The following is a 57,671-nucleotide window of genomic DNA, read 5'->3' as shown; positions in this document are numbered from 1 at the left end:
GAACTTCTAGCCTATAAAAAAACGTGCGCGGGCGAGCGCACGCTCAAAAAATAGCTGCCCGTTTCTGTTTCAGCTCACTTGTTATTCAGAATCTGCCCCTGCCAATTTTCAAACCGGATCGCATCGGCTTCCCTGCCCATTTCCCGGTAGAGCCTGGCGAGGTTGCCCCTGCTGCTGACCGATTCCGGGTGGCGCGGCCCCAGGGATTTCTCCCTGATTTCCAGAGCACGCAGATGAAATGCCTCGGATTTTTCCAACAGTCCACGATCACGGGAAAGCTCGCCCAGATTATTCAGGCTGGTAGCCACTTCAGGATGTTCGCTCCCATAGGTGTTCAATCGAATTGCAAGCGCCCTATCGCCAAGATTTTCAGCTAATACATAGTTGCCTTGATGGCGGTAAATTTCCGCAAGATTGCCGAGGCTGGCTGCGAGAAGAGGATGCTCCGGCCCCAGTTTGATTTCCCTGATTTCAATGGCGCGCTTGAGAATGGGCTCAGCTTCGACGAACAAGCCTTGAACTTGATAGATAGCCGCCAGATTGTTCAGATTCAGCGCGACATCGAGATGATCCGGGCCTAGCCTCTTTTGCTTGATTGCCAAAGCGCGCTGCTGATAATCAATGGCCTCAGGGAAACGACCTTGCATTAGATAGATACTGGCAAGATTGCTCAGCGACGTAGCCACTCGACTATGTTCCGGGCCCAAGGCGGCTTTGAAGATTTCCAGCGCGCGCAAGTAAAACGTCTCGGCCTTCGCAAGCTGTCCTGTGGATTTGTACAAAAGCCCGAGATTGTTGAGCACCGATGCAACTTCCGGATGCCTGGGCCCCAGGTTCGTCTCCCTGATCTTCAGCGCGCGCAGGTAAAGCGGCTCGGCAAGCGCATATTGACCCTGTAAGCGGTAATTTTCGGCCAGAAAGTTCAGCGCAGTCGCCACATGGGAGTGGTTGGGCCCAAGCGCCTCCTCCCTGATTTTCAGCGCACGCATACTCAGTTCCGTAGCGGCTTGATACTGCCCTTGTGTTTGCAGGACGTTGGCCAACACCAGCAGACTCGTGGCAACCTGCGGATGATTTGAGTCGAACTGTTCTTCGCTCCCCTTCAGCATTTCACGAGCGAGAACCTCTGCTTCATCAAGCTTTCCGGAGTTCTGCAACTTACTGACTATTTTGATCCGATCATCATATGAAGGAAGCGTGCCAATAATCAAACCAAAATCGGGATGCGGGACGCGAGGTAAAACATCTGGCGGAGAAGCCGCCGCAGCTAAGACCATAAAGGCGGCTGTAATCATTTGGGGTTCCATCCAGCTCGGCCGCAACAATGTGTTGTGGGCTATGGGCAAGCTGCGATGCCGGTACGCTACCGGCTAACTTTCCTGCCGGATGATGCCGCGTTCCATCCATAAGTCATGGGCAATACGCGATGCGGTTCAAGGCGTCTTTTCTGCGTCGACGGCAGCCTTGGCAAGCCGCTCGCGGTCGAGCTGGTCGCGCCACGTCTCCATCAGGTTTTCCACTTCGATCTGCTTCAGGCCGGTAAACGGCTCGCTCTGCGCCAAGGCATCCTGGCAGCTTTTGTCGTGATACTTCTGCATCATCTCGCGGCCCAGGGTGTAGAGGCTGACGTTGTGCGTCCGGCACTGCTTCAGGTCGTCGCGATTGCCCGCCAGCTGCTGTTCGATCTGCGCCAGCTTGCTGGCAGTCGCGCGCTGCAGGGCCAGACTGTCAGCCAGTTTCTTTTCGGTTTCCGCCAGCCGCGCCTTCAAGCCTTCGAGTTCAGATTGCGTCGACTTCAGGTCGCCTTCCACGCGGCCGCGTGCTGCCTGCTCGGCGGACAGCTTGCGTTCGGCGGCCCCAAGTTTCTTCAGCTCGGCTTCGGCGGCGGCCTTATCGGCCAGCGCGGCAGTCTTTTCCTGCTCGGCCTGCGCGCGCGCCTGTTCGGTCTGCTGCACCTGCTGCTGCATACGCCGCAGCATCTGCTTTTCGCGGCTTTCGTTCGCGGCCCATGCCGGCGTGGCCAGCAGCGCGATCACAACCCAGGATATCGCCCATTTCTTCATCACAGATTCCCCACAGGCATGCCGCCCGGTTGTGCGCCCAGTTTCAGCAACAGGCGCGCCATATCGAAGTCGCCGACCGAAAATGCCCACCACAGCGGCGGGTGGAATTTCTTGTCGCCCCACTCCAGCGGCGCGCCGGCGCGAACCAGCGCACGCGCTGCGTCGTAACGCCCATTGGCCGCCGCCACCGCCAGCGGCGACAGACCTTCGCGGTTGAACAGGCGCAAATCGGGATTCGCCTTCGCCAGCGCATCGATCACCTGCGCCCGCCCCAGCAAGGCCGCGCCATGCAGCGGCGTGTCGCCGTCGTCGTTCTTGCGGTCGGGGTCGGCCCCGGCGCGCACCAGCATGTCCACCAGCCGCAGGTTGCCGTTCTTGGCCGCCATGCCCAGCGGGGTGTAGCCGCGGCCTTTGACGTTAGGCTGCGCACCGGCGTCGAGCAATATCTGCGCAAGCTCCAGGTTGTCCGCCCGCACCGCCGCCAACAGCGGCACGTCGCGCCAGTAATCGCCGATGTTCGGGTTTGCGCCGGCCTTCAGCAACGCACGCACGGACTCGATATTGCCCTGCCGCGCCGCATCCATCAGCCTGGCTTCGTCGCCTGCCTGGTAGCGCGGAGCGACGAAGTTGCCGTCGGCCGGGATCAGCGCGAGCCGTTCGGGCGGGTAATGCGGACGCTGTTCGCGCGGCGGGCGTTCGTCGGTTTGCGGCGTCAGCCAGTCGGTCTCGCTGGCGTCCCACGGCTGTCCCGCCCACGGCCGCTCCATCCACAGCAGTGGCGCGAGCAATACCGCCAGTAGAAGAAGCTTAGAACTTGGCATTGAGGTCGAGCTGGAAGACGTCGATGGCGAGTGGCAGGCCGGTGATTTCGTCGGCCGACATCCAGCGCGCCGCCAGCCAGGTGTTCTTGTAGATGGCGTACTGGCCGCCGATCATGAAGCCCTTGGCATTGGTGCCGCCGAGGTGGAAGTCCGAATCGGTGAAGGCATCCAGCACCGCGTCGGTTTCAACATAGCGGTAGCCGATGAAGGCCTGCCACTCATCCTCCTCGACCAGTTTCGGGTAGCCCACGGTCAGCTTGAACTGGTAGCCGTCTGCGCCCAGATCGTAGCTGGTATAGGCCGTTGCATTTGCACGCACCGCAGCTTCATCAAAGGCCAGGTTACGCGCCCAGTCGAAGCTGCCGATGATATGGACGGGGAAATAGTCCGCGAAGTCGGCCACCAGGGTCAGATTGGCGATTTGATATTCCGCAGCCAAACCAAAAACATCATCGTTTAGCTCAGTCGTATTTCCATCGTTATCCTTATCTTCGTCAACAATGAATAATGAATTGCCTTTCTGGCGGAAACTAGGCGCCGTAAGGTCATAGTATCCATTGGCCGTCGGTGTTGGGTTACGAACTCCCGTAATGTTGCGGTAATCGTAATAGGACGCACCCGTCTTGATGCGTGTGCGTGTATTGGGCTGCCATTCCAGCCCCCCCTGCAAGGCGAACAGCCATTTGTCCTCGGCCTGCGTCACCCCATTCTGCTCGATCGTCTGCAGGGGAAACACACCTGCGGTGACGAAGGGCTTGAACTCGCGCAGCGGTTCCTTCGACCCCAGCGCGTAGCTCACCGCCACGCCATCGAAATTGAGGTCGTCGTCCCACACCAGATCGGTGCTGAAGAAGGGATTGGGCAGGCGGCCGCCCCACAACGTCAGATCGTCGTAAGGCGTCAGTTTGACGAAGGCGCGGTCGAGCACCAGGCTGTACTTGTTGTCGTAGGTACCCAGCGTCTGGTTGGTCGACACCGGGTTGGAGGTGCTGCCGGTGGTGATGCGCACGCCCACATCGACCTTGGAAGTGACGTTTGCATTCAGGCCCAGGCGCAGACGCACCTTGCCAGACGAATTGTCTTCGGTGGAATTGCTCACCAGCTGGCCGATGCTGTCGAACACTGCAACAGGCGCATTACTCTCCGACATCAATTCGTTCTGGTAACGCAGCCTGAAATCGCCTTCCCACTTCAGGCGGTCGAGCCACTCCGGCACCGCGTTGACGTCGCCCCAGCGTTCCTGCTTGGCCTGAGCCACCACTTCCTGTTTCACCTGATCCTGAATCTCGCGCTTGACGTGCTCCGGCACGTAGGTCACCCGCACCACGCCATGATTTGCTTCTGTTTCGGCGGCTTTGGCCTGCTCGACCTTTTCCGCTGCCTGCGCGCGCGCCTTTTTCAGCATGCCGTCGGCGGCTTCCTGCGTCAGCACCTTCTGCTCGACCAGCAACTGGATCAGGTTGAGCGTGGTCTCGTGCAGTTCCTCGATGCGCGCGCTGGCATCGTCGGCTGCCACGGCGTGGCTCGAGCAGGCCGCCGCGACGGCCATCACCAGCAGTTTTTTGCGAATAGTCATTCCGTTCTCTCGTTCGTTTTCAGGCACGCGATGTCACCCGCACTATCACCGGCTGCGGCATGTCGGCCGGCGGTGCGTCGCGCAATGCGCGCATGTTGCTCAATGCTTCCTTCAGAATTTCATAGGCGTGCGCGTCGCCCATGCTGTCGATCAGGGCAGTCCGCGTGACCTTGCCGCTGCTGTCTATCCACACCTTCACCATCACCTTGAAGTTCTTGCCCTTGAGCGCCTTGTCGCGCGCCAGCGCCTGCTGGAAGGCCGCGTTCATGGCATCGTTCAGCAGGGCGTCGTAACGCCCCCAGCGGTTGCCGCCTCCGCTGCCCGCCAGCGTCGGCGCACCCCGCGTCCCGCCGACGTCGAGGCCGCCCTCGGCGCCTTCGCCGACATTCAAGGGGGCCGGCGCTTCCTCCGCCTGTTGCGGCTCGGGCGTCGGTTCAGGCTGGTCGATCTTCACCTCTTCCTTGATCTCCGGCTCAGGCGGCTTTTCCTCGGGCGGCGGGGGCGGAGGCGGCGGCGGTTTCACCAGGGTGATCTGCTGCACCTTCATTTTCTGCACCGGACCCTTGGGCGTCAGCATGTCTTTCAGCCACAGCGCGATCAGCACAGCTGCAACGATGCCGGCGACCACACCGCCCCAGCGCATCCAGGCCGGCTTGCCTTCGTCCTCTTCCATGCCCTACTTCGCGGCCGGCTGAGTCACCAGCCCCATCTGCGTGATACCCACCTGCCCCAGCAGGTCGAGCACTTCCATCACCTTGCCGTACTGCACCACGGTGTCGCCCTTGATGACGACCGGCAGTTCCGGATCGGCCGCTCTGGCCGACGCAAGCTGGGTGCGCAGTTCCTCCATCGACACCGGGTAGGTGTCGAGATACACCTGCCCGTCCTGCGTGACGGTGATCGCCTTGGTCTTGGGTTTGGCGAGGCTGGGCGTATCGGACGCCTGCGGCAGGTTGACCTTGATGCCCTGCACCGAGGCGGTGGTCATGATGATGAAAATCACCAGCAGCACGTAGGCCAGGTCCAGCATCGGCACCACGTTGATCTGGTCGTAAGGTTCGTTGTCTTCCTGAACGTGCATGGCGGTCTCTCCCTGTTCGCTTGCTGGTTCAGCGGCTGTAGTTTTCGGCGAGCTTGGTAATCAGCTCGTCGTTGAACACGCGCATGTCGGAAGTGATCGCCTTGATCCGCGAATTCAGATAGTTGTAGCCAAACAGCGCGGGAATCGCGACGGCCATGCCGGCGGCGGTTGCCATCAGTGCGGCCGCGATACCCGGCGCAATCGCCGCCACGTTGACGTCGCCGGTGGCGGCGATCACGGCAAAGGTGATCATCACGCCCAGCACCGTGCCGAGCAGGCCGATGAAGGGCCCGCCGGAAATCGCGATGGTGAGCAGCACCATCAGCTTGTTCATCAGCGTGGTTTCTTTCACCAACCCGGTGTCGAGGCTGGCGCGGATTGCTTCGAGCGACTGCGGCGAGAGATTTTGTTCCTTCATCTTCTCCGCATCGGTGTCCTTGAAACGATGCGACAGTTCGACCGTGGCAACGTGATACAGCCGGTACAAGGACGAATGCCTGAACTCGGCCGCCAGCCCCTGCGTCTTGTCGATCGCCCCGAGGTCGGTCGACAGCTCACGGAACTTGTGCATGAACTGGCGGTTGGCCTGGTCCACGCGGTTCACATAAATCGCCTTGACGATCATGATCCAGACCGCGATCACCAGCATCACCGCCAGGATGCCGATGGCGATCCAGCCGTCCAGCGTCAGCGCGGCAAACAGGGTGCCCCAGATGCCGCCTTCTTCGCCGCCTTCACTGGCTTCGTCGGCGCCCAGCGTCACCAGCTTGCCGTCCGGCCCCTGCGCCGCCTGCACCGCAAACCAGGCGGCATCGCGCGCCGTGCCGGCCAGCTGTACTTCGTCGAGTTCGCCGTTGTAGCTGGCGCCCAGGGTCAGCCCGCCGGCCGGCAGTGTCGCACCCGGCGCCTCGCCTGCCAGCTGACCGTCGACGTAGACCTTGAGCGTGTCGGCCACGCTGATCGCCAGGTGATGCCACTTGCCCGCCGTCAGCGGCGCAGTCGTCGCGACCGTGGCCGCGCCGGCCTGCACGTTGAGCGCACCCGCCACCAGCGCGGCGTTGAGTCCGCCGGCCTGGACCAGCGTGCCGTCGAGCGCGGCCGGCTTCACCCACATCGCCACGCTCATGCCGCCGGTCGCGTTGATCGCTGGCAACGCCAGACTTTGCGTACCGTTGAACTTCACCCCGCCATTGGCGAACGAAGCGGCCACCCGCTCGCCACTGAACGCCGTGGCGTTGAGGCCGTTCGGCCCGCTGTCGGCCGGGTTGCCCGCCGCTTCGGCAAAGTGATAGTCAGCGCTGGCGGCATCGTAGGTGCCCTTGGCATCCGAAGCCGGCGCGGCCGTTTCGTTGCCGAAATACAGCCAAGCCTCGGTCGCGGCGCCCAGCTTGGGCAGCTTCACCCATACCAGTGCGAGCTGATTGATGCCGTCCCATTTTTCGATATGAAACTTGAGCTCGGTCGTGTCGTCGCCTGCGACTACGCGCAGGTCGCTGCCGTTTTCATTGGCCGACAGAAAATCGAAATTGCCGGTATGCAGGCGAATCAGCACCGGCGCATCGGCCACTTCGCCCGCCGGATTGCTCAGGGTGATTTTCTTGCGGCCTGCCCAGTCCTCGTTCCACCAGGCATGGCTGGCGGCGGAGAACAGGGACAACACGAGGGCAATCGCAAAAGCTGTAACACGCATGGGAATTCAACCAGTCATCAGGCAGGGCAAACCAAGCGGCGCATTATCCGCAGCAGCGATGACAGCTTGTGGGGCGGGAAATGAGCCGAACGGCTCATATCCGACACAAGTCGGCACAAACAAGAACCCCGCCTTGCGGCGGGGTTCAATGACGCACAGCGTAAGGGTTTATGCCTGCTGTGCCTGGCGACGCCGGGCCATGAAGCCCACCAGACCCAGACCCGCCAGCAGCATGGCGTAGGTTTCCGGCTCGGGTACGGCAGCCGTCAGCTGGTACAGCGACGTGGTGTTGGACACTTCGTTGGCGATCACCAGGTAGCTCACACCGCCGATCGTGAAAGCTTTCAGGCCTTCGGGCGCGACATCTCCGTCGGTCACGATCATGTCGACGAAGCTGGCATGGGCCGGGTCGGTGATCTTGTAGATCGCCACAGCCGCCTTGGTGGTGCGCTCCAGGCCGATGAAGGCGTACATCTCGCCGCCGATTTCCATCAGCTCGACGCCTTCCGGTTCCACGCCCTTGTCGTCGCTGCGGCCGTCGTCGTAAATGCCGCGCGCCATGGCTTCGGTATCGAGCTGGTTGCCACTGTCGAACACGATGTTGCCGTCGGTATCGCGGATAGTGAACGAGCGCGCGCCGAAGGTGTACAGATCGCCAGATGTCGAGTCGGTGGTCGAGATGTTCAGCTGCTTGAGGTCGGCCGGGCCGGTCAGGGCGGTATCCTTCAGGCGCGCCTTGTCGCCGTCGTCTTCGCGCGTATCGCCTTCGTTGGCCATTACCAGAAGGGTCTGGCCGCCCACTTCGTACGCGGCAATCGCGTCGGGTTGGTAGAAGCCCTGAACATCGGCGCTGCGCAATTCAATTTTGCTGTCCTTGTGGCTCGGGTCGATTTCATTGCCCGGCAGCGAGAAGTCCTTGGTGCCCAGACCGATCACGCTGGTGAACTGCTGCGTGCCCAGATCCAGCACGCCCATCGCGTTGGCTTCCTGCAGGGTAACGAAAGCGTGCGTGCCCGCAGCGTTGATGGTGATGTACTCGGGCTCGTAATCCATGCCCGGCGTACGGATGGCGCTGCCGGCGGTGGCCACGCCGGCGAGGCTGGCCGTGGTCGCGGTGCGGGTGGACATGTTGATGATGGACACGCTGCCGGCCGGATCAAATGCGCCGTAGGTGGTGGGCGATGCCTCGTTGGCGACCAGCAGCTTGCTGCCGTCGGCAGAGAAAGTCAGCATGTCGGGCAACGCGCCAACGGCGATCTGGTTGACGCCGGAAGTCAGGCTGCGGCTGGCGGTGTCGAACAGCACCACCTGGCCCGGCAGGGTGCGGTCGGCCGACGACTCCATGGCAAACGCCGCCATGCCATTGCGAATCGCCACGCTGTTGATCGAACCGAAAGCCGTGGTGTCGATGTGCTGTAGCAGGCTGCCGTTGCTGGCGTTCAGTACATCCACGCCCGTCACACCGGCCACCCACACCGTATTGGTCGACGCATCGAACGCCGGAATCTCGGCCAGAAAACCGGCAGACGCGCCGGGTGTGGTCCACAGTTTATTGAAGGTGACCGGTGCAGCGGCCTGTGCAACGCCGGAAAAAACGAGACCCAGCAACAGGGCAGGGATGGGTTTGAGGGTCATGGAGACTCCGCGGAGGTGGGTTGAATAAAGTCGCACGTTTGTTGCGTATCGACGCCATCCTAGCGAGTCATCGTTTAAACAAATGCGTCATCAAACCGCCCACCCATGAGCTGTTCGGCTCATGGGTGGCACCGCAAGCACTTGCCTGGCTTACTCTCCGTGCCCGACCACCTCGGCGGTAATGAAGGTCGGCTTGAACGACTGCTTCAACTCCTCCGCCGCACGCGCCGCATCGGCCAAGTTGTTCGACAGCGCCGCCGTCGCATCGCTCATGCCGCCGTCGGCGTTGGTCGCGCCGCTGGATGCCGCCGTCACCGCGCTGTCGTCGGGCGGCGGGGTGCCAATCTTGATGTCAGCTTCGATGTTGTCGCAGTTAACGCACCTCCCTCCGATGCGCACTTTGTTCGCACGAATACCGGCGTCGCCAGCATTGACCTTACCCCGATGCGCGATCAGGTCAACGTCGCCAGCAACCCTGCCCCCAGTGGATAGCGCGCCGATACCGCTACCCGTCGCTGCGCCTTGCAATTTCTGGGTGACGTTGCCATCGGCATCGACTGTAATGATGGGCGGTGGCACCGAGGTGGCCGTCTTCTTGCCCTTGCCGGCGTCGATATCGCCTTCGCTCGACCACAACAGCACATCGCCCCCCGCCACGGTGAGGATCCGCGACTGATTGACCAGAATATTGTCGCGTGCAAAGCCTTTGATATCTCCCACGTCGGCTGTCACGATACCCAGCACGCCCGCGTCTTTGCCCGATGTGGGCGGGGTGGTCAGCGCTGCAGGGGTGTTGCTCAGCCCGACCACCAGATCACCGCCCGGGATCATGAATTCGATGTCGCCGCCCTGCTCGGTCATGATGCGGCTGGCAAACAGATTGATGCGACCCTGATAGTTTGTGAACTCACCGGTGGCATCACGATTGCCGATGCCCGGGAAGGCCAGTTCCAGCGCCGCGTAGCCGCGCGCATAGTCGCCCGCATATGCGCTGTCCTTATTGAGCGAGTCACGCCCAGTCGCCCGCAAGGCAGTCAACAACATGTCGCGCACCCGTGCCTGCTGATGGCCGGCAGCGAGCGCATTGATTGATTGCACTGCGGCCAGCGCATTCGTTTCGCTAAGGCTCTCATCACCGGTCAGCCAGCGCGCCAGCCACAAGCTGGTGTCATCGACGGCACCCAATGCCAGCTGGGCCTCCAGGCGATCAACCGTGCCCGCATAGTCGATGCCATTTTCGCCCACGCCAGCAGCCAGATGGATATTCGCGCCTCCAATGGGCAGCGCCGAGTTGTCCAGATTGCCGCGGCTGACGATACCAATCGACGTACCCAGGTCGATGTCTCGTCCGGCCGTCACTTCCAGGCTTCCGGGGCCGCCTACCCTGACACGTGCATTGGAAGACCGGGTAGCTTCGCTGTCGAAACGGAAATCGCGTCCGGCCGCGATCACGCTGGTATCGCTGGCAGCGACATGCTGCACTTCAAAACCCAGATTGTTCACATCCTGCCCGGCTCGCACCTGCACCGCTTTGGGCAGCACCAGATTGAGCTTGTCGAGCGATCCGCTCACGTCGCCGCCAACGGCATAAATCCGTACCGGTTCAGTGTCACCGATATGCACCGGCGTCACCGCATGGGCCAATTTCGGCTGCGTGCTGGCTGCGTTAAAAAACTGGTCGCTTGCCGCACCGGGTTTTCCAATCTCGCCCGGCAATACGGGATCCGGCAGCCGTATCGCATCGCTCATGGTGAGCGTGGAGGGAATGTTTACATGCTTGGCTGCCAGGACGGTCAGATCAGCGTTCGACGCCGGACTCAGATACATGTTGCCAGCCAGGGACACATCCCCCTGAAACGCCGCCGCCGACAGATTGGGCGGCAGGATGGATAACAGGGCGACATTGTATTTCCCAAGAGCGGAGGAGAACTTGATCGGCGTGGTGTAGGCGTTTGCAAAGGTCGCAACGGAGCCTGCTGCATTGTGGAATCGGGTCGCGCCGCTCAAGCTTGTCAAAGCAAAACCGCTATTTTCACCATAAGTTGAAAACAGGCTCCATTTAGCGTCATCAACACCACTGACATTGGCGTTCGACCCCGCCCCCAGCGACTGGAGCATCAGATGGGGATTCATTACCGCGTGGATATTCACATCGTCCTGTGCCCGCACATTCGCCTGCGCATCACCCAACGCCAGGATGGTGTAAAGCGGCTTGGCGTTTACACCGGTTCCCACTTTCTCGCCGCTATCGAGCTTGCCGCCTGCACGTATCACCAGCTCGCCGTTGTCGGCGTAATACTGCCCACCCAGCACATCACCACCGGTTTCAACGCGTACCGTGCCACCGCCGGTCTTGATCAACGCATTGGCATCGGGCGTGGTGGAAGCCATGCGCGCCTGGGTCGGCGTGCTGGCCGATACGTTCTCGACCTTGCCGCCTGCCACCAGGCTCACGTCGCCACCACCCAAGGCACCCACGCCCTGCTGGAACTGGTCGAAACGCACCCACCAGGCGGTTTGCAAATCTGTTTCATACGCCGTGCCTGTGCTGTCCAGCTTGCCCTGGCGGAACAGCCAGTTGGAATACAGCTGCTTCGAACGATTGGGGCTGGCGATATCGCCCAGCGCCGCCAGGCTGACGTCGCCGCCGCCCTGACTGAACTGCGCATCGGACGGGGAGGTAAAGCCCGCGATTGCCGGTGACGCACGCCCTGCCGAGTAGATCGCCGACTTGTTGTCCGCCAGCGCGATATTGCCGCCTGCCCGCACCTGGATGTTGCCTGTGCCGGAGCGGATCAGCTTGCCCGCGGCAAGCGTGACATTGCCACCGTTCGCATTGCGCACCACCGCCAGCGGATCCGCCGCGCCGGCATCGGCTCCGGCCACCAAACGGTACGACCACGATTCGTCCGCCAGCACGGTTGCCGGGCTGGGATTGGTCGCATTGCATGTTGCCGTCGTACAGGGCGTCGCATGGCTGAAGCCATCCGACAGATTGCTGTTGATGTTCAGATTGCCATCTGCCGCCAGCGTCAACACGCCGGCTTCGCCGCCCGCGCGCGCAGTTGAAAGATTCCAGTCGCTGGCCGGCGTGAGATCGCCGAGCGTGAGATCGCCGGTGGCATGCACCTCCACGCCCGACACGATGTGGAACAGCGGATCAGCCGATTTGCCGAGATCGTTCTTGATCGTGGCCTGGTGCGTAGCGAAGCTGTCGTTGTCCGTCTTGATCGTGTCGAGGTCGCTGCTGGTCAGGGTCTTGTCACCCGTATAGTCATAGACCTTCACCGCCTCGACTGTCACCGAACGCGCGCCGCTGATGCGGGTGTCCAGTGCGCTCACCGCCACATCGGTATCGCCGTTGATGCGTGGCGCGCGCAGCTGCACTGTGCCGCCCTGTCCACTCGCGCCGCCCGTCGCGTCGATGCCCTTGCCCTGATCGCTTGCTTCAAGATTGAGCTGGCCATCGCGGGTGCCGATCACGATGTCGCCGCCATCTTCATTGGCGCCGCTGGACGCGGCTGCCAGTTTGGCCGTGGACTTCACATTCACATCGTGCTTCGCAAACAGCTCGATGCGCCCCGCTTCCTCGCCCGAAGCGTCGAGCGTGCCCGCCACGACGAGCTTGCCGTCGCCCACCACGCCGGGATCGCCGTCGACGGAAATGTTGATGGCCTGTGCCTTGACCACATCGGTACTGGCAATGCTTACATCGCCCGTGCGCACGCGCAGGTCGCGCTCGCCGGCGAAACCGCCGCTGTTGAGCGCGGTATTCAGCGCAGAGAAGCTGGCCAGCGTGCCGGTGTCGATGACCGCGCGTGCGCCTTCGCCGCGCTGTCCATCGGCATCAGCCGCGGCGGTGCCGCTCACGCTGCCATCGGCCAGCGAAACCGTACCGTTTGCCGCGCGCACGATCAACGTGCCCGCATCGCCGCCCGCCGCAGCGGACACGTCCACCTTCGCGCCGTCGTCAAATACCACATTGCCGGTGTCGCTGACGAATTCCGCCGTACCGCCCCAGCTGGGTTTGGTCACGTCGAAGAACTGCACGGCGCGCCCGGCGACATCGACCTGGGCGTTTGTGCCCAGCGCCACGTTACCTGTGGTAGCGGTGAGCTTGAACGTGCCCGAAGGCAGTTCGGCATGACTGTTGAAATCGACCGAGCTGCCTTGCATCGCCCACTTGGCTCCCAGCGCCGTCACCGGCGCCAGCGTGCGGTCGGCGGCGTGCTGCGCCACCGTCAGCGCCCCGGTAGCAGTCAGGCTCTGGTTGGATGCCTTCTCGCCGCTGATGCGCGCCACATTCATGGTCGCAGGTCCATCGATCGCGAGCGATCCGGTTCCCGTTGCGGCAACCAGTTCATTCGCCGTGACCGTAACCGCACCGAAGCCCTTGATGGCCTTGGCCCCTGCGCCCAGCGTGAGCGTGTCGGCGGTCACAGCAAGATTGCCACTACCGAGCGTGCCGCCTGCGGCATACGTCGCGCTGCTGGAGTTTGCAAGCGTCAGGTTCTGCGCATTAAGCTGGGCGGTCTGTCCGGCATTGTCGATGCCAGCCAGACCTGCACCTTGCAACACGAGGTTTTGCATCACGGGCTTGCCGTTTGCGTCGAGCTGACCGACGCGAACATCGCCATACAAATCAAACGTCGAATAGCTGGAGAGCGCGAGCGATTTCAGGTCGATCGCGTCGAGTTCGGCCTGGCTGTAGGTGATGCCTTCGGCACTTGGCGGCGCTGCGCCGAAATTCACCCGCGTGGCGCCCACAGCCAGATTGCCCGCAACGGACACGCCGTTTTTCACGAATGTGGCTACGCCCTGGTAATCATTCGTCTGGGTTGCGTCGAGCACGATCGAATCGGCGGCGGCGATGGTGCTGCCGGCCTCGCCGACCAGGGTACCCACGGTTCTAAGCGGGTTACCGGTACGCGTAAATGCAGCCGTGGTCGATGCGGCACGCACGAAAGCTCCGCTGCCCGCGGTCTCATAGGCACCGACATCCCCAGCCGCGCCTTGCGCATCGATCGCGCTGCCCGCTTTGAGCGTGAGCGTGTCCTTGGCTGCCAGCATGACTTCATCCGCTTGCAACGCATGCGCCGCATCGTTGGCGAGCGTCACCGACGTCGCCCCCACCGTCAGCGTGGAGGTGTCGCCGCTGGCGGCGCGCGTGCCGCCGATCAGCAGGCTGTCCGCACCCATTGCGTTCAGCGAATCGACATCGAGCACCACCGCATCGGGGTCGATCCCGGCAGGCGACCCGCTGGTGACGGCGATTTTCGACGCGCTGATGTCCACCTGCGCGCCGCGTCCGCCAGCAGCGGCTGCAAAGCCGTAATCCGCATCCAGCTTGAGCGCATTCACGCCGCTGCCGCTGGTGCTGACCGAGAGCAGGCCAGCGTCCTGCGTGCGGCTGGAACTGCCGGCGTAAAAATCCGACGCGCGCGTCAGCGTGAACTCGGAACGCGCACGCACCTGATCGTGCGTCATCACTTGCACGCCTTGCCAGCTGGCATCTTTCGGTGCACCGTTCCGCGTATCGGTCGTGTAGCCCGCTGCGATGCGCACCCCATCCTGGCGGCTGTATGCCTGTCCGGGCATCACGTTCGAAATGCCGGTATCGAGCTTGACCGCATAGGCGCCGGGCAGCAGCGCATAGTGCGCGGGCAGCAGGGTGTAGACGCCATCCGCCAGTCCCGGCACACCGCTCAAATACACTGCCTCGCCACTGGCGCGATCGAAGCCTTCCTGGGTATCGCCCGGCGCAAAGCCGGCCTGCGCGCCAGGAAGAATGGCGTAGGTATTCGCATCGGCGAGGATGTCGCGCGAACCGCCGGGGCCGACAGTAAATTCGTACGCCTGCAGGTCGCCGCCGCCTGCCAGATTCACTTTCGCGCCCGCCTGCATGTCGACGTTCGCGCCGGTTACACGGATGGATTTTTCTTCCAGTGCATTCTGGTCGAACAGTTTCGAACCAACTGCGTATTTCCAGTCCTGGCCATTCACCAGCCTGCCGAACGGGATCACGCTGCCGGGCGCGGCTGCGACCGAGGTCAGGCTGCCGTCCCTGAACACCAGCGCGCCGCTGGCTTTGAACTCAAGCTGACCAAACGGCGCCCAGATATTGCCATCCTGCACGATGTCCGCCGCTTCGACCTTGAAACTGCCCAGGGCTGACAAAGGCTGGACAGGCTGATCGGTGTTGCGGGCGAATTCGACGTTCTGGCCGGGCGCCGCGAGGGTGTATTGCGTAAAGCTGGCGGGCGCAATGACCGCGCTCGTCAACCGCATGTCTGCCGCAGTGCGCAAAACCCCGACAGGTTGCTGCGAGCTGGCGCTCACCCCGGCGAGGCGAATGGCCTTCGTGCCGGTCAACTCGCTGCGCGCCATGCCGGTCAAAGTCTGCTTGCCTGCCAGTTCCAGCAGGCGCGCATCGGCCCTGAACGTGCCGCTACCCGTTACGGGCGTATTGATCACGGCCTGACGTCCGGCATCGTAGTTGCCCAGACGCAGGGTGTCGGCGCGCAGCGTGGCATCGCCGCCTGCGGTTTCAATGCGCGGCGCGTCTAGCGTCACTTCGCGCAAAGGCAGCGCCCGGTTTGCACCCAGATCAAGTCCGTTTTCCAGCCGGATCGCGTCACGGCTGTTCAACGCGATGCGGTCGAATCCGGCGGCTTCCAGTGCGGCCGTGCCGAGTTTGACCTGCCCATCCATAGAGCCGGGGATCGCATCGCCTGACGCCAGACCGATTGCCTGCGCCGCTACTGTGTTAGCCAAGCTGATTACGCGCGGATCGGTTGGGTATCCTGAGGGGGTGGCGTTATCACCCAGGGTCAGATCGAAGCTGCCGCCGCGATTGGCGGCACTGCCTGCCTGCGCAACCAACGCGCCGTCGAGCAGGGCGCCTTCGCGCGCGACCACTGTCAGCGAACCGGCATCGCTGCCCACATTGCGTCCCAGTCCGCCCGCTTCGTTGCGCACGTCGAGTTGCACCGGTGCTGCGCCCGACACATTGATGGCCGATCCCGCCTCGGTCACCACATAGCCGATTTGCGCATTCAGTTTGACTGCACCGCCTGCCAGCACTTCGCCTTGCGTCAGGCCTCGGTTATCGGTGTAGGTACGCGCTGCACCCGACACGTCCAGTACTGCCTGATCGCCCAGCCAGAGCGTGCTGGCGGGATCAAATGGCTGGTCCGTGCTGCGATTCAGATTAGCGGTGATGGTGCCGCCATGCGTACTGATTGCACCCTGGATATCGATGCGATGCGCTGCGTTGATCGTGAACGCTGCCTGATCGTCGAGGGCGATCCGCGCCCCCTCGCCTATCCGCACGTCGCCCTGGGTATAGCTATCCGCGGACAGCGTCAGGTTGACTGGCTTGCGCAAACGCGGCTCCAGCACGACCTGCGCGGCGAACGCATCGATCGGGCTGCCGCTTGCCTGCAAGCTGAATCCCGGCTGCAATTCAAGCGTTTGCTGCACCGGTGCAAGCACCACGCCGTCCGCCACCGTCACGCCATCGCGACCGGTCAGATCAAAGGTCGAGAAGCCGCCCTGGCCCAAAAATCCGCTACCCAGATTAAGCGCCCCTTCGGTATTGTCGGCCGCCCCGCCGATCTGAATCTTGCCGGACGACACTTTCAACGTGCCGCCCTGTTCCATCCCATAGCCGCGCAATTCGCCGCCGAGCCCGACCTCGCCGCTATGCGCAACCGACGATTCAGCACCCGCGTTCGCCTCAAGCGTGATCGTGCCGCCGTTTCCGCCATCGACCTTGCCGTCTGGCTCGACGCGGCCACCGCCACTTACGTCCACGCTGGAAGCCTCTCCCAGCTCGACATCGTTTGTCGCCGACAGGGTTACGCTGCCGCCGTCGATGCTGGCGCCCGTCGAGGCGACCGTGCCACCGTTCGATACCTGATTGATCCACTCGCCGCGCGCCGACAACTTCACGCCATCCCTGACGTTGACGTTCAGCGTGTCGGGATCACTGGGGCCGCCGGCCTGGTTGCCGCGCGCATTGAACGCAATCTGTCCGCCCTGTGCGGTCACATCGGCAGCCACATCCACACCAGCGGCGGTGATTTTCACGCTGCCGCCCTGCGGCGTGCGCAAGGCTTCACGCACCACTGCGGCCTGGTTGCTGAAAATCTCCAGCTGGCCGATCTTGCCTTCGCCCATACTGGACGGATTGAAAGCCAGCACCGATTTGAGATGGGCGGGCAAGGCCTCGCCAAACCCGAAGCTGGCTGGCAGCGTGGCGGCGGTGCTGGTGACGTCGATCTGCTGATTGAGTTTGTAGTCGCCTGTTACGGCAGCGGTGCCCAGGATCAGCTTCGCCGTGGCGGGCACAGCGCCGGATTCGCGTTGCCGTTCGCCCACGGTGATGCGGCCCTGCACCTCGGCCTGCATGACCGTTCCGCCCATGCCGATTACCTGCATCACGCCGGCATCCTTGCCTTCGACATAACCTGGATCGAAGCGGTAGCTTTGTCCCAGGTCGTACACCTTTTTCACGTTCCAGCGTCCGAAATCCTTCACGTAGCGGGTGGCAATGCCGTCGTAGCGCGTCTCGGCGTCGGCATCCGCGATATCGACCGTCTGGCCGCCGCTGCTCAGCAGCGTGGTTTTCACATTGGCGGCGGTGTATTGCACACTGCCACCCGACAAATCGACCACCGCGCCGGTTTCAAGAATCGCCTCGCCCTGCGAATGGATATTGACCGTTCCGCCTGCTGTGGAACGCTCCGCCACGGTGCGCTCCAGCTTGGCCTGGTAACTGGCCAGACTATCCTGCGCGATCAGCGTCGACTCGCCCGCATCGGCCAGCGCCTGGGCGCGCGCAATGTCGACGTAAACCTTTTCGCCTTTGAGCACGCCATCCCGGTTGACCGGCGAGTCCTTCAATTCGTCGCCGCGCAACTCGACTTCCACGCTGTTGCGGGCCACCGACACCTGCACATTTTCCAGGCCCGCCACGTTGATGCGCGCACCGTCCGCAATGTGGACGCGCGCAATGGCAGAGGTACCGCCACTACCCTTGAACGGATCGGTGCTGATGAGGTTCACAGCCGTCGGCTGGTCCATCGCCACGATATTCACATCAGCCGAAGGCGCATTGATCACTGCGCCGCCTTCCATGCGGACATCCTGCCCCAGCACCTGTACCTGCGACTTCGCCGGCAAGCCCTGGCCGGTGGTGCCGTCCAGCGCACCGGTCGCATCCGCCACGTCGGGCAGCACTTCAGTCAGGCTGTTGGCGCCCAGCACCACACGTCCTGCACGTTGCGAGCGACTGCCGGTTGCTGTTTGTTCCGGGACTGTGGCCGGAATGGCGGTGCGGTCCTTGGCCAGCAGATACACCGAACCATTCGCCACCACCGACGTGGTGGCGCGCGCGATGCCCTGCTGGTTCACCGCGTAACCGACCATGGTGACGTTGCCGCGCTGCGAACTGAGCTCGCCCAGGTTGGTCACGTGACCGAGTTTGTCTTCGGCTGCGTTCGTCAATTTCACCGACACACCGTCGAGCAGGCCATCCTTCACGTCGGTATTGGCGGTATCGAAATCAGCCAACCCTGCTGGACTGTCGACCTCGACCAGCAGGCCGCGCACGTTGTCGTCGCCATACGCCGAGGCGGTCCGCAGGAAAACCTTCATGGCCGCCGCCACAATCACCTGCCCGTCCGGCGCCGTGATCGTGCCCTTGTTGATCACGGTCGGCGCGATCAACATCACTCTGCCCTGGCTGCTTGCAGTGATCCGCGCGCCTTCGAACACCTTGATGAAGCCGCGCCCCTCGCCGCCATCCAGTGCATTTTCAAACTGAGGCTTGCCGTCCCGTGTCAGCAGGGTGTCGTTGATGTAGCTGTCGGCAATATTCAGCGTGCTCGCCGTAAAGCTGCCCAGATTCACCTGCGACCCACCCATGAAAGCGATGCCGTTGCTGTTCACCAGCGTGACGTTGGCGCGCTGCCCGGCCGCCTGCGAAATGCTGCCGGCAATGATGCTGGGGTTGATGTCGTGAATGCGGGCAAGCGCCGAAAAACTCGCACCCTGCACCAGGTTCTGCGTCGCCAGGCTGTCCACCTGGCGAAACTGCACGTCATGGCCGGCGCTGATGTTGAAGCGATCGAAGTTCATGATCGCCTTGTTTCCCACCTGGTTCACATAGGCCTGCGCACCGTTGACCTGATAGTTCGCCATGGTGCCGGGCGCGGCAAAATTCGCGCTCGCCACCGGCAGCTCCGCCTGCACCGACCCTGCCAGCAGCGCCCCGGCCAGCGCCAGCACAGCACCACTCACAGCTGTACCCGAGCTGGCTTTCCCGGAACGACGCGCAGTCTCTGCCACCGGCACCATCATGCCTAAAGTCGTGTTGAAAACCAGCCGATAACAGTTGCGATTCATGGTGCTCTCCTTGTAACGGGCGGGCATCCTAAAGTGCCCGGCAGTTCGTGTCTTGCTCGTTTCGATGAAATTTCAAATAAGGCGATTTGCGGTTTTCATCCATAAGCCATTCGGCTCATGCTCGCCGCTTACCCATCACCCATTCACCACGCATACCCCAATCTGAAGTAACCCTGACTGTCGCCACGCTCGACATCGCCCAGATCCTGCAGCGCCACGGCCCAGTCGAACTCCCCAGTCACACCGCCCCAGCCGCTGAAACGCAGGCCGATGCCGGTGCCGGCCAAAGTGAAATCCGGTTCCTGCGAATCCAGCGGCTGCTGGATGCTGACGTAGCCGCCATCGAAAAACGCCAGCAGGCGCAAATCGCCCAGCGAATTACTCAGATGTTTCGCGTAGTTCGGGGTGCGCGCTTCCAGCGTGAGGTTGATGCCATCGTCGCCGAGTGCGGCGGCTTCCAGATAGCCGCGCACGGTATGCACGCCGCCGATGATGAATTGCTCGTTGGACACCAGCGGCCGCGAGGCGAGCTGCCAGCCACCGCGCAGCGCCAGTTGCGTATCGTTGGCCCAGCTTTCCTCGTGCGAGAACACGCCGCGCAGATAGGCATAGCTCGCGCGGCCTTCAAAGCGCTTGTCGGCAAACTCCTGCTCGTCGTCCACCGAACCGCGGAAGTTGAAGTTGAAAGAAATGCCGAATTTGCTGATGCGCCCCTGCCCCAGATAGCCCTGGCCCAGCCAGGTGCCGTCCCAGCCCAGGGTGAACGGCATGTAGGTGATCGGGGTTTGGAACCCGCCGCCGCCGATCAGCGCGACCTCCTGGTCGACGCTCTTGTAGTCCACGCCCAGCGTCGCGCTATGGAAGAAGCCATCGCTCCCGCGCAAGGGCACGATGTAACGCGCGCCCGCGATCTCGCCGTTGCCGACCACGTTCAGCGTGCCCACCGCGGCCACGTCGGAATCCGATTTCACCGCGTAAAACGCCAGGTAATTGCCGGAGTCCAGCGGCACGGTGTAGTTGAGCGCGAACACCCGGCTCTCATCGGGCGCTTCCGGCGCAGTCTGGAACGTCAGCCCCAGTCCGTGCTGCTTCTGCCACAGGTTGTCCCAGCGCAGGCTAGCTTCCAGCCGGGTCGGCGAGGTGTCCTGGCTGTAGTAGTTGTTGACGTCGACGTTGCCGTGGAACGGCAGTTGGTCCTGCACTTTGAGGTCGATCTCCACCGTGCCCGGCGTCACGCCCGGGCGCATCACCGGGGTGATCTTGCGATCGCTGCTGCGGTTGAGCGCCGCCAGTTCCTTCTGCATGTCGTTGAAGTTCGGCACCGCGCCTTCGGCCAGTGCCGGCGCCGCCGCCTTGACTGCACCCAGGCTGGAATACTGCGAATCGACCACGCGCAGCCGCTCCACCGACGCCTCGGTCACCGCCAGCGTCACCACGCCGCCATCGACCTTCTGCTGCGGAATGCTCACCAGTACGGTCAGATAGCCCGCACCGTGATAGGCCTTCTCCAACGCCTCGCGCGCCTTTTCCACATCGGCCAGGGTTTTCTTTTCACCAAGATGCGGATACACCGCCTGCTCGACCAGGGTAGTCGGCAACAACGTTGTCCCTTCCACCCGGTATTCGAATACGTCAAACGTGGCTTCCTGCTCGCGCGCCGGCGTTGGTTTTTCGGGCACCGCAACCGCAGGCGCAGTTTCCTGCGCCTGACCCACTCCGTTCAGGCCCATACCCGCCAGCAGCGCCCACGCCATCCATCCTGTTATTTTCATCGTCTTGATATCGCCTGATTTCCAGCCAAACCCGCCCAACGGGCTTGGCTGGAATGCCTCGATGCGCGTACGTAATCCGTCGCGCATAAAAGCAAATGGGACAGCCCCGAAGAGCCGTCCCGATTTCAGTCACACCAGCAACCCGCTCAGGAAACCAGAGGGTTGCCGGCAAACTGTTCCGCTATTACTGAACGGCCGGCGCGCAGGCGTTGCCCAGCTTGTAGCCAGTCGACACGTTGGCACCGGACACGCCGGCAGCCTTGGTGACGAACAGGCCGGTCAGATCGGTAATGGTCGGGTCACCCAGCGCAACGACCGTGCCGTTGATCAGGTCGGCGCCTTCGCTGAAGGCGCTGCCTGCAGTGAAGCCCACCAGCTCGTACCAGAACTCGTAGTCGCCGTTGATCGCGGTCTGGCGCTGTTTGGCGTCCAGGTTGGGCGACACGCTGTTAAGCTTGACGAAAGCGAACTTCTCGGTCGTGCTCGGCACGTTTTCCAGCGACAGCACGCCGATGGCGTATTCGCCCGCGGTGGAGGCGGCGGTAATCGAGGCCTTGACGTCGCCGGAACCGTTGTTCGAGCGCACCAGCACCTTGCCGCCGCTGTACGATGTCGTACCGGCGGTGTTGGTACCTGCCGGGGTCAGAGCGCCACCAGCCGGACCGGTCGCACAAGGCGTGTTCAGGTAGAACGCGTTGGACGACGACTGCGTGCCCGAGGTGCCGACACGGCGCTCGACTTTGAGCACCGAGTTCGCGGGGGCGCCGAACAGGGCGGCGCTCTTGTTGGTCACGGCGCTAGCCGAGACCACCGAGGAATACTGCTGGCGGGTCACGTTAGGCTGACAAGCAGCCGTCATGTTGGGCGATGCGGACGTGGCCGGTGCATCGTCGCAGGTGGCAGCGATCTTGCCGGCGGCAATGTCTTTCTGCTGCATCGCGAAATACAGCGGATAGCTCACCGCCAGACCAAAGCCCTGGCCGACGTTGGTCGGCGCTTCGGCGCCGATGTCGCCGATGCTCTTGGAAACGCCGAGGTTCAGCTGGTTCAGCGTGTATTCGGTGTCGGAGAAGCCGCCCTGGGGTACGACGGGCACGCTGTAGGGGTCGGTGTTGGCCGTGCCGACCGCGAAGGGCAGCGTGACGGTGCCGCAGTTGTCGTAGGTGTTCGCGGGCGCAGCGAGCAGGGTGCAGGTGCTGGCGGGGTCGGTCAGGTCTTTCATGCGCTTCAGCGTGGTCGGAATGGCCACGTTCGCGGGCTCACCGGCAATCACCAGATGCGGAGTGTAGGCTTCGAACGAACCTGCGTCGAAGGTGTGGTAGACAATGGTCTTCACGCCGTCGAGCGAAGCACCGGCGAGCGGGCCCATGGTGCAGGCGTAGGCGGCGAACTTGCCGGCCTTGGATTTTCCGGGAATGGCGTCGGTTGCCTCATTGGCAGCCGCAACGTCGCTGGAGACATAGGTGTGCAGGTCATCGGGACCCGTCACGCCGTCATTGTCCGCACACAGGGTGCTAATGGCTTTGTATACCGAAGCGGTGGGGGCGGTGGCGCCGGAAATCCACAACTGTACGGTGGTGCCGTCGATGTCGGCGGGGGTCAAGGCGAACGAAGGAGCAGCGACGCAGGTAGCGGCGACAGCCAGAGCGATTTGATTCAGTTTCATGACAATCCTTTCGGTTTGGGTATGCACCGGCTGGAAGGCTCTTCAACAAGAGCCCGCCAACCGGCAGGGTTTAAATCGATTAAGTGACGCGATCAGATGGCGTTGCGACGGCGGCGAACCATGAAGCCCACCAGGCCCAGACCAGCCAGCATCATGGCGTAGGTCTCGGCTTCCGGCACCGCAGCGGCGACCGAATAGGTCAGCGTGTTGCCCTGCAGGGTCCACAGGCCGATTTCGCTCGTGCCGCCGGCAAGCGCGCCGTTGTTGTCGAACTCGACCACGCCGTCGCCGTCGACATCGAAGCCGAACGCGCTCATGGTCGCTTTGTCCGTCGGAGTGTCGCTGCTGGTAGTCACCATATAGAACGGCAGCGCCTTGGCCTGGCCGGCCAGAACGCCGGTGCCGGCGGCGTAGCTGCCATCGAACTTGCCGGTTGTGTCGAAGATCGCCTGGTTACCGAACTTATCCATGCCGGTGCCATTGTCGAACCAAGCGGCGCCGCTGGACGCATCGGCATTGCTGGCGCCGTTGGCGACGAGGCTGTGACTGCTGGAACCGTTCACCGCAGCAAAGAAATTCACCACCGTGACGTTGCCGGGAATCGAATTCAGGGTGCCGTTATTCGGGATCGAGGCAGCCGTCAGCGAGAGCGCGGAACCGGTCGCGCTGATGCCGCCCGTGGTGGAGACAAGGCGAATATCTCCGGGGTTGGTGCCGGAGCCGTCAATCGCGAACACGTTCATTTCGGCGTTGGCTATGTTCAGGTTGGTGGTGCCGGTGAAGGTGGCAAGCTGGTTGCCATAGCTGCTCAGATCCCACGACTGGCTAAAGCCGGCGGTGTTGAAGTTGGCTGCAGCGTAATCCAGGGTGATACCCAGGTCGAAGGCAGCCGAGGCGCTCTGATTGCCGTCGGTGAGGGCGGTGTCTTTCCACTTCAGGTTCAGCAGCAGTTCGCCGTTACCGGAAAGCGTGCCGGTATCGATGGCAGCTTGAGCGGAACCTGCGGCCAGCATGGCGGCCAGGGCGATAAGTTTGAGTTTCATGTAGTGCTCCTCTTGATAAAAAAGTAAGACCCAGATAGCTACGCAGCTTTCCGCCCCCCTGAGGGACAGGCCTGCCAGCGGGTGGAAAGCCAATCGGAAATCGTGTCTGCCTCTTTGCAGACCACGCCACTTTAGGGTGCGTGAATGACATCCAATGGGGTGTAAACGGGCAAAAAAATGAGCCGGACGGCTCATGGGGGAAGGGGTAAGCGGGGAGCGGGGAGCGGGGAGCGGGGAGCGGGGAGCGGGGAGCAGTCAGCGGTCAGGTCTGAGGTTCCAGGATTGCTTCCTTTTCCTGCGCGCCCTGGGCACGCAAAAATCCCAGCGCAATGGCCTTGGCCACTGCCTGGCCGCGAGTACGGACGACCATTTTCTTCATTGCGTGGCGCAGATGGTTTTTCACGGTGAGCATCGACAGTCCCAGGATGTCGGCGATTTCGTCGTTGGTTTTGCCGTCGCGCACCCAGGTGAGCACTTCGACTTCGCGCGGGGTGATGAGGCCGGCGGGACGTTTGCTGTCGCCGTCGGCGCGCGCTTCGTTGGCGAGCACGCGCGCCAGCGTGACCAGCAGGTGCGGCAACAGAATATCGAGGTACATCGCCAGACGGTTGTCGAACGGTACGCGCACGCGCGAAAAGCCGGCATAGCCCTTGAGCTGGCCGTTGATCCAGCTCATGCCGTGAAAGGCGAGATTTTTCAGTTCCAGATCGCCCAACCTGGCGTGCCAGCCGCCGGCTTCGTCGTGCAGCGCGGCGATCAGGCGCGGTTCGCCGTGACCGTGCCATTCCTGCGCCAGTTGCTGAATCAGGCCGTCGCCGGGGTGGATGACGCGGTGGTAATGGTCGTCCTTGAAGTAGCGGCAGGCGGTAAAACGCTCGTGCAATAAATAGCCGCTTTCATCGGCCACGCCGCACAGCAGGATTTCATGCGGGATGAGCGCCTGTATCGGGCCATGCACCCAGCTGAAAAAATGGTGGCGCAAGCGCACCCGACGCGAGGCGAGCAGGATGCGCGCCAGGTGGCCGCATTCCTCATCGGTCAGTTCGTGTGGGTTGTGCATGCCGCTCCCTTTATTTGGGCGGAAAGCATAGGGATGCGGGATGACAGAGGCGTGACAGACGCAAGAATCAAGACACAAGAGACAAGGTGTCCGTGGTGAAGCAGGATGATGCCCGCCTCGCCCACGCCTTGAATCTTGAATCTTGAAGCCCGCAAAGCGGGCACCCTGGCCAGTCACACAGCAGCAACATTTTTGCAATGTTGGCTGACTATGCTTGTGTGCCCCACCCTACGAGCCGAGTCAAATTGCGCCAGCATCTGGAACACATCCTGGACAACACGCGCCTGCTGACGCTGCTGCAGCCGATCCTCGATCTGGCCGAGGGGCGCGTGATGGGCTTCGAGGCGCTGTCGCGCGGGCCGTCCAACAGCCCGCTGCACGCGCCACAAGCGCTGTTCAAGGTGGCCGAGCTGCATGGCCTGCAAACCCGGCTCGACTGGGTATGCGTGCACTCGGCGCTCAAAACCTTTGCGCTGCTGAAGCTGCCAGGGCAACTGTTCGTAAACCTGTCTCCGGGGAGCATGCTCGATGCGTCCTTTGCGCCGGCGCATATCCAGGCGGCGCTCGATGCGGTCGGACTGAAGAGCAGCCAGCTGGTGATCGAGATCACCGAAAACGCCTGCAATCTCGATTACGCCCTGTTGCGCAAAGCGGTGTCGCAGCTGCGCGCGGCGGGCATCGAGGTAGCGATGGACGATCTGGGTGAAGGGTTTTCCAGCCTGCGCCTGTGGTCGGAACTGAAGCCGACCTTCGTCAAGATCGACAAGCATTTCATTGCGGGCATCCATGAGGATCCCCACAAGATCCAGTTCGTGCGTTCCATCGTGCAACTGGCCGAGGGCGCCAACACGCGTGTGATCGCCGAGGGCGTGGAGTCGGTGTCGGAACTGGCGGTGCTGCAGGACATCGGCATCCGCCACGTGCAGGGTTATCTGATCGGCCGCCCCTCGCCCACCCCGGCGCAACTGCCGCCACGCGAGGTTCTGGCGGTGCTGCAGACCGGCATGGTCAGCGTAATGCCCTATCTGCGCGGCGCGGATGGCTCGCATGTATCGGCGGCGCGGCTGGTGCAGTCGGCGCCCTTCGTCACGCCATTCACCACCAGCCAGGATGTACTCGACCTGATGCTGCAACACCCGGATCTGCACGCGGTGGCGGTGGTGGACAAGGGCATTCCAATCGGCATCATCCACCGCCCCGCCGTGCTCAACCGCTTTATCGGGCTGTATGGCCGCGAGCTGTTCGGCAAAAAACCCTGCGCCGAGTTCATGGACCCCGATCCGCTCATCGTCGACAAGGCGACGCAGATCAACGAACTGTCGGAACTGGTGGTCAAAAAAGGCAAGGCCGCGTTCACCCAGGGTTTCGTGATCACCAGCAAGGGGCGCTATCTGGGGCTGGGTTCGGGCTTCGACCTGATGCGCGAGATCAGCGAAATGCAGATCATCGCTGCGCGCTACGCCAACCCGCTCACCGGCCTGCCCGGCAATGTGCCGATCCAGGAACATATGGAATATCTGCTGGCCAACCAGCAATATTTCGTTACGGCCTATTTCGATCTCGACCAGTTCAAGCCCTACAACGACGTCTACGGCTTCCGCCGCGGCGACGACATCATCCAGCTGCTCGCCCTCATCCTGCGCGAAAGCTGCAATGCCGAGCTGGATTTTATCGGCCACGTCGGCGGCGACGATTTCGTCGTGCTGTTTCAAAGCCTCGACTGGGAAGTGCGCTGCCACGGCATCCTGGCGCGCTTCGACCGCGAGCGTCTGGCGCTGTTCAGCCCCGATCACGTCGAAGGCGGCGGCTACCGCAGTGAAGACCGCCGCGGCGCGATGGCTTTTCATCCGCTGGTGTCGTTGTCCATCGGCGCCGTGCTGATCGACCCCGCGCACTACCACCACTATCAGGAAGTCTCGCGCGCCGCCGCCGAGGCCAAGCACCACGCCAAACGCATCGACGGCAGCAGCCTGTTCGTCGACCAGCGTAAAACCCCGTTCGGCCGCCGCCTCGCCAGCGAAACCGGCGAAGCCTGCCTGTCCGAACTGGATTGCGCGTAAGCGCGCCCTCTCTTTTTCCAATCCATTTTTTGCACGCAAAAAAAAAGCGAGCCCGAAGGCTCGCCAAGCAAGACATCAACCGGCGCAAACCGGTTGATTTCCGGAGAATGGATTACAGGCTGCCGCGGCGGCGCGAAACCATGAAGCCCACCAGGCCCAGACCGGCCAGCATCATGCCGTAGGCTTCGGCTTCGGGGACGGCGGCGGCAGAAAAGGTGTAAATGCCCTGGTTGGTCGTTTCGCCATCTGCAAAACCACGCACCAGGAAGCTGTAGCTGCCTGCAGCCAGCACGCTGTTCACGCTGACGCTCGTGTCGGCCGAGCCGGTGACCAGATCGCCTGCCAACCAGGTAGTGGGGTTGAACACGGTAGTGCCGCTGAACAAGTCCAGCTTGAGGTTGGAAATGTGGAAGCCCAGGCTGCCCAGATCGAGGTTAACCGTCACGCCCGTGCCGGCAGCGGTCGGTGCGCCCACAACGGTGAAGTTGTAGATGTCAGTGAAGTTGTAAGCGTTGCTGCCGATGGTGAACACGCTGCCCGCGGTAACGGTGGACGTGTTGACATACGGCGTGGCGCTCAACATCCCCATGTTGTAGGTGGCGTCAGCGTGCGCAGTGGCCGAAGCCATGCCCGCTATCAGCGCGAACGCCAGCAAGGTTTGAACGGATTTCATGAAGTTCTCCAAAAGCAATTAAATAAAGCAAAGGTATGGGGCGCGTGCACCGGCATCCGCAGGCGGCGCACATTCGCGCACCGCCGCTGGAAGTTCCCTCCAGTACGGCGCCAGTTTCACTGTTGAATGTTTCATGTCGTACCGATTTCAGCCCTGCTCCGCATAGCCCGTTCAGGCCATACGCCCGGGGTGTTACTACGCAACTGACCCAAAACCAGTAAAAACGGATTACACCCAGAGACCGGCCGCTGTGCCGGTTTCTTTATTGTCGTATCGTCAACAGGATGAGCGACATGCGAAAGACCCCTTCTTACCTCAAGGGCCTAGCCGAGACCCGCGCCAGGGTTTCAGCCGAGGTTCTGCGCTACGAACAGATTCTCAATGAGGTCGGCCAAGCTCTGGAAAAGGGCAGGGCCGAGCTGACCGCGTGCGACACACTCATCAAGAAATTCGACGACAGGCTAGACCCGCGGCTCATTGCGCCAATAAAGGCATGGAAGGGCAAGTACGGAAAGCGCGGTGCGTTACAGGACGCAATCATTCGCATCCTGAAGGAGCGCGCACCAGGCCCAATCACGACAACTGAGCTTGGCTGGCTGCTGCAGCTGGAGTTCAGGCTGGATTTCGTCGATTGGCGAGAGAAGAGAAACTGGCTGCACCGTTCCGTGGGAAATCAGCTCAACGTCTTGATTGAACGGGGCCTAGTGGAGCGGCTACACGACCGAACGGTCAGTACCGGCCAAACGGGCAGCTGGTGCTGGATAGGGGAAGGCTGCAAGTCTTTGGGAGACTTGGCTGCGCTGGCTGAATTGTCAGGAGTCGCTACGAGTAGCGCCGCCGAACCTTATGAAGCCGAGGAATATTCGGCTACTGACGACCTGCCTGTTTAGTCCGTTTCACTTGGGTTTTGATGACGGGTTTGTTCAGCAACTCACGGATAAGCACGAAGAACCCCGCTACACCCACAAGCCCCAAAATCAGTTTGTTTGTTTCCAGTAGTGCCGCAAGCAAGCGGTCGGAAAAGACGGACCCAAACAAAAGAAGGAACGGAACAACAAGTGCTCCGTTCAGGAAATCCATTACTGAATCCTTAGGGTCAAAGGGAGCTTCAGGATTGATTGCCTTTTTCCAAATCAGGCGGGCTACCGCAATCAGTAGCGCCATCATCACAGTGACAATGTCGACAATGTTTCCGTCCAATTGATTTCTCAGAGTCTGGCCAAGTCAGGTAAGCGGTCATCAATGCGGTAGGCCCTGCAGCGATAAAGAAGCTGTCAGCCGCTGACAAGGGATGACCTACCAGACGTGCAACCGCATCGACAATAAGCCAGATAATACATGCCACTCCGGCCGCGAAGCGTGCCCAATCCACCCAATCTACCGCGCTCATCGATTCTATCAGTTTAGTGTTCGCCACAATTTGTCCTTTTCATAAACACACTGTTCGTATAGCGAACCTCCCTCCAACTCATCTCGGCACCATCCCATTAACCGCCGCCACAGGATGCCGTCCCTTAGGCGGCCCGCTTGCCTTCGACGGCAACGGCAGCGGATGCACCAGCTCCACCGCCCGATGCCGGCCACGCGTGAATCCACGCCAGAACATCGACTCCCCGACGTTGAGGGCCACGTTCATCGCCAGCCTCAACTGCTGGCCGTTCGGCAACCGGCGGGTGTCCGACCTGAAGGCAATTTCCGCCGCGTAGTCGAGCATGTATTTCGGCTCGATGTTGAGGTAGATGCCTTTCTCTGCGCGGTCATAGCGCCAGTTGAGCTCCTCCGCCTGGTTGTTGTTCTCGCCGTTGGGGCCAATCAGCGTCTTGGCGTGCTCAACGGTGCGGTGCTCCTGAAACCGTTTTCCCGCCTCGGTATACGCCGGTGAGTTGTCGGTGTTCAGGTAGCTCTCGGGTATGGCGACAAACGACTTCATCACCGCCTCGGCGACCGGCGCCGTCTCCAGCAACCCAACGGCCACCCTGGTAGCGCAGGCACCCTTGCCACGCTGTCCAAAGCGCTTGCGAACAGTCATCAGGATGCGCCGGTCCTTCGGTAGGCGTCCGCCGTACTCCGGGTCGCTCCGGTCACCCGACTTCCAGGTTCTGGCTTTCGAGCGCCCAGTCTGCGTGAGCATGGTTGCTGTCAGCTCCTTCACGTCTACGTCCGCCTCGACGGCCCGTGAGCCCTGCGGCTTGCCGCGCTTCTCGGCCGCACGCCAGCCCGACTGGTGGGCTCCATCCATCTCTATGTCGCCGCTCACCAGGCCCACGTTGTAGCCGCGCACCAGGGCCTCGCGCATCTTGTGCTGCCAGGTGAACGCTGTGTTGTAGGTGGTGTTGAAGTGCCGCTTGAGCTCCAGCGCGGGCTGGCCGGCCGCGGAGTTCACCCACATCAGCATGCTGGCCAGAATGTCCTGCAGCGGCCGTTTGCGATGGGAGAAGACCGTGCCTGATGTAACGCTGAATGTGCTACCACAGCCGGCGCATTTCCAGCGCTTCTGCAGCGGACGCCAGTAGTGCTTGCCGATGGTCCCGCAGTGCGGGCACGACACCGTGTTCAACGACCCCCAACGCACCTCCACCATGAAGTCGTGGCACTTCTTGTCATCCCACTGAGCGACGTTCGGAACGGAAAGCGTGACTGCTTCCCGGGACATGTGCCAGGAGGCTGTGCCGGAGCGTCGGCGCCTGGGTTTGAAAGCTTCGGCGCTCATATGGCGGACTGGAGGAACTTCACGTACAGCGGCTCGGGCGCGAGGCCCAACGGCGCGCCTTCATGCTCCAGCGGCGGCTCGCTGAACTCGGCAAGCCAGTTGCGGAAGCCAGTCCTGGCCGGCTCCACCAAACCGTGGATAGGGACGTATCTTAATCCCTCGAATTCGAGGGAATTGGGAACGCACAGGCCTGGCCGTGCCGGCATTACCTGAGTGCCAGTCAACCGCACCAGGCAGGCATGCAGCAGCAATTCAGCCGGCCGCAGCACTTCAGGGGTGAACAGGAATGGCTCGGTGCGCTGGCGCTTCATCGTGTGCTCGTCGAAATGCGCTTCGTAGCTGCCACGCCGCCGGCCCACCTGGCGTATGGATGCCGAAGCCAGAGTCCTGCGCTGGATAGCTTGGCCGCCGGGTAGATGCTCGATGAGGGCGGATATCTCGGAAGCGAAGGCACATCCCTTGCGCGGGTGCGTCACCTCCGGCACGGTCTCGCTGCGCTCATCCGAGTTGAGGCCGAGCGCGATGGCCCGGGCGGTCAGGTCCCACAGGCTCGCCGACCAGCGGGGATAGCTCGCCAGCGTGTACGGCGGCGTCGCGCCAATCCCCGACTTGAACAGCACCACCTTGTAGTCGGCGATGGGGGCCAGCATCTCGTAGCCGATGTCGAGCCACGCCAGCAGGTTGTAGCGCGAGGCATCCTTTTGAGGGCCGGCATGAACACTGACGCGCAGCATCAGAGCACCTTGATGTCCCAAGTCTGGCCGAACAGGGCTCCGTCCACCTGCTCGGTGCCGCGCAGCCGCATGACAGTGCCGTCGAGCCAGATGATTTGGGCGTCGAGCAATTCAGGGATGAGCTCCGTTTCCAGCCCGTCGGTGGCGCTGACCAGCTTGGCGCACATGACCACGCGGCCGAAGTGGTGGAGGCGGTTTTCTGCGACCTTGAGCATGCCGCGGCTAGGGGGCGCGCTGAGACGTTCGGCTTTACCGAGGGGCTTGCCTCGCTGGTTGATGGGACGGACTTCGACTCGCATGATTTGACCTGAAATAATCGACACCGGCCGTGTAGTAACCGCGAATGGGCTTTTTTGAAGCATTCCATTAATATGCGGTTAATTCCTCAAAATTGAGGAAACGACAAGCAATCAAAGCATTCAAATGAACCCTCCAGTGGATTGGAAGCAGGAGGCGCGTCGGCTATTGCGCGCCCAGCTTGCCCTCAAGGACGTGACCTACAAAGGTCTGTCGAGGGCGCTGCTGTCCGTTGGTGTGGACGAGAACCCCAAGGCGCTGGCCAACAAAATCATCCGCGGCACGTTTTCCTTCAGCTTCTTCCTGCAGTGCATGCGCGCGCTGGATGTCGACGTAGTCCGCCTGCGCGACCGTGAGGCCGAGCGTCATCCGTAGCTCCTGAACGAGCCCACGACCTTGCCGAACACCTCCAGCTGCTCACGTGGGCGGATGGGCGGGTAGGCCTTGTTGCCTGGGCGCAGATAGAACTCGCCTTTGTCGTCCAGCTCCAGGTACTTGATGGTGAACTCGTTGTCGACAATGGCCACAACGATGTCGCCGGTCTTGGCGGGCGAACCCCGCTGAACGACCACCACGTCGCCCTCCATCAAGCCGGCATCTTCCATGGAGTCGCCCTTCACCTTCAGCAGCAGGGACTTGGACGGGTTGCGGATGAGGTGCTCGTCAATCGAGACGTGGCCGAGAGCGACGTCGGTGGCCGCGTGCGGCAGGCCAGCGCGGACGGAATCCACAATCTCGCGCTCGAAGAAGCGCTTGCCCGGCGCCAGGCGGCCAGAGGGGCCTGACTCTATGTAGCCCTGCTCCTGCAGGCGCTTGGCCAGAGCCGCGACGGAACCCTTGGATTTCATGCCCAGCAGCTCGCTGATGACCGCGAAGGACGGCAGCAGGCGGTGCTTGGCGTAGTAGTCCTGGAGCTTGCCCAGGTAGTCAATGTCGTTCACCACAACCTCCATTTAACGAACGATTGTTCGATGAACGGATTATAGGAGGACCGATTAGGCTGTCAACAAGAAAAAATTATGTAAGTATTTGTTTTTACTGCGAGTTAGCTGCTTTTACAGTAGCGGCAGTAACGAGGCGGGGCCTGCCGGACGAATGTCGAAGAAACGGGCTACCTTTAGACTGTTATGTGCATAAATCGCTAATAACTGGCTAATTTTAGCCTCATGAACGACTGCGGCCACGCTTGTCAGGGTTTTACGCTTCGGCCCGTCCGGCCGGGCGAGTTATACAAAATTATCACCCAACCTGATAATTATTTTTTTGCTGATAATTTTGTATAACTGGCCGCAAGGAGTGTCGCAGTTAAAACGGCTAGCTATCCCACACCGAGAACAACTCGCAATTCCACATGGCAGTCTCGTAACCATGGCGAGCCACCAAGTCAAAAGCGTCTTCGGTCATTTTTTCCAGATTTGTTGGGTACTGCTTTGCGGAAACAGCTTCTTCGAGTGAAAGCCATTTTCTCTCAAGCAACTTACCTTTGGTCGCTTCGTTTGCATGCCCGAAATCTTCGAGGCTCTTAATAGCGTCAGTGCCTATCATGACGTAAGCGCCTCCCGAGGGATTGTTCTGCAAGAAGTTGACGAATGAACGGACCCGGATGGCGCGAGTTTGGTCCAACATGATGTCGACCAAACGCTTGAATCGAAACGGATTGAGCTGGCTCGGGATGACCGTGTTCTGTAGCGGCGAACCTGCGTCAGACACAAACAGCTTATCAATCGTGCTTCCGTCCTGGGCCTTGAATCGTTGGCGCCCCACATCAAATAAGGGTTCCAACCCGAGATTGTCGTAGACCCCGCCGTCATACAGATGCAGGCGTTTGTGGTCCGGCACTACCTCCTCTGCGCTCCCTTGTGCATCCCAGTTCTTTTTCTTCCTCCACGCAAACTCATTGGAATTGATGGATAAGGGGCCTACGCCTCCAGGGAATGCCGCGGAAACTGCAAGTGCATTTTTCAAGGGGAAGGAAGGTGCCGTCGCATACCCAATGAGATAGTCCCCAAATTGACCTGCCTTAAAGCGAAATCTCTTTCCAGTCTCAGCGGTGGTCCCATTAATTGACCAAACTGGTTTGTCACCTATATCCCTCAACGCACCGCCGATTCCCCACAAGGTCCCTATTGTTTGAGCTATGACGTTGGCTCGAGACAGCAGATACCTCCAGTTGGAGGGAATCAACAATAGGCGGACAAGTGCGCTGTACTGAAGATTGGTTGTAGTTAGCAGATTGCGCACATGGGGCAGAGAAACTCCAAGGTATTGTCGCGAGTCGGGCCAGGTATTGAAGTTTGAACTGTAGACCAGTCCGGTGAACAAGCTGCCGCCGGACACGCTTGAAATATGCGTGACCTCCTCGAGTTTCCCCTGTTCCGCCAGGTACTGAAGCACCCCCGCGTGAAAAGCCGCTGCACGAACCCCACCGCCGGATAAGGCAAGACCAATCCTTGTTTTTTCTTTTTGCAGGGCCATCACTGAACTTCTCCGAGCGACACTTCAATTTCCCCTTCTCCCACAATAAGCATTAACGCCGGGAGCCCGTCTAAGGTCATCTTAAGGGCAAGGTGGGCGAGGAGCTCTACATCCATGGGGCTTGATTGCGCCGAAGAGCCGGGCGGATGTGAATGCCATTCGCCGATATACCCAACCACGTGCGCGGTTCTTCTCGCACACTCGTCGAGTTGCTCCCTCAATCCCTGTTTCCCTCTTGTAAAACCAGTAACATCGGCTTGGCTATCAGGTGGTGCCATCAGAGCATCAACGATGAAAATGGACTTGAGCTTCTGGTCAAAATACCCGAGAAGCACGCCACCGGTCTCCTTGGGGAGATGCCGCTCACGCTCGGCAAAAAACTTCGCTTGTAATCCCTCGTCGAAAACGATATTCCACCCAAGTCGCTCGCGGACTAGTGGCGTCTGAACCGGAACCTCCGCGAATGATAGGGCGCCAGTGCTATCGTCCAACTGCCATGTTCGAATTTGTGCGTTCTGCTGTGCCGACAACGTCCGAAGCTGGCGTGCCAACGTAGCCCCGTGGAGTTGAATGAGCTCATTGGAGATAACCGCCGATACGTCCCGGCACCCACCACCCACAATCAACCCACCATAGTGGCCGCTAAGGTGTTCCGCACCCCAATAGTCATTGAGAATAGCCCGGTAGTACTGCGCCTCAAGGTGGGACAGTCGCGTCGAGCGGTCCTTGTCCTCAAGTAGCATCACCGATGATTTGCCGCTGGGGGTCAAAAATACCGAAGCGGACCTAGGTGTTGAGTCTTGGGACGCTAAATCACGAGGAGCGTGCAGAGTCGTCGTTGCGTCAACCAGGAGTTTGGCCGTCGAGACGGCGTCACGAATTTCCGGCTTATCTGCATCGGTGATTTTCCCAGGCAGACCTTTTGCCGATTCGATGCCATCCGAATAATTCAGGCCTACCCCTGTGGAGACAACGTTAGCCTTGTAGTAGCCCACATGTTGGGCTTTACCGGTATGTCGTATGACGTTGTGCGGTTTCAGAATGTCGTCGTCTACATAAGTCCAGCTTCCCCAGCCCGCTCTTGACCACAAGTCGGCCAGCACACTTCCAAGCGCGCCGACCCCAGCCAGGACGCCATGAAAATCAGAGCCTTCATCTGGCACTCCGGAAGCACGCCTTGCATCCTGTTTTGTAACAGCAATCTTGATATCAATAGGTTGCGCGACTGCTATGTCTCGCCAATCATCGCTGTCCCCCTTGGGGGCTTCCTGGCTGAGGAAACGCAGCGTGTCTTTGTAAACGCGCCCATTATCAGGGCTGCTGACGAGTAGGCCGGCTTTAAGTCCTATCGAGGTAATATCCTCTTCTAGCAATAGGCCGCGAACCTCCGTTTGCTCTACCTCATCACCGCCGTCTCGTAATCGTGGAATACTGAGCACGAGCAACGTCCGGCGGCGCTCAGGAATCAAGCCATCTTCCGGATATCGGTCCAGGAGGGTTTGTGTCAGGGCACCAACAAAACTGGACCCACGCCTTTCAAATTGATTCTCAAGTTCACCGAGAGTATTGGGAAACTTTTCCACTCTGGAATGCCCGACCGGAGGCACTGTAACCGCCAGGAAGTCCACTGATAGCGCCTGCCGAACAGGCGCTTTGTCTCTCGGGACAAAACCGGCGCGGATTACCTTGAATTTATCGTGCTCGTGAAACACGGCTTCAAGATGCAGTGACAGTGTCCTGTCCGTAGATTTTTCGATGAAATCGTGCGGTAGAACGACCTCAAACTCTGAAACAAAGTAAAACTGTTCCAGAGGCTGGTCGCCTCGATGCAAGGTGCCATTTGCCGTTTCTCGAAGCCACCACAGCACTCGCTGCAGGTGCTTTTCTGGCGTCCACGTACGCTCAACCGTCTGCCACATCTCGAAGTAAAGACAGAGCGATGGCGGGTGTCTAGGGGCAACGTAGTTTTGGTGAAGCGTGTCAGGAAAGCCACGTCGTAGAGCCCACACCTCGTATGGAAGCCCGTCGCCAGGTTTATACGTCAGCGCAAGCCGTTCCCTTGGCTTTATTCCGACTTCATTTCTCGAAGGATATGTACCATCAACGCAATCGACAATTATTGCGTCCACGGCAGTGACGGCGCCTGTCTTATGATTGGTGAAATTGACCTTCCTCAACTCCACCACGCTAAGGTCCCGATTCCTCAGGCAGGCCTCAAGCAATCTGCGCGATTCCTCATACAACAAGCATTCCGGGGCTGGACTTTTGTCGCAGCGTTCACCGAAGGAAAGGTAATCCATTGCGCGCGTTATCCCGCCCGAGGCGCAGGAGTCGAGGTAATAATGGCCGCCGCTGAAAGCACCTTTTTATCAAGGCTGATGCCGCTGGATTCAACCTTGAAAATAATCGGCTCCGGCTTGTTGGCGTTGGGCTCTTCCATTGTCACCAAAAACCTTGCTCCCCCCACCTGGTCGAGATAAGTCTCGTAGCACTTTTGGGCCTGGATATGCGGGGGCTGCGTCTGCTCCCGGCCCTCCTTGGTATCGAGAATCGGCCAACTGGAACTAACCAGATACGCGCCCTCCTTGCCCTTCCGCAGAAGCTCCTCGACAAGGGGCTTAGGAATCGTCTCCTGCTCGCCTTTGTCGTCGCTAAGCGCCAGATAGCTGCAGTGGTGGGGGATGTTGTACAGGTCCCACGCTAGACGGTCATCCTTACCGTGAAATTTGGTGGTCCGCACAATATCTTCGAGGATGCTCCATGAAGAATCCCCGACCGCCAAATAATCAAACTCCGAACCCCCGCTTCGGAAGCGGACATTAAAAATTAGTGAAGCCTCATTCCGGAATTCATCATGGTCATCCACGTGTTTGATGAACGGCGAATGGCAGAAAAACTCCACGCCATCTGCCTCCAGGGTGAACTCAGGTGCGAGGTCACCAGCATCAGTAATTAGATGCTTGCGGGATTCGACCGTCAGCCCGTTTTTCTCGAGCCAGTCCTTGAGCATCTTGGGCTTGGAAAACACGCGGATGCCTTTGCCTTGCTTGAGTCGGTGGCGGGCCTCCTGCCGCCAGATTACGTACTCTTCACTTTGGTCGCAGTTTGGAGCGGTTTCCAAAATTACGGCCGCCGGCACCCACAAGGTATCAATCTTGATACGGCCATTACCCTTGTATTTCTCCGCATGCTCCAGCTCGAAAAACTCGACGCTGTTTTCGATGTGGTCTTTGTCACAGTGGGTGAAGGCGACAACATCAAACGAGGTTTTGCCGGCCGCCTTAAGTTCTGCTTTCAAGCGGTCCTTTAGATTGATTTCGGGACCTTCCCCTTCTTCAGTTTTTTTCTTGTGCCGGAAATCGAACAGAATCCGCTTGCCGTTCTCCAGAATAATCTGGCTCGTATCGCCGTTTCCAACGGGATAAAAAATCACTTGATGCATAACACCCTCTCCGCCCAATTTGGGCAAATACGTAACCGCTCCGCTAAACCTCAGCAGAACACATAGCTATAGGGATGGATGGCGAGCCGAAGCCCGCCATCGTCTTACTTAGCGCTTTTTGGGCTTTTTAGGGCTCACAGGAACCCTTACCCGCTCGGTTTCAGTCGTCTTGGGGTGGGTCTTGGCGTAACCATCGGTTACGAATTGACCGGTCCCAGAGTCCCGATTCACCTTCTTCGTGCTCGTTTTCTGAACCATGATTGGTTCCTCCATTACACGGTTGATGACATGGGGATGGGACTTTAGGCATACGATTTGCACTATTGACGGGGGCGTTACACCAACGTACATTGCGCTTCGAACCAACGGGCCTTAGGGTCCACCAGGTCCTGAGTGACGCCAATCGCCCAGGACCTACCCCGCTTCCCCAGAACACTACATCTTGTGCTATTCCTGAGTTGAATCCCATTTTATGGGCCGGACTTGGCGTGTCAACCAGGTTTTTGATAAAAACCAAACAGTCAAATAAAAGTTATTTATAACAAGGATTTGTCTGTAGGCGGCGCTTAATATTTGAGCAGCCATAAATGGCAGCTTGGCGTGAAATCTGGGGTTTCCCGCGCGCCAACATATATAGCTACTGGGGTGCAGCCCTCTGCTCCGAGAAGTAGTCTGCTCCGACTGACTCTGCTTTAGATATGCCCAGCCACGTTTATATCAAAGAGCGGCGCGATGGTGCGCGCCGTGAAAAAACGCCGTACCAAGCCATTGATTTCTGGGTGAAAGCCTCCGGCGCCGTTCGTGTCCGTGTTCCCGTAGGAAAGAGCAAGGGTCTGACCGTGGAAGCCTGGCAACTGCCGGATGGCCGCATCGTGGACGCCACCCTGATAAGCGACGAGGACGTCGAGAGCCGGGAGGTCATGGGACGGATTGCGGACGCCTTGGTAAAGAACCAGTCGCCTGACAACCTGAAAGAACTGGAAAAGCAGCTCAGGGACAGGGCTAACCGGGAGTAACCACCCCAGCGTGCGGCGAAGGCTGCATGCTGACGCCTAGCTTCGGCAGGGGGATTGGGAAGGGTTACTCCTGTTGGTTTTCTGGCGCTGGCGAGCTATGCAAAAGCCCGAGTGGATTTATCAGCCCAGTGATTATGAATTGCAGCGCAAACGGTGGAATCAGGAAGAATGCGGCAAATATCCACGAATCCGAACTAAATAATCCCGATTCGAATACTGCGGAAATCACTGCGGCCAAGCCCCCTAACCACCAGACGATTAACGCTCTTCTAATTAGTTCTTTCATTACGGCCCCAAAGGACAATGGATAGCCCATGTATAGCTACCATGCCCCTAGTCCGAGCTACCTTTAGCCAGGCAAACAGGAAGTAAGGTTTTCCAGGGAATGGTTGGTCGCACCGGCGGCCGGCGAACGCGATTTACAAAATCTCAGTTTAAAACGCCGTAACTCATTGATTCTGAATCGAATGGGTCAGTTGCGTAGTAACACCCTACGCCCGAAAAAAACGGCCCCCGAAGGAGCCGTGAACGATAGGCAGGAGGGACGTCCTGCGGGTATTGCCTGGTGGGCTCGCCTGTTACACGCAACCATTTGAGATCAAGTGTGACGCAATGGTCGCGTCGAGATTGGCGAAGCTTTACAGGGATGGAAGTATCCGCTGCGGATGTTGCAAGCCCATGCGGGCCACCCACCGGCCTGCGCATTCGGGCCATGCGACTTCCCGCTCACTGTCATCAAGCGCTCACTTTGGAAGCTGAAAATCGGCCCATTCAAACAAACCATCAGGGATGACGATCATGGACACACTTGACGACACACTGGAAATATCCGATACCCAGGCCGACCTTCTGGCCGCAGAGGCGCTGCACGAACTGGGTGAAATCCCGCTCGACGAAGCCGACGAATATGCCGATCAATGCGATTACGCAGGCTGCTATCCGTGGCTGGCCGATGTCATCCATTCGCACCCGCACGACACCGCGGCCCACATGGCCATGCACGCTGCCAGCCCGGCCGACGATGACAGTTTTTTTACCTGTTGATACGCAAGAATGAATCGGCGAAGCTGAAATCGCCGGAAAAACTCGGCAACGCGACGCCCCGCAGCGTCGGAAATTTTTACAGCATGCACTCAGCATGCCTAGGCGTCCGCCCATCTTGCAGCACCCGCAACAAAATTATCCGTTTCGCCTCAATCACCTGACCATCCCTGCCGCAGCTCTGGAACGGAGTTTGCTTTTCAAGCGCCTTGGCACCGACAGCGTCGGCAAGCCAAAAAAAGACCCGCCAGGAGGCGGGCCAAAGATGCGCGTGAACGCAACCGGTCGGTGATTCCCGGCGACAGGAGTCGCCGGAATCCACCCAATATGTCTGGCCTAGTCAGCCATTATCAATTTGATGCATGACCACATTGTTAATTTCGATGTGATCATTCAAAGCGCAGCGCGTCGGCGCGCTGCAAATCCTACGAGGCCCAAGCCGGCCAGCATCGTGGCGTAGGTTTCGGGCTCGGGCACGGCCGCCGGAAAGGCGTTGACGTAATCGTAGCCAGAGGTGGCGCTGATGGCAGTGAAACCGGAAATGGCTTGGCCATTCTCGTCGCGCACGTTGGTGATTCCCCCCCAGGCGATGGTGTGGCGCAGGTCGGCCTGCCCTCCCGCGAGGATGTCGCCGCCGCGGGATGCGGCGCCCAGCACGCTGGACCAAGTTTCGCCGTTGAGGCTGATGGACAGCGTATGGCCGAACGGTACGCTGATGTTCATCACGTAGTTGCCCGGCAGATCGCCGAAGCAGCTGAAGTTGTAAGTGGTTGACATAGAGCAAGACTGATCGAGCGTGATGCGGCCCAGTTCGTTGCCTGTGGTGGTGTCGCGTGCAACGAAATCGGCATGCCAGCGCGAGCGCCCTTCACTGCCGCCGGCATTCAACGGGTAGAGCGGATCGGGGGTGGCGTAGGCATAGGCGCTTAAGGGGCCGCTCATGTTGAAGTGCAACGTCATCGACGTCGTCGCGAACACCGCCGCAGAGCCAGGGAACCCGATCACGAAGCTGTCACCCAGGGCGGCGCGAGCGTTCGCGCTCCCCGCGAAGGTCTCGCTGTAATACGGCTCTGGATCCCGCAAGGAACCGGTGACCACAGTCTCCAGGTGCAACCCGTTCATGTCGGCGCGCGCGAAGGCCTGGGCATCCACCATTGCAGAGCTGGCGCCAAGGTCATTGACGTGCTGCCGGTTCCGCAGGCCGGAATGGTCCGAGCTGATCTCCACTGGAGTGGGGCCGGAGTCAGAATAAATGTGATACCCGCCCAGGCCAGGATTGCCGCTGGTCGAGGCGTAGGCGTAAAAAGTGACAGCTTGCGCCGAACCGGCAACACTGGCCAGAATCAGACCAGCCAGCAGCAGGGATTGACGAACACCAATTTGTTTTACATTTTTCACGCGCTTCATGTCGTTTCCTTTTATTTAATTGTTCAAGACAAGCCCAGCACTTCACTATTTATTTTTGGTTGTATCGCCATCCCTGCCTGGGCATACGCGCCAAGCAGGCACAGCTAGCCAGAATCAGACCAAACACATCATTCGTTAAATTAATTGGTTTTTTTATCTTCAATCATTTTTGTTTATGCGAACAACCAAAAAATCGGGCCAGAGCGCTTGTTGCACCCGGCCCGTTTGCGCTCGCGATTCGCTATCGGGCCCGCTTATGCAGTACGGCGACGAACAACAAAACCGATCAGCCCCAACCCGGCCAGCATCATGGCGTAGGTTTCGGCTTCGGGAACCGGCGTCGTGACAAAGTTCAGACCGACGAATTTCTTTTCCACGAAGGCCAGCGAGTTCGGGATGCTGGTGGACGCCAGCAACAGGTTTTCGACCGTGACATTGATCGTGTTCGCGGTATTCCATGCCGACAGGTCGGTCGAGGTTTGCGCGATCCAGTTGTCGGTGGGGACACCCACATGGGTGAGCGGGTTTGCGGGCGTCAGGCTGGTGGAAATATCGACCAGCGGGTTGGACACGTCGAACAGACGAACCTGGCCGGTTACGTCGACCGATCCACCCGAACCCAGCATCAGGTAATCGCCTTTTTCGGTGAAGCCGAAATTGGAAAAGGAATAGCCCTGGTGTGCCGTTGCCTGTACGTTGATGGTTTCATGGGTAAAGCCAATACCCGCGCCATTGGACGACTGGGCAAAGAAGTCCGTAGGGGTGAAATACAGGGTGTCGCCCGCCACATGGGCAGTGCCGAACAGTCCCAAATCGGCGTCGTCGAAAGTGAAGTCGAGGGTCGTGCCGGACAGGGTGACGGAGGCAGCAAAAGCTGCGCCGGTCACGGTTTGGCTCAGCAAAATGATGCCGGCAGCCAGTTTTTTGTTCACGCGTTTCATGGATAACTCCTCTTTGTTAATCGGTTGGGTCAAGCCTGGATACTTGGTCCAGTTTTTCTCGCAAATCTCCGCCGTCGTCTTGCCGCTATCGTTATTACGTTATCGTTTTAACTGCCCAGCCTTGCGGCGCTGCCTTAATGCACCGCCCTGCAGCTGTTTAGACCATCCGTCTGTTGCACACGCGCGCCATTCACAAGACGAAATAGCGCCCGAGTCAACACAACTCAGCGCACGCCAGGGGATTTGCAAAAAAACACGCAACGCCGGACTGGCGTGCGCATGAGATATCGCAGGGCAAAACGCCCGGCGAAACAGAAATGGACAGGGCACGGGAGATGCCCCTTCCTGACGTCCAGGCTGCGACGTCCACTGCTATTCACGCGCACTGCTTGCTGCTTTATTTTGCTGACTGGAATGCGGCGCCTCTATGTGCCCCTGCATCCCGCCGCTTTTTTAACTGCTTTGGGTACCACTTGTTATATGCCTTGCGGCTTGTCTCCTCCTGCCCGCTTCCCAAAATAAAAAGGGAATTTCGGCTCAGGGGCACGTCGCTACGGGATCTGCATCAGGAACTTTGGCGCAGCGCCGTTTCGGCGTGCACATGAGATATCGCCGAGGCAAGCTCAACGATCACAGGATAGTGCAAGCCCAGATTCAAGCCTGCACGGACATCCAGACTGCAGACGCCCTTTACTGCTTTTCACGCGCACTATTTGCTACTTATATACAAGCTGGTCATCGATACGGTGCGTTCTTCGACGCACTCAAATCCCGCCGCTTTTTGTACTGCCTGGGTACTCTTTTTGTACTACTTGGGCACTATAGTCGCGACTTATCTAGACCGCAATACCCATAACAAAGTTTTATTAAAGTATTTCCATTTTCCACCGGGGCGCCTTTCTGTCAACCACCCAGAAAAACAATCTCAAGCGTACGAAGAAACGAAATCGGCAACAAAGAGATCGCGCAACGTCGTTTCGACGTACGCGTGAGATGTCGTTGCAAGTCTTCCAACGACCACAGGTTCGGGCACATTCCTGGGAGAGAACCTGCCCTGGCATCCGGGCTGCGATGCCTGCTGCTTATTCACGCGCACTGCCTGTTACTTTATTTATGACTGCCTGACTTCATGGCCGCAGCGCCCCGAATCTTGTGTTCGATTGCTTCTGCGACTGTGGAGAATCATATCGACTGAATATTGCAATGCGTCGTGCTGGAACTCCCGTTGGCATGAGCTTTTCGGCTCATGCCAGAAAGCCGAAAACCGCAGTCTCCCCTCAGACCAGACGCTTGCGCATGGCCGCCAGCAAGCCGCCGCCCAGCAATAGCAGGGCCCAGGGCGGTAGCGGCACATCGCCATCGTTGCCGCTGCCGCTAGCTGCCGCCACGCTGAAGGTTTGCATGACGGCAGGCGCAGCGCTGGTTTGACTGTCGCCCGCCTGGCTCGCTTCGAGGGTGCACAGACCCACTGTCAGCAGACTGACGGTGTGGCCACTGACGCTGCACACCGCAGGGGTCAGCGAGGCGATGCTCACGGGCAAACCGGAACTGGCGCTGGCGGCAACGGTGAACGGTGCGATTTCCAGGGTCTGGCTGGCGATGGGCGGGAAGCTGATGGTCTGGGCGAGCGAGGTTACGCTGAAACTCTGCGTCACGCCGGGCGCCGCACCGTACCCCGAACCGCCGGGCTGGCTGGCCGCGAGCGTGCAGGTGCCCGTGGCGATCAGGCTGACGACGTTGCCCGCAACCGTACAGATGGTCGGGGTCTGGCTGCCGAAGCTCACGCTCAAGCCCGAGCTGGCGGTGGCGTTCAGGTTGAATGCGCTGTTCACCGGCATGTCGTCGAGGGGCGCAAAAGTGATGGTCTGCGCCTGCAACACACTCCAGGCGAGGCTGAGCGCCCCGCTCGCTGCCGCCTTGCCATCGACCGCAATGCGGTAGACCGTGCCCGCAGTCACAGCGAGCCCGATCCCGCTGGCGTTGCCGGCCGAGCCGTCATTGTCGTTGGCAGAGACGGCCTGCAGTGTCGATACGCTACCACCGGTGTAGACCGCCAGCAGGGTATCGATGCCGCTGCCGTGCGTGTCGAGACTGAGGGTGCCGGATACATCTGCCGTCCATTGCCACCACACGGATTTTCCGCCGCTGACGGCTGCATGCACGGGTTCGTCCGATTCCTGTGTCGCGTTCAAATTCCAGCCATTGACGCTGCCGCTGCCGCCGCTGATGACCGTGGCGGCAGCAAACGTATCGTTGACCGGCGCGCCCTGCGCGGCGAGCACGTCGACCCGTGGCTTGACCAGGCTGTTGCGCATATCGGTAACGGGCTTGCCATTTGCGGTGAGGCGGCCCAGGCGGCTGACGGCGGTATCGCCAGGGAATGCCTGTGCCAACAGGGCAACCGCGCCGGTAACGACCGGCGATGACAGCGACGTGCCCGCGACCGTGGCGCCGGCCACCGTGGTCAGCGCGCCGGGCGCGAGCAGGGTCAGGAAACTGGCGCTGTTGGAAAAGCACGCCACCTTGTCGGCCGCGCTGGTGCTGTCGGTGCAGTCCGGCTCCGGCGATGTCCAGGTGCGCGCGCCCACGTTGGCGTCATAAACCGCGCCCACAGACACCGCTTCGGGCGTGCAGGCCGGATTGGAAATGCCGTCCGAATAGCCATTGTTGCCGCTGGAAACAATGCTGAGGATGCCATCGTTGCGGGCGTCGATAATGGGCTGGCGGTAGGGATTACTGAACTTGCTGCTGCAACTGCTGGTGTACTTGGCCCCATCGCCCAGGCTCATGTTGATTGCCACGATGTTGTAGGCCACACGATTGGCAATCGCCCAGTCGATGCCTTCGATGACATCGACGCTACTGGCCGAGGTGCCGTCGAAGACGTCGATCGCAATGATGCCAGCACCCGGTGCAACGGCCGTTGCGGTGCCCGCCACCCAGGTGCCATGGCCGTTGGCATCGCGCACGTTGTCTTCCGGCGCGGTATCGAACGCCGCCACCACGCGACAGCCGGCCGGCACGCCGGGCGCGGTACAGGAACCGAATTCAGCGCGGCTGTAGTCCAGGCCGGTGTCGAGAATGGCAATGGCGCCTCCGCTCCCGTTGCGCCCCATCGTCTGGTTGACCTGCGGCTGCCCGATCAGCGGCAGCACTTCGGCCAGTTGCGCATACAGCACGGTGTTTTCGTAGACCGCCGCGACCTCGCCGCGCGCCAGCAAACGCAGCAGCGCCGCATGATCGCGCAGGTGCAGGTAGGCCATCGGCAGATGGCGAAAGTCGCGCCGCAGTTCAACCTCCGCAAGCGGCAGTTCCGCCAGCACCCGCGTCTTCAGTGTGCGGTAGCGATCCACGCGCAGCTGCGTGATGGCCGCATCTTCCTTTTGCAAGGCACGCAGGCTTAAGCGCGCCGCGACCTCGGCATCGATGGCGGCATCCTCGAACAACACCAGCACATCGCTGATCTCGCCCGCCTGCAGCTTGCGCCAGGCTTCCGGCGCAATCTTGTCGGCAAAGGCTGCGGGCACGTCGCCTGCGGCAGCCCATGCCGTCCGCAGCGGAACAAACGCCAGGACCAGCAGCAGGAGCGCAAAAAAGGCCAGACGCACAGCGCCGACAGGCCGCGAACGTGAAATAAAGCGTAGATTCATCGGCGCAAAACATAAGCGCTCTGTATGACAGGCATACGACGCTACGGCCTGCGCCTGCCATTCAATCCTTGCGCGCAAGAACAAAGCGGTCGAACCCGCGATGCAGCTGCGCCGCGGCAAACGCCATCGCCAGACTCAGGGCAAAGCGCCCGCCGCCATCCATGACGCGCATCCAGTCGACCCGCCACGAGGCCGTGTCGGCCACCGGATCGAGCGTATAGCTGAGCAAGTCTGTAACCGAACTCGCCAGCACCAGCGGCACATCGATCGCTTCGAGCAGCAACAAAAAAGGCAGGCTCAACAGCAGCCGTACCCCTCGCTTCCGCCAGCCGGGCAGCGGCCAGACCAGGACAGCCGCGCCCAACACCAGCGGATGAATCAATGCGGCATACATCGGCGTCGAGGCATCCACCGTCAAGCCGGCCGGCAGCATCTGCCCCTGTACCAGCAGCGCATTTTGCGTGATCACCTGCGTGTCGAACACATACTCGCTGCCCAGTCCGATGCCGAAATGCAGCACCGCAAAATCCGGCAACGCCCAGCCCAGCACCCGCTCGTACACGGGCAGCCAGAAATCGGCGTAATACCAACCCCACGCCCACGCCGCCCACAGCAGAACCGGCAGCCAGAACAGCATCCGCAGAATGATGCCGGTCACGGCGGAACGCGTCGCGCTCACGGCGTGCGCCGCAAAAACAGCAGAAAGAAAATCAGGCAGCCCGCCACCAGCAATACCGGCAACACCGTGCCATGCAACACCCCGAACCAGTCCCGGTGATGCAGGAAGGCGTGCCACAGCACGATGATGCGCGCCTGATTCAGGACAAACACCAGCAGCGTGCCGGCGCCCAGACCCAGCAGACGGGTGCGCCAGGCAAACGGGTAAGCGATGAATGCCGCCGCCAGCAGAAACAGCGTCTCCATCCCCTCGCAGCCATTGAGAATATTCAAACGCCCCGCTGCCGCGACCAGACGATGGCTCTCGGCATGGACCTGAAACGCCGGCCATAGCCAATCGATCACCCAGGCTGCAGGACGAACCGTCAGCTGGTCGATGATCAAGCGCTCCAGCCAGCTGCCACGGCTCATTTCCCATGCGTATTGCAGCGAAAAAAATACCGCCAGAAATATCAGCAACACGCGCAGGGGCTGTCTTCGCTGCGCTTCCGCGCGCGCCCCGGCTTCGATGAATTCGGCATAACTCGGAGGATGCATCCGCCGATGCTAGCGCGTCCATGTTGTCGGCTTGTGGCAACCGCAAAAAAAACGGGCGGCCCGGAGGCCGCCCGTTTTGCTGTTTGCCTGCTGCTTAGCGTGCAAACAGATTGTCGCGCACGATCCGCGGCTCGATACGGAAGACGTTGGCATCGTGCGGGTTGACGAAAACCTCCACCCAGTGCGCATTCTGTGCGCCGAAGTTTTCGACGCGTGTGAGGTTCTCCACCATGGCCTTGCCCGATGGCTGGATCGGCGCAGTGTAGGGTTTGTCGAAGCGGAAGTAATGGCTGTCGCCGTGCGCGACCAGCACCGGCTTGCCAAACGCAATGGCATGCTGGGTGATGCGGTCGATCACCGCATTGAAACCCTGACGCTGTTGATCGGCCACGGGCAGATCGAGGTTCATGTTGGCCTGCATGGCGATCATGACGCCGGCGCTGCGACGGGCCTGGGCCTGTGCAAACACCTCGTCGATCCAGGCCAGCGCGGCAGCTTCGCGCGCGGCAACTTCGGCGACGCGATCGGGACGCGGCGAATCATAGCTGTCGCTCGAGTCGATCTGGTTCCAGGGATCGAGTCCGTTATTGCTGCCCACCACGTGAACCGTCGCCATCATCGCGCCATTGAAACTCCACATGGCGTTTTCGACGTAATCATCGAAACCGGCCATGCTCGACTGCGTACGCACATGAACGCGATGCTGGCCGCCGCTGAGACCGGGAACCGGATAGTAGATTTCGCGGAATTTGGCGAGCCGCTCGATCGGCACATAGCCGCCGTTGTTGGCACGGTGGCAATCGGTCCAATCGTTGTCGCCGGGGGTGACGATGACGGCATCCTTGAGTTTCTGGAACTGGTTGTAGCGCTTGATCAGCAGTTCGTCGTCGCAGCGCTCGCTGCCGGCCTTGACGTCGCCGGTATGCACCACCAGGCGCACGCGCGGCGCGGCGTTGATGCTGTCGATCACGCGATCGAACTTGGTTTCGATGGCCACGCCGTAAGGCACGTCGCCGATCAGGGCGAAGGACTGTTCCTGGGCTGAGTCATGATCACGCCCCCGCTCACTGGCAGTAGCGGGAAGGGCAAAACACAGGGCGGCGGCCAGGCCGATGACTGAACACGTTTTCATGAGAAATTCCTCGGTGGTGATAAAAAATCAAAGACGGCAAAATTCAAAGACGGCGACGTGCAACCAGGCCGACCAGGCCCAGGCCGGCCAGCAACATGGCCCAGGTCTCGGGTTCGGGCACGGCCGTCACGGAAAAGCGCGACACGATTTGCGGCGCAAGCCCGGTAATCAAATCCGGATTGGCGGTCAGCTCGTCGTAGCTGTAATCGGGGATGCCCCAGGTGGTCACGATCAACTCGCCGGTTGCGGCGTCGATCTCGAACTCGGTCCAGCCGTAGCTGTGGGTGGCGAGCGAATAATCGAGCTGGCCATAGCCGGGAACCGTCGGCATCAGGTTGGTGAACGGAATGCCCGAGCCTTCGAGCCCCAGTCCGCTGTAGCCCAGCGGCAGCACCTGTGCATTGACCAGACCTTTGATGAACTGATCCTTGGCGATGTCGCTGGGCAGGCTGTTGTAATAGGCGACCTGATCCGGTGTGAGCAGGCCGAGGCTCGCCGCCAGATTGACGACGGTGGGGCCAAAAGGCTGCTCGAACGCCACCGCGCCGGTGCTGATTTCCCACGCGCCGCTTTCGATCTGGTTCACGCCGTCCGGCGAATAGGTCAGGTTGTTGACCAGCGTGCCGTGGATGTCGGCGGTGACGAACACCACGTTGTCGATGCCTTCATTCTTGATGTAGGACAAGAGCTCGGTGCGTTCACGCTCATAACCCTCGTAGCGGTCGCCCGCGGCGGCCAGGCCAAGGTTCTGCGTCGGCTCGGCGATATGCAGAAACTTCCAGGTCACGCCGTCCTGCTGCGCCTGGCTGAGGTCGGACTTCACCTGGTCGAGTTGGGTGCGGCCCAGCATCGTGCGGTCCTGCGTCGCCGATTCGGTCAGAAAACGCTGGGCATCGGCCTGCGTGCCATTCCAGGGTGCGAGTTCGGCGTCGCGGAAGGAACGCGCATCGGTCATGATCATCAGCGCATCGGAACCGAACTGCTGCGCGCGATAGAGATTGGGCTTGCCGTCGAAGCGCGCGTCTCCGGTTCCGGCGTAATTCGTGTCGGCAATCGGCATGTATTCGCGAAACGCCTGCAGGCCATCCTGGTAGCGCTGAGTGTCGTTGTAGTAGCCGCTGCCGACCGGCGAACCACCGGCAAAATCGTTCACCACTTCATGGTCGTCGATGCCCGCAAACACCGGCGTGCTGGCACGCACGTCCTGCCAGGTATTCATGCCGTAGCGGGTGGACAGCACTTCGTTATGGCGATCGCGATAGTCGGCGAGCGTACTGGCAGTGGGCTGTGCCGGGCCGGAATAGCGCTCGGCGTAAATGGTATCGCCATGCTTGACGAAGAAATCCAGATTCTTCGACGCGACGTTCTTGATCGCGGGGTAAGGCGCCAGTTCGCCGCGCCAGTCACCCGAAACGCCGAAACGCAGGCCATTGTGCGAACCTGCGGCTGCCGCGGTACGGAAGCTGCCGTTAAAGCTCGACAGCGTTGCATCGGTGGCGCGGTAGTAATACTGCTGTCCTGCGGCAAGCCCGTTCGCCATGCCCTTGACCGGCTGCATCGGATCGACCACCGCCGCATTGAACGTATTGACGACGTTGGCAAACGCAGCATCGGTCGCCACTTCGAAAGTCACCAGGCCCGTCGTGTCGCTGCGCGCCCACAGCCAGGCGGAGTTTTGCGTCACATCGCCCGAAGCAACGCCATTCGGCAGTGCGGCGAGCGAAGGCGATGCGTAGGCGACTATCAAGGCAGCAGCCAGGAAGCCGAAACGAGGATGGTTCATGGAAAGTCTCCGCAGGAATGGCTTGTGAGGAAATTCAGCTAAAGGTGAAGCCTAACGGCGACATGTTGTAGCCATGTGTCACACACACGCATTCGGTGCATGCCGAACGGCTCATGCATGGCAACGGCCAGCGTTGCAAAAAAACGGGCGGCCATGTGGCCGCCCGTTCCGCTTACCGCGCACTACTTACCGCTTGACCGACTTGCGTCGTACAGCCGCAAATCCCACCATCCCCAGCCCAGCCAGCAGCATGGCCCATGTTTCGGGCTCGGGGATGGGTGCTTGTGCGGTCACGATACCCCCGCCGGGCGCGATCGAAAGGGAACCACCCGCGCGCAGTTGGATCCCCTCGTCAAGTTGGACAGGCTGCCCCGATCCGGACACATCGATGGACGCGCCTGTACCCAGAATCAACCCGCCGCTGGCAAGCGGGCCACCGGAGGGCAGACCATTGTTGATGCCCCGGGTTGCAACGAGCGTGATCGAGCCGCCAGGTGCCTCGATCAGAGCACCCTCGCCAAACTCGACCAGCGGTGCTTCGATATACAGCCCCCCCGCCGGGGCGAAAATCAGCTCGCCCCGGATGCGAATCGATTCGCTGGCAATCAGACGCAAGGTATCGTCCGCCCGCAGATTGACGAAACTCAACGAGGAGCCGGGCGCCATCTCGAAGGTGGTGAAATGAAACGTAGTCGAATCTGCTTCGATCGTCATTGGCCCTTCCAGATACAGCGCGCCCACTTCGATAAAGTCGGACGATGCCGACAGCAAACCGGCAGTGCCAGTATCCGGACCTGGCAAGGAGATAGTTGTGCTGGCCCGCACTGAATCGGCTGCAATCGTGAAAGTGATGGATACGGCAACTGCAGCAAGGCGGCTCAAAGGTGAGCGCAATTTCATGGTGGATGTCTTTCTCTTATAAAAATCGGATGGTTGTAGACAGTTGCTGCACTTTCAGTGCCGCGCACGGCGCGCCGCAAATCCCACCAGCCCCAGCCCAGCCAGCAGCATGGCGTAAGTTTCTGGCTCCGGTACCGGCGCGATTTCAACATCCAGCCACACTGCCTTGTGGTCGGAACTGGGCAGATTGGCGTACAGATTCTGGTTGCGGAAGGTACCGACCAGATCGAACAGTTCGCCCGTGTTGTTGGTGTCGGTCTGGTTGCTGTCGACCGGCCAGAACACCCCGCCCCCTTCGATGTTCATGTTGGCCGAGGGCAGCACGTAGTCGACGCGCAGATTGCCTGGCGCGGAATCGCTGAAGTCGGCCGTATCGAATTTGGGGTCGCCGACGTGGCTGGCGTTGGCCGTTCCGTTGTTGTGCGGATCGGTCGCAGCCTGCGTGCCGCCTGCCGATTCCGGCGTGAACTGCGTGTTGACGAGCGTGGCGTTGAGCAACTGATTGATGGCGCTGGCATACGAATCGCCGTCGCTGGGGTCGGCATTGTAGTCGCCGGCAATGACGAATTTCGCCCCCGCGTCCAGACCGCCGGTACCGCCCTGATCGTCGTAGATATAGCCTGCGCCTTCGATGTAATTCTTCAAGAAACGGATTTCATCGTGGTTGCGTTTGCCGTTCTTGTCCTCGGCGCCGTCGAAGGTGGGCGGCGTGGGATGCGCGGCGAGGAAATGCACTTCCTGGCCGTCGATTTTCAGCGTGACGTCGACGTGATTCTTGGAAGAGAGGCGCAGCGCAGCCTGCTCGTCGGGGCTGTAGTAGTTGGATAGATTGTTCGCACCTGCGGTCGGGTCGTTGGTCAGCAGGTTGTTCGGCATGTCTTTCCAGAGAAAATTCTGGAAGGTGCGCACATTGACGATTTCATATTTGGAATAGATGGTGAAGCCATACTGGCCGGCAAAGTTGCCGAAGCCGTAGGCATCGTTGCCACCGCCGACCGCGCCGTTGTTGTCCAGATCGAATCCGCTGGCGAGTCCGGTATTGGTGGTGGGCGTGTAGCGGTAGGCGAAGTTGACGCCGCTGGTCGTTCCGCGCACGGCGTTGCCGTGGCTGGTCGACAGATAGTTGTCCTGGAACAGCTTCGCCGCCTGGCTGGAATAACCCGCAGCCGATGGCACGCTGCTGCTGCCCGCCATGCCGTTCTGGTCGTAGTCGAATTCGTTCACCAGCAGCACGTCGGGATTTACCCGCTGGATGATCTCGGCGACGTTGTGCGCCTGCTGGATGCGGTTGGCGATCGTGGCACTGACGCCACCCGTCGCCAACGGATTGGCCAGATCGCTCAGCAGATCGCCGCTGGCGTCGCGGTTGAGCGAAGCGTTGAAGGTGGCGAAGCGCACGCTTTCGGCCTGCGCGCCAGCCGAAGCCGCCAACGCGGCAAAAACGGCCATGGAAATCAGGGTGTTCTGGAACGGGGTTTTTGTCATGATTTTCTCCATTGAAAAAATGAGTCTTGTGATGGCTAGCGACTGCACGCTGAAGCACGTGAGGCTTTATCAAGATTACCGGTTCAATGTTGTCGAACCATGATTCCGGATGACCGGCTGATTGAGCCGAATGCGCCATATCCGCGAGGCGAACGGCTGCCTGCTCATCGCTACGGTGAGGATGGACGGCGCACAAAATGGCTTGAAAGTCCTGCACGCAGAGAAGCGGCAGGGTGATGCCTGCTGGCCCCAGCCGCAGACGCGGCCGGGGCACCATTGCGCAACGCGCGGTCCGCGGTTGCGCAATAGCGGGCTTACTTCAGGTTCATGCAGTTGGCGTAATACGTTACCGTGGCCGGCCAGTCGCTGAAGATGCCAAGGATGCCAACATCCTTCGCCAGCACGTCGAGCACGTTCATCACATCGCCTTCGCGGGTAATCGCCGAGTCGATGGTCTGGTAGTAGTAGCCATTGTTGCCGTCGGCCAGAACGCCCGAACGTTCGAGCGTCCAGGTGATGATGTCGAGCCCGGCGGCGCGGGCGTTTTGCGCGTAGGTCGAGGGAACGATCTTGCCGCTGCCGTCCACATCGAGCAGCGCATACATCGGCGGTGCAACGATGTTGATGCCTTCGGCCTTGTAGCTTTCCAGCTCGGCGGCATTCGGCAGCTCGGCGGGGACATTGGCGTCATCCAGATACACCGCCTGTTTGCCGAAAGCCGGCTCGTTGGCGATCCAGTAACGCACGTCGCGGATGTCGAAGGACTGCGCCCACACATCGCGCGGACGCACGCCCATGGCCTTGTACTCGTCGATCATCTGCTGCGCATAGTCTGCCTGCGTGTAGTCGCCGGTGCCGTCGCCGTCGCTGTCGTAGGGCATGGACACGCTGGCGCTCTTCAACTCAGGCGTCATTTTCACGCCCAGTTTCTTGAACAGCGCGATACTTTCCTTGTGCGTCATCAGCGTGCCACTGCTGGGGCCGGCATACAGATCGGTGCGGAAATTGGCGGTGCCGCCCAGATATTCGGCGACGGTACGCGCACGTGGGTTGGAAGCGTCCATCTTGCCGCGCAGCGTCTTGAATTCGGCCAGCGTGATGTCGCTGGTGCGGCACTCGGCCGCCGCCGGCGTCAGCAGCGTGCCGTTGGCATCGAAGGTCGCTGGCACAAACGGCTGGGTGCACTTGGCGGCCAGCGGCGTGGCGAGGATGTTGGTGGTGGTGTGCAAGTCGTTCTGCGCATGGCGGCACACCAGTTGTTTGTCCTGGGTGAAGGTCACGTCGCATTCGACGATGCCGGCGCCCATGCGCGCGGCGGCTTCATAGGATTCCTTCGTGTGCTCGGGAAATTGCAACGCCGCACCGCGATGGCCGATCGAGAAATCGCTCTTGCGGAACGGTCCGTTGGAACACTGCTGCAGCTTGCGCTTCAGCTTGCCGTCTTCCATGTCCTCGACCAGGAAGAATGGGCGCGGGCCGAGCTGAACAGTTTGATGCGCGCCATGCATATAAGCGTGGATATCGTCGCGATCATGCCGCTCACTGGCACAGGCAGGCGCGGCAGCCGCGATCAACAAGGTGGTGCAAGCGATAGCCTGCCGGGAAGTAAAAGTGGGGAACATACGGACTCCAGAGATGAGGGAAAACGAAGCGTCGGAACGACCGACGGCGCAATCCTATTCCCCGTTTCTGGCAGAACAGTGACGCGCCGCATGGCCCGACCGCCGGTCTCCCGGCGGCCGGACATGAAGCTTCGTTTGCGCGTTTCAGCGACGGCGACGTGCGGCGAATCCCACCAGCCCAAGGCCGGCGAGCAGCATCGCCCAGGTTTCCGGCTCCGGCACCGGCGCGATTTCCAGCGCGACGAACTGGGTGAACTGGGTCGCGCCAAAGTTATTGTCGGACACCAGGATCAGGGTCTGCTTGCCATTGACCACCGGGCCCAGCGTCAGCCCTTCGATGTTGTCGAGCGCGAGTGGCGTACCGTCGTCGTTCGTCAGCGTGGACAGATCGAGCAGCAGGGTCTTGGCGGCGGGGGTAACAATCTCGCCGGTCAGATCGACCACCCCAGCGATGTTGGTCGCGTTGCGGGCATCGACATGGAACAGGCGGATGGTATTGCCGGTGACCGGCGCGCCGGGGGTGACGGCGCCGACGGCGAACGAACGCTCGATGGCGATGAACTCACGGTCGCCGATCGCCAGCAGATCAGTCAGCCCATTGGTGGCGAACTGATTGGCCGGGTTAGGCGCAATGGCCACCGGCTCGACGTCGTAGGCGTATTCCGCGCCCGCAGCACCCGTGGCGAGGTCGAACGACAGGATGCGCGCACGCGAACCATTGGCAATCGTGGATGGGAGGCTGTCCTGCGACAGGCCGTTTTCGGTGGCGGTATAGAGCGTATTGCCGTCGGTCGAAATCGTCATGCTCTCGAACGCCAGGTTGTTGTAGATACCCGCATCGCCCGCGGCGAGGCCGTTGTTCGAGCCGACCGGATTGTAGTAAGCGGGCACGGCGAAATCGCGCACATGGCTGCCGTCCAGGTTCATCTCGCGCACGCTGGGATTCTGGAATCCGCTGCTGGAGCGCTGACCCTCGTTGCTCCAGTAAAGTTTGCCGTTCGCGCTGCTGTAGCGCATGCCTTCCGGATCGACCGTGTTAATCGCGAACGCGCCGCCTGCGGGCTGCTGGATTGTGGTCACACCGGTGAAAGCGACGCCAGCCATGCCCGGCGTGGCAGAACGGGTGAACTGGTTGAGATCAAGATTGAGCGTGTAGAAACGCGCCGGATTGAACTGCGAACGGTCGTCGCTGATCGCGAAAAAGCGCTGGTTGGTGGCATCGTAATCGAGGCCGGACAGCCCTCCGACGGTGGTGGAGAAAGCCGACGTGCCGCTCGGCACGATCTGCTGACCGAGATAGTTGAGACTGAAATCGGCGGCCTGCGCGCTGCCGCCCATGATCAGGGCAGCAACCATGCCGGCGAAAACAGGGCGGATTGAATGATTCACGCTGCGATTGACGTTCGATAAGTTCATTTCTAAATTTTCCTTGTGGTTCAACTGAGTTCGAAATAGGGCAAACCCTGACGGCAGGCGTTTGCCTGCACGGGACGGATTGCCCGCGAAACACCCGCTCAAGCGCACGTCGAACCGGAATCTGGAAGCCAAGGCCGCGCAGCACCGCTTCGGCGTGCGCGCGAGATATCGCTGGACGAACCAGCGACGACAGGATGTCGGGCATGCCACTGAACTGGACTGCCCTGGCGTCGAAACTGCCAACGCCTGACTGCTTTTCACGCGCACTGCTTGTTGCTTTATTTGACCCCTGTCCTTTGCCTTTCTCAGCACAGCACAATGGGTGGCCGACGCATGCGGATCAATGTCCGTCTGCTTCTTCGACGATGGAAATTCTGGGGGAGGAATGTTTCAGGAGACGCCGTCAGCGCAGCGAGTTTGATGCGCTGATTGGCTCATACGGCGAATAGAGGCCATCCGGATGACGGCACTGCAATGGCAACGGCAACCACGCTGTGGTCTTTAACAAACACGCACCCACAATGAAAACGGGCGACCCGTAGGCCGCCCGCTTTGCTTACTGCTTACTGCTTACTTGACCGACTTGCGACGTGCGGCCGCAAAGCCAACCAGACCCAGACCAGCCAGCATCATGGCGTAGGTTTCGGCTTCGGGAACCGGGGCGATCTCAACCAGCAGGGAGTTACCGCTGGTGGGATGCTGAACGTTGACGTAGAACTTGCCGTTCAGGGAATACATGCCGGTCGATTCGGCGCCTGCGGTAGCCAGCGTCGCGAACACGCTCATGGATTCGGCCACGCCGTCCTTGTCGGCATCCACAGTGATCCAGAGGTTTTCGACACCGCCCGGCTGGTCTTCGACGACAAAAATGGTGCCGTTTTCGTCAATTGCCAGGTTGTCCGGGCTGCTGAAAACCGAGCCCACGGCTACGCCGGTCGCACCGTCTTTTGTGTTGTTATCAACAAACTTGCTGATCACGGCATCGTCCAGATCCATCGAGAAGACGGTGTTGTTGGTGGTGGTCGCGACGAAGAGCTGCTGCGAACCATCGGCCAGGGTCCGGATTTCCATGTCTTCCGGGCGATCGAAGTTGGTGCCCAGGAAATCGGCTACATTCGGGGTGGCACGGCCATCCAGAATCGTCAGGCCATTGCCATCGGTTCCGACAATGGTACCGGGCAATGCGTTGCCGGAAGCATCAGTCAGCGCAACCCAGGTATAGGCACCGGTGGCTTCCTGAACGGTGCCATCGCCTACGCGCAGCACGGAGGTCTGGCCAGCGCCAAAGAAATCAGCGCCGTTGGTGGCGTTGGGGTTGGACGAGGTGAACTTGAAAATGTGGCTGTCGTTGCGCTCGTCGATGAAGTAGAAGTTGTTGGCTTTGTCGAACGCCAGGCCTTCGTGCGACGCGCGAATGTCGGCTGGGCCGATCTTGCGGTGCACGAAGTTGCCGCCGTTTGCCGCAGCCGTGGTCGGGTTGGTGACTTCGAACAGACGGCCATAAATGCTGGTGCCGGCGGTGCCGCCAGTCACAGTCGGATCGCTCCATGATTCTTCGGCTGTCAGGTAGGTGCCCCACGGGGTCCAGCGCGAAGCGTCGCCAGACTTGAAGCTCTGGGTGCCGGGCGCCACGATGGTGACGGTGCGGGTGTTGTAGTTGGTGTCCCACAGATCGACGCGCTGCACGCCGCCGGTGCTGGTTTCAAACGGCATGAACAGGTAACGGTTGGCATCGACGCCGGTGTGGTTGGAATCGATCATGTCCCAGTTGCCCGAATTGCCCTGACCCAGCGCAACCTGGTTGGTCTGGTTGGCGATGACTTTCTGGGTCCAGCCTGGGGCCAGCACATAGGGGCTGGTCATTTCGGCGGCGTCGCCGACAGGCAGAGGAGAGGTGGTGTAGGGGACGGCTGCGTGAGCAGCACCGGCCATCGCGACGAGGGCGAAGGACAGCATGACGTTGAGTGGCTTGCGTGCAAACATGGAAGAGCTCCTGATTGGAATTGGATAGCGGAAATCAAGTTGATTGCCGGGCCTGCCGGGTTCGATCAACTAGATTCACTTTATTCCGTGTCGATGACATGCAATAAGGAATCAGAATGAATAAACATGAGCCGTTCGGCAGGGTTCGAAAACTCGATCTGTCATACAACACGTCTGTTTTCGGCAGAAAAAAACGGCAATAAAAAACCCGCCTCGCGGCGGGTTTCTCAAGGCAACGTCAGCGGCTGCTCAGGTGCGCTGCGATTTGCGGCGCGCCATGAAACCGACCAGACCCAGACCGGCGAGCATCATGGCCCAAGCCTCCGCTTCGGGGACGACAGCGCCAGATTCAGATACTGCGGCGCTTGGCGCGCTCGACCATCACGCCGACCAGGCCGATACCGGCCAGCATCAGCATCCAGTCGCGCGGCTCGGGAACGGCCGCGGCGTAGGTCAGCGAGCCCGAGCTGCTGTCGGTGGCGAAGAAGGCATCGCTGGTGTCGACACTGCCCGTCACGAAGCTGAACGGATAGGCAGCCGAGTCGACGGAATACGACAGGCCGAGGAATGCGCCGTCGTAGTAGCCGACTTCGACGGCCGCGCCGAAGGCGACATCTGCCTGCGTGAAGCTGCTGCCCATGAAATTCATGGCCAGGCTGTCGACGGCCAGCCACTCGGCGCCGGTGCCGGTGAGGGCTGCGTCGTCGAAGCTGAAGCTGCCGGCATAGGTTTCGCCGAGCAGCGGGCCCGCATCGATCGCGCCGCTGAAGGTGTAGGTTTGAACGGCGGCCTGGGCCGGTGCAAAGGCTGCGAACAACAGGCCGAACGAAACGGCTGCGATAGATTTCTTGAACGTCATGATGCTTCCTTAG

Annotated in this window: 41 protein-coding genes and 1 pseudogene (1 of these 42 only partly in view); 6 read left to right on the top strand and 36 right to left on the bottom strand. The window is 60.6% G+C overall.

The genetic code is table 11. From position 1 onward, the window contains the following. Window positions 1-54, top strand: partial view of a hypothetical protein gene (locus tag IV098_RS00465; protein ID WP_296885345.1) — the end only. Its footprint begins 693 nt before the window's first position; 54 of the gene's 747 nt are visible here — the last part of the coding sequence; its start codon lies off the left edge, out of view; its stop codon occupies window positions 52-54. A 20-nt stretch (window positions 55-74) separates the two neighbouring features. Here the strand turns inward: IV098_RS00465 and IV098_RS00460 are convergent, their stop codons facing one another. The 13 genes from IV098_RS00460 to epsA form a co-directional block, all read right to left on the bottom strand. Then, on the bottom strand, window positions 75-1,295 hold the full coding sequence (locus IV098_RS00460) for a tetratricopeptide repeat protein (protein WP_296885343.1): 1,221 nt from the start codon (window positions 1,293-1,295) through the stop codon (window positions 75-77). 138 nt (window positions 1,296-1,433) lie between these two features. Then, a complete protein-coding gene (locus tag IV098_RS00455) occupies window positions 1,434-2,063 on the bottom strand; it encodes a hypothetical protein (RefSeq protein WP_296885342.1) in 630 nt (209 codons plus the stop codon). Next, on the bottom strand, window positions 2,063-2,884 hold the full coding sequence (locus tag IV098_RS00450) for an ankyrin repeat domain-containing protein (protein WP_296885340.1): 822 nt from the start codon (window positions 2,882-2,884) through the stop codon (window positions 2,063-2,065). The genes IV098_RS00455 and IV098_RS00450 overlap by 1 nt, the downstream gene beginning before the upstream one ends. Then, entirely contained in the window at window positions 2,871-4,460 is a 1,590-nt protein-coding gene (locus tag IV098_RS00445) for a putative porin (RefSeq protein WP_296885338.1), read from the bottom strand. Before IV098_RS00445 ends, IV098_RS00450 begins: the two co-directional genes overlap by 14 nt. 19 nt (window positions 4,461-4,479) lie before the next feature. After that, the gene (locus IV098_RS00440; protein ID WP_296885337.1) at window positions 4,480-5,133 is read right to left on the bottom strand and encodes an energy transducer TonB; all 654 of its coding nucleotides are present in this window, start codon (window positions 5,131-5,133) and stop codon (window positions 4,480-4,482) included. A gap of 3 nt (window positions 5,134-5,136) precedes the next feature. Beyond that, window positions 5,137-5,541: a biopolymer transporter ExbD gene (locus IV098_RS00435; RefSeq protein ID WP_296885336.1), complete on the bottom strand. Its 405-nt coding sequence runs from the start codon at window positions 5,539-5,541 to the stop codon at window positions 5,137-5,139. 28 nt (window positions 5,542-5,569) lie between these two features. Continuing rightward, the gene (locus tag IV098_RS00430; RefSeq protein ID WP_296885334.1) at window positions 5,570-7,231 is read right to left on the bottom strand and encodes a MotA/TolQ/ExbB proton channel family protein; all 1,662 of its coding nucleotides are present in this window, start codon (window positions 7,229-7,231) and stop codon (window positions 5,570-5,572) included. Between the two features lie 168 nt (window positions 7,232-7,399). Further along, window positions 7,400-8,866: a choice-of-anchor I family protein gene (locus IV098_RS00425; RefSeq protein WP_296885333.1), complete on the bottom strand. Its 1,467-nt coding sequence runs from the start codon at window positions 8,864-8,866 to the stop codon at window positions 7,400-7,402. Between the two features lie 150 nt (window positions 8,867-9,016). Continuing rightward, complete coding sequence (locus IV098_RS00420; RefSeq protein ID WP_296885331.1) at window positions 9,017-19,276, bottom strand: filamentous haemagglutinin family protein; 10,260 nt, start codon at window positions 19,274-19,276, stop codon at window positions 9,017-9,019. 143 nt (window positions 19,277-19,419) lie between these two features. Beyond that, window positions 19,420-21,030, bottom strand: coding sequence for a ShlB/FhaC/HecB family hemolysin secretion/activation protein (locus IV098_RS00415; protein ID WP_296885329.1), 1,611 nt, complete (start codon window positions 21,028-21,030; stop codon window positions 19,420-19,422). Window positions 21,031-21,232: 202 nt separating this feature from the next. Then, window positions 21,233-22,714: a hypothetical protein gene (locus IV098_RS00410; RefSeq protein ID WP_296885327.1), complete on the bottom strand. Its 1,482-nt coding sequence runs from the start codon at window positions 22,712-22,714 to the stop codon at window positions 21,233-21,235. A gap of 92 nt (window positions 22,715-22,806) precedes the next feature. Further along, window positions 22,807-23,757, bottom strand: a complete 951-nt coding sequence (locus tag IV098_RS00405) for a PEP-CTERM sorting domain-containing protein (RefSeq protein ID WP_296885325.1) — start codon at window positions 23,755-23,757, stop codon at window positions 22,807-22,809. Window positions 23,758-24,019: 262 nt separating this feature from the next. Next, window positions 24,020-24,817 carry an XrtB/PEP-CTERM-associated transcriptional regulator EpsA gene (gene epsA / locus IV098_RS00400; protein WP_296885323.1) on the bottom strand — a complete coding sequence of 266 codons (798 nt, stop codon included), beginning with the start codon at window positions 24,815-24,817 and terminating at the stop codon, window positions 24,020-24,022. A gap of 245 nt (window positions 24,818-25,062) precedes the next feature. Here epsA and IV098_RS00395 point away from each other — a divergent pair, with 245 nt between their 5' ends. After that, window positions 25,063-26,877 carry a GGDEF domain-containing protein gene (locus IV098_RS00395; protein WP_296885321.1) on the top strand — a complete coding sequence of 605 codons (1,815 nt, stop codon included), beginning with the start codon at window positions 25,063-25,065 and terminating at the stop codon, window positions 26,875-26,877. A 112-nt stretch (window positions 26,878-26,989) separates the two neighbouring features. Here the strand turns inward: IV098_RS00395 and IV098_RS00390 are convergent, their stop codons facing one another. Then, a complete protein-coding gene (locus IV098_RS00390) occupies window positions 26,990-27,550 on the bottom strand; it encodes an FxDxF family PEP-CTERM protein (RefSeq protein ID WP_296885319.1) in 561 nt (186 codons plus the stop codon). 293 nt (window positions 27,551-27,843) lie between these two features. Here IV098_RS00390 and IV098_RS00385 point away from each other — a divergent pair, with 293 nt between their 5' ends. Continuing rightward, a complete protein-coding gene (locus IV098_RS00385; protein WP_296885317.1) occupies window positions 27,844-28,440 on the top strand; it encodes a hypothetical protein in 597 nt (198 codons plus the stop codon). On the opposite strand, the gene IV098_RS00380 is transcribed toward IV098_RS00385, so the two are convergent. The 4 genes from IV098_RS00380 to IV098_RS00365 all read right to left on the bottom strand — a co-directional run bounded on the left by IV098_RS00380 (window position 28,418) and on the right by IV098_RS00365 (window position 31,293). Further along, entirely contained in the window at window positions 28,418-28,750 is a 333-nt protein-coding gene (locus tag IV098_RS00380; RefSeq protein WP_296885315.1) for a hypothetical protein, read from the bottom strand. The two genes, IV098_RS00385 and IV098_RS00380, sit on opposite strands and share 23 nt — an antisense overlap. 268 nt (window positions 28,751-29,018) lie before the next feature. Beyond that, the gene (locus tag IV098_RS00375; RefSeq protein WP_296885313.1) at window positions 29,019-30,203 is read right to left on the bottom strand and encodes an IS1595 family transposase; all 1,185 of its coding nucleotides are present in this window, start codon (window positions 30,201-30,203) and stop codon (window positions 29,019-29,021) included. A 53-nt stretch (window positions 30,204-30,256) separates the two neighbouring features. Next, window positions 30,257-30,994 carry a hypothetical protein gene (locus tag IV098_RS00370; RefSeq protein WP_296885311.1) on the bottom strand — a complete coding sequence of 246 codons (738 nt, stop codon included), beginning with the start codon at window positions 30,992-30,994 and terminating at the stop codon, window positions 30,257-30,259. Beyond that, window positions 30,994-31,293 (bottom strand): hypothetical protein, encoded by a 300-nt coding sequence (locus IV098_RS00365; RefSeq protein WP_296885308.1) that lies wholly within the window; start codon window positions 31,291-31,293, stop codon window positions 30,994-30,996. The genes IV098_RS00370 and IV098_RS00365 overlap by 1 nt, the downstream gene beginning before the upstream one ends. A 124-nt stretch (window positions 31,294-31,417) precedes the next feature. On the opposite strand from IV098_RS00365, the gene IV098_RS00360 reads away from it, so the two are divergent. After that, window positions 31,418-31,666 carry a DUF6471 domain-containing protein gene (locus IV098_RS00360; RefSeq protein WP_296885306.1) on the top strand — a complete coding sequence of 83 codons (249 nt, stop codon included), beginning with the start codon at window positions 31,418-31,420 and terminating at the stop codon, window positions 31,664-31,666. On the opposite strand, the gene IV098_RS00355 is transcribed toward IV098_RS00360, so the two are convergent. The 4 genes from IV098_RS00355 to IV098_RS00340 all read right to left on the bottom strand — a co-directional run bounded on the left by IV098_RS00355 (window position 31,657) and on the right by IV098_RS00340 (window position 37,208). Beyond that, the gene (locus tag IV098_RS00355; protein WP_296885304.1) at window positions 31,657-32,232 is read right to left on the bottom strand and encodes a S24 family peptidase; all 576 of its coding nucleotides are present in this window, start codon (window positions 32,230-32,232) and stop codon (window positions 31,657-31,659) included. The two genes, IV098_RS00360 and IV098_RS00355, sit on opposite strands and share 10 nt — an antisense overlap. A 373-nt stretch (window positions 32,233-32,605) precedes the next feature. Next, entirely contained in the window at window positions 32,606-33,766 is a 1,161-nt protein-coding gene (locus IV098_RS00350; protein WP_296885359.1) for a patatin-like phospholipase family protein, read from the bottom strand. Beyond that, window positions 33,766-36,066: a Mov34/MPN/PAD-1 family protein gene (locus IV098_RS00345; protein ID WP_296885302.1), complete on the bottom strand. Its 2,301-nt coding sequence runs from the start codon at window positions 36,064-36,066 to the stop codon at window positions 33,766-33,768. Before IV098_RS00345 ends, IV098_RS00350 begins: the two co-directional genes overlap by 1 nt. 8 nt (window positions 36,067-36,074) lie before the next feature. Beyond that, the gene (locus tag IV098_RS00340) at window positions 36,075-37,208 is read right to left on the bottom strand and encodes a hypothetical protein (RefSeq protein ID WP_296885300.1); all 1,134 of its coding nucleotides are present in this window, start codon (window positions 37,206-37,208) and stop codon (window positions 36,075-36,077) included. Window positions 37,209-37,906: 698 nt separating this feature from the next. Between IV098_RS00340 and IV098_RS00335 the strand changes: the two genes are divergently transcribed. Beyond that, window positions 37,907-38,224 carry a hypothetical protein gene (locus tag IV098_RS00335; RefSeq protein WP_296885298.1) on the top strand — a complete coding sequence of 106 codons (318 nt, stop codon included), beginning with the start codon at window positions 37,907-37,909 and terminating at the stop codon, window positions 38,222-38,224. 798 nt (window positions 38,225-39,022) lie between these two features. Next, on the top strand, window positions 39,023-39,268 hold the full coding sequence (locus IV098_RS00330) for a hypothetical protein (RefSeq protein WP_296885296.1): 246 nt from the start codon (window positions 39,023-39,025) through the stop codon (window positions 39,266-39,268). 390 nt (window positions 39,269-39,658) lie between these two features. On the opposite strand, the gene IV098_RS00325 is transcribed toward IV098_RS00330, so the two are convergent. From IV098_RS00325 to IV098_RS00260, 14 genes and pseudogenes are all read right to left on the bottom strand, one after another. After that, entirely contained in the window at window positions 39,659-40,672 is a 1,014-nt protein-coding gene (locus tag IV098_RS00325) for a PEPxxWA-CTERM sorting domain-containing protein (protein WP_296885294.1), read from the bottom strand. Between the two features lie 254 nt (window positions 40,673-40,926). Then, window positions 40,927-41,613, bottom strand: a complete 687-nt coding sequence (locus IV098_RS00320; RefSeq protein ID WP_296885292.1) for a PEP-CTERM sorting domain-containing protein — start codon at window positions 41,611-41,613, stop codon at window positions 40,927-40,929. Window positions 41,614-42,890: 1,277 nt separating this feature from the next. Then, window positions 42,891-45,263: a S8 family serine peptidase gene (locus IV098_RS00315; protein WP_296885290.1), complete on the bottom strand. Its 2,373-nt coding sequence runs from the start codon at window positions 45,261-45,263 to the stop codon at window positions 42,891-42,893. Between the two features lie 61 nt (window positions 45,264-45,324). Further along, window positions 45,325-45,942 carry a hypothetical protein gene (locus tag IV098_RS00310; RefSeq protein ID WP_296885288.1) on the bottom strand — a complete coding sequence of 206 codons (618 nt, stop codon included), beginning with the start codon at window positions 45,940-45,942 and terminating at the stop codon, window positions 45,325-45,327. Next, the gene (locus IV098_RS00305) at window positions 45,939-46,478 is read right to left on the bottom strand and encodes an archaeosortase/exosortase family protein (RefSeq protein WP_296885286.1); all 540 of its coding nucleotides are present in this window, start codon (window positions 46,476-46,478) and stop codon (window positions 45,939-45,941) included. The genes IV098_RS00310 and IV098_RS00305 overlap by 4 nt, the downstream gene beginning before the upstream one ends. A gap of 94 nt (window positions 46,479-46,572) precedes the next feature. Continuing rightward, a complete protein-coding gene (locus IV098_RS00300; RefSeq protein ID WP_296885284.1) occupies window positions 46,573-47,610 on the bottom strand; it encodes a metallophosphoesterase in 1,038 nt (345 codons plus the stop codon). Between the two features lie 43 nt (window positions 47,611-47,653). Then, complete coding sequence (locus IV098_RS00295) at window positions 47,654-49,393, bottom strand: alkaline phosphatase D family protein (RefSeq protein WP_296885283.1); 1,740 nt, start codon at window positions 49,391-49,393, stop codon at window positions 47,654-47,656. A 186-nt stretch (window positions 49,394-49,579) separates the two neighbouring features. Next, window positions 49,580-50,293, bottom strand: coding sequence for a PEPxxWA-CTERM sorting domain-containing protein (locus IV098_RS00290; protein ID WP_296885281.1), 714 nt, complete (start codon window positions 50,291-50,293; stop codon window positions 49,580-49,582). A gap of 54 nt (window positions 50,294-50,347) precedes the next feature. Continuing rightward, entirely contained in the window at window positions 50,348-51,778 is a 1,431-nt protein-coding gene (locus IV098_RS00285) for an endonuclease/exonuclease/phosphatase family protein (RefSeq protein ID WP_296885279.1), read from the bottom strand. Window positions 51,779-52,092: 314 nt separating this feature from the next. After that, the gene (locus IV098_RS00280) at window positions 52,093-53,400 is read right to left on the bottom strand and encodes a glycerophosphodiester phosphodiesterase family protein (RefSeq protein ID WP_296885277.1); all 1,308 of its coding nucleotides are present in this window, start codon (window positions 53,398-53,400) and stop codon (window positions 52,093-52,095) included. Window positions 53,401-53,544: 144 nt separating this feature from the next. Then, window positions 53,545-54,816 (bottom strand): esterase-like activity of phytase family protein, encoded by a 1,272-nt coding sequence (locus IV098_RS00275; protein ID WP_296885275.1) that lies wholly within the window; start codon window positions 54,814-54,816, stop codon window positions 53,545-53,547. A gap of 570 nt (window positions 54,817-55,386) precedes the next feature. Continuing rightward, window positions 55,387-56,799 carry an alkaline phosphatase PhoX gene (locus IV098_RS00270; RefSeq protein WP_296885273.1) on the bottom strand — a complete coding sequence of 471 codons (1,413 nt, stop codon included), beginning with the start codon at window positions 56,797-56,799 and terminating at the stop codon, window positions 55,387-55,389. 249 nt (window positions 56,800-57,048) lie between these two features. Then, window positions 57,049-57,129: pseudogene (locus IV098_RS00265) on the bottom strand (PEP-CTERM sorting domain-containing protein); the annotation flags it as partial. Between the two features lie 19 nt (window positions 57,130-57,148). Beyond that, the gene (locus IV098_RS00260) at window positions 57,149-57,658 is read right to left on the bottom strand and encodes a PEP-CTERM sorting domain-containing protein (RefSeq protein WP_296885271.1); all 510 of its coding nucleotides are present in this window, start codon (window positions 57,656-57,658) and stop codon (window positions 57,149-57,151) included. Between the last annotated feature and the right edge of the window lie 13 nt (window positions 57,659-57,671).

Source organism: Thiobacillus sp. (genome assembly GCF_018780105.1).
Lineage (GTDB): Bacteria > Pseudomonadota > Gammaproteobacteria > Burkholderiales > Thiobacillaceae > Thiobacillus.
This window is presented reverse-complemented; position numbering and strand designations above follow the sequence as displayed.

Coding starts and splice junctions, on each gene's coding strand:
- epsA (WP_296885323.1), bottom strand. CDS start 24,817: ATGCACAACCCACACGAACTGACCGATGAGGAATGCGGCCACCTGGCG.
- IV098_RS00445 (WP_296885338.1), bottom strand. CDS start 4,460: ATGACTATTCGCAAAAAACTGCTGGTGATGGCCGTCGCGGCGGCCTGC.
- IV098_RS00285 (WP_296885279.1), bottom strand. CDS start 51,778: ATGACAAAAACCCCGTTCCAGAACACCCTGATTTCCATGGCCGTTTTT.
- IV098_RS00350 (WP_296885359.1), bottom strand. CDS start 33,766: ATGGCCCTGCAAAAAGAAAAAACAAGGATTGGTCTTGCCTTATCCGGC.
- IV098_RS00275 (WP_296885275.1), bottom strand. CDS start 54,816: ATGAACTTATCGAACGTCAATCGCAGCGTGAATCATTCAATCCGCCCT.
- IV098_RS00345 (WP_296885302.1), bottom strand. CDS start 36,066: ATGGATTACCTTTCCTTCGGTGAACGCTGCGACAAAAGTCCAGCCCCG.
- IV098_RS00325 (WP_296885294.1), bottom strand. CDS start 40,672: ATGAAGCGCGTGAAAAATGTAAAACAAATTGGTGTTCGTCAATCCCTG.
- IV098_RS00335 (WP_296885298.1), top strand. CDS start 37,907: ATGCCCAGCCACGTTTATATCAAAGAGCGGCGCGATGGTGCGCGCCGT.
- IV098_RS00290 (WP_296885281.1), bottom strand. CDS start 50,293: ATGAAATTGCGCTCACCTTTGAGCCGCCTTGCTGCAGTTGCCGTATCC.
- IV098_RS00340 (WP_296885300.1), bottom strand. CDS start 37,208: ATGCATCAAGTGATTTTTTATCCCGTTGGAAACGGCGATACGAGCCAG.
- IV098_RS00455 (WP_296885342.1), bottom strand. CDS start 2,063: ATGAAGAAATGGGCGATATCCTGGGTTGTGATCGCGCTGCTGGCCACG.
- IV098_RS00460 (WP_296885343.1), bottom strand. CDS start 1,295: ATGATTACAGCCGCCTTTATGGTCTTAGCTGCGGCGGCTTCTCCGCCA.
- IV098_RS00365 (WP_296885308.1), bottom strand. CDS start 31,293: ATGCGAGTCGAAGTCCGTCCCATCAACCAGCGAGGCAAGCCCCTCGGT.
- IV098_RS00410 (WP_296885327.1), bottom strand. CDS start 22,714: ATGAAACTGAATCAAATCGCTCTGGCTGTCGCCGCTACCTGCGTCGCT.
- IV098_RS00390 (WP_296885319.1), bottom strand. CDS start 27,550: ATGAAATCCGTTCAAACCTTGCTGGCGTTCGCGCTGATAGCGGGCATG.
- IV098_RS00360 (WP_296885306.1), top strand. CDS start 31,418: ATGAACCCTCCAGTGGATTGGAAGCAGGAGGCGCGTCGGCTATTGCGC.
- IV098_RS00430 (WP_296885334.1), bottom strand. CDS start 7,231: ATGCGTGTTACAGCTTTTGCGATTGCCCTCGTGTTGTCCCTGTTCTCC.
- IV098_RS00370 (WP_296885311.1), bottom strand. CDS start 30,994: ATGCTGCGCGTCAGTGTTCATGCCGGCCCTCAAAAGGATGCCTCGCGC.
- IV098_RS00260 (WP_296885271.1), bottom strand. CDS start 57,658: ATGACGTTCAAGAAATCTATCGCAGCCGTTTCGTTCGGCCTGTTGTTC.
- IV098_RS00405 (WP_296885325.1), bottom strand. CDS start 23,757: ATGAAACTCAAACTTATCGCCCTGGCCGCCATGCTGGCCGCAGGTTCC.
- IV098_RS00295 (WP_296885283.1), bottom strand. CDS start 49,393: ATGAACCATCCTCGTTTCGGCTTCCTGGCTGCTGCCTTGATAGTCGCC.
- IV098_RS00280 (WP_296885277.1), bottom strand. CDS start 53,400: ATGTTCCCCACTTTTACTTCCCGGCAGGCTATCGCTTGCACCACCTTG.
- IV098_RS00425 (WP_296885333.1), bottom strand. CDS start 8,866: ATGACCCTCAAACCCATCCCTGCCCTGTTGCTGGGTCTCGTTTTTTCC.
- IV098_RS00270 (WP_296885273.1), bottom strand. CDS start 56,799: ATGTTTGCACGCAAGCCACTCAACGTCATGCTGTCCTTCGCCCTCGTC.
- IV098_RS00300 (WP_296885284.1), bottom strand. CDS start 47,610: ATGAAAACGTGTTCAGTCATCGGCCTGGCCGCCGCCCTGTGTTTTGCC.
- IV098_RS00450 (WP_296885340.1), bottom strand. CDS start 2,884: ATGCCAAGTTCTAAGCTTCTTCTACTGGCGGTATTGCTCGCGCCACTG.
- IV098_RS00375 (WP_296885313.1), bottom strand. CDS start 30,203: ATGTCCCGGGAAGCAGTCACGCTTTCCGTTCCGAACGTCGCTCAGTGG.
- IV098_RS00440 (WP_296885337.1), bottom strand. CDS start 5,133: ATGGAAGAGGACGAAGGCAAGCCGGCCTGGATGCGCTGGGGCGGTGTG.
- IV098_RS00315 (WP_296885290.1), bottom strand. CDS start 45,263: ATGAATCTACGCTTTATTTCACGTTCGCGGCCTGTCGGCGCTGTGCGT.
- IV098_RS00415 (WP_296885329.1), bottom strand. CDS start 21,030: ATGGCGTGGGCGCTGCTGGCGGGTATGGGCCTGAACGGAGTGGGTCAG.
- IV098_RS00435 (WP_296885336.1), bottom strand. CDS start 5,541: ATGCACGTTCAGGAAGACAACGAACCTTACGACCAGATCAACGTGGTG.
- IV098_RS00305 (WP_296885286.1), bottom strand. CDS start 46,478: ATGCATCCTCCGAGTTATGCCGAATTCATCGAAGCCGGGGCGCGCGCG.
- IV098_RS00385 (WP_296885317.1), top strand. CDS start 27,844: ATGCGAAAGACCCCTTCTTACCTCAAGGGCCTAGCCGAGACCCGCGCC.
- IV098_RS00330 (WP_296885296.1), top strand. CDS start 39,023: ATGGACACACTTGACGACACACTGGAAATATCCGATACCCAGGCCGAC.
- IV098_RS00420 (WP_296885331.1), bottom strand. CDS start 19,276: ATGAATCGCAACTGTTATCGGCTGGTTTTCAACACGACTTTAGGCATG.
- IV098_RS00320 (WP_296885292.1), bottom strand. CDS start 41,613: ATGAAACGCGTGAACAAAAAACTGGCTGCCGGCATCATTTTGCTGAGC.